Source organism: Parvularcula oceani (genome assembly GCF_000733125.1).
Taxonomy (GTDB): Bacteria; Pseudomonadota; Alphaproteobacteria; order Caulobacterales; family Parvularculaceae; genus Parvularcula; species Parvularcula oceani.
Genome location: NZ_JPHU01000005.1, coordinates 108,301 through 162,164 on the forward strand (window position 1 = coordinate 108,301; position 53,864 = coordinate 162,164).

58 protein-coding genes and 2 riboswitches (2 of these 60 only partly in view) are annotated in these 53,864 nt (G+C 69.5%); of the genes, 27 read left to right on the plus strand and 31 right to left on the minus strand.

From position 1 onward, the window contains the following. The 5 genes from gcvPA to IE88_RS0107475 form a co-directional block, all read right to left on the minus strand. Positions 1–334: the 5' portion of an aminomethyl-transferring glycine dehydrogenase subunit GcvPA gene (gcvPA, locus tag IE88_RS0107455; RefSeq protein ID WP_031552383.1), read on the minus strand. It extends 1,007 nt beyond the left edge of the window; only the first 334 of its 1,341 coding nucleotides appear in the window; its start codon is at positions 332–334; its stop codon lies beyond the left edge, outside the window. A gap of 167 nt (positions 335–501) precedes the next feature. Further along, the gene (locus IE88_RS0107460; protein ID WP_031552386.1) at positions 502–942 is read right to left on the minus strand and encodes a VOC family protein; all 441 of its coding nucleotides are present in this window, start codon (positions 940–942) and stop codon (positions 502–504) included. Next, positions 939–1,307, minus strand: coding sequence for a glycine cleavage system protein GcvH (gene gcvH, locus IE88_RS0107465; protein ID WP_031552389.1), 369 nt, complete (start codon positions 1,305–1,307; stop codon positions 939–941). The genes IE88_RS0107460 and gcvH overlap by 4 nt, the downstream gene beginning before the upstream one ends. A gap of 1 nt (position 1,308) precedes the next feature. Further along, on the minus strand, positions 1,309–2,442 hold the full coding sequence (gcvT, locus tag IE88_RS0107470) for a glycine cleavage system aminomethyltransferase GcvT (RefSeq protein ID WP_031552392.1): 1,134 nt from the start codon (positions 2,440–2,442) through the stop codon (positions 1,309–1,311). Positions 2,443–2,480: 38 nt separating this feature from the next. Continuing rightward, positions 2,481–2,575: riboswitch (glycine riboswitch) on the minus strand. Continuing rightward, a riboswitch (glycine riboswitch) is annotated at positions 2,576–2,666 on the minus strand. It abuts the riboswitch before it with no gap. Positions 2,667–2,718: 52 nt separating this feature from the next. Continuing rightward, the gene (locus IE88_RS0107475; RefSeq protein WP_031552395.1) at positions 2,719–3,351 is read right to left on the minus strand and encodes a trimeric intracellular cation channel family protein; all 633 of its coding nucleotides are present in this window, start codon (positions 3,349–3,351) and stop codon (positions 2,719–2,721) included. A 113-nt stretch (positions 3,352–3,464) separates the two neighbouring features. On the opposite strand from IE88_RS0107475, the gene IE88_RS0107480 reads away from it, so the two are divergent. Genes IE88_RS0107480 through IE88_RS0107490 form a run of 3 tightly spaced genes read left to right on the plus strand, consistent with a single transcriptional unit; the run spans position 3,465 to position 5,877 of the window. Then, entirely contained in the window at positions 3,465–4,805 is a 1,341-nt protein-coding gene (locus IE88_RS0107480; protein ID WP_031552398.1) for a TldD/PmbA family protein, read from the plus strand. A 2-nt stretch (positions 4,806–4,807) separates the two neighbouring features. After that, positions 4,808–5,623, plus strand: coding sequence for an inositol monophosphatase family protein (locus IE88_RS0107485; RefSeq protein ID WP_031552401.1), 816 nt, complete (start codon positions 4,808–4,810; stop codon positions 5,621–5,623). A gap of 11 nt (positions 5,624–5,634) precedes the next feature. Next, positions 5,635–5,877 carry a DUF4170 domain-containing protein gene (locus IE88_RS0107490; protein WP_031552404.1) on the plus strand — a complete coding sequence of 81 codons (243 nt, stop codon included), beginning with the start codon at positions 5,635–5,637 and terminating at the stop codon, positions 5,875–5,877. A gap of 18 nt (positions 5,878–5,895) precedes the next feature. Here IE88_RS0107490 and IE88_RS0107495 read toward each other — a convergent pair whose 3' ends face one another. Both IE88_RS0107495 and IE88_RS0107500 read right to left on the minus strand, forming a co-directional pair. Continuing rightward, the gene (locus tag IE88_RS0107495) at positions 5,896–6,150 is read right to left on the minus strand and encodes a hypothetical protein (protein WP_156032481.1); all 255 of its coding nucleotides are present in this window, start codon (positions 6,148–6,150) and stop codon (positions 5,896–5,898) included. A gap of 68 nt (positions 6,151–6,218) precedes the next feature. Further along, entirely contained in the window at positions 6,219–6,698 is a 480-nt protein-coding gene (locus IE88_RS0107500; RefSeq protein WP_031552410.1) for a peroxiredoxin, read from the minus strand. A 120-nt stretch (positions 6,699–6,818) separates the two neighbouring features. Between IE88_RS0107500 and IE88_RS0107505 the strand changes: the two genes are divergently transcribed. Next, positions 6,819–7,439 (plus strand): YqgE/AlgH family protein, encoded by a 621-nt coding sequence (locus tag IE88_RS0107505; protein ID WP_081871507.1) that lies wholly within the window; start codon positions 6,819–6,821, stop codon positions 7,437–7,439. A 10-nt stretch (positions 7,440–7,449) separates the two neighbouring features. Here IE88_RS0107505 and IE88_RS0107510 read toward each other — a convergent pair whose 3' ends face one another. The 5 genes from IE88_RS0107510 to IE88_RS0107530 all read right to left on the minus strand — a co-directional run bounded on the left by IE88_RS0107510 (position 7,450) and on the right by IE88_RS0107530 (position 12,629). Further along, positions 7,450–8,148 carry an EAL domain-containing protein gene (locus tag IE88_RS0107510; RefSeq protein WP_051881642.1) on the minus strand — a complete coding sequence of 233 codons (699 nt, stop codon included), beginning with the start codon at positions 8,146–8,148 and terminating at the stop codon, positions 7,450–7,452. 63 nt (positions 8,149–8,211) lie between these two features. Then, a complete protein-coding gene (locus IE88_RS0107515) occupies positions 8,212–8,808 on the minus strand; it encodes a GNAT family N-acetyltransferase (RefSeq protein ID WP_036766808.1) in 597 nt (198 codons plus the stop codon). Then, a complete protein-coding gene (gene thrC, locus IE88_RS0107520) occupies positions 8,805–10,202 on the minus strand; it encodes a threonine synthase (RefSeq protein WP_031552424.1) in 1,398 nt (465 codons plus the stop codon). The genes IE88_RS0107515 and thrC overlap by 4 nt, the downstream gene beginning before the upstream one ends. Before the next feature lie 101 nt (positions 10,203–10,303). After that, positions 10,304–11,311, minus strand: a complete 1,008-nt coding sequence (locus IE88_RS0107525; RefSeq protein ID WP_036766809.1) for a YihY/virulence factor BrkB family protein — start codon at positions 11,309–11,311, stop codon at positions 10,304–10,306. 16 nt (positions 11,312–11,327) lie between these two features. Further along, a complete protein-coding gene (locus IE88_RS0107530) occupies positions 11,328–12,629 on the minus strand; it encodes a cation:proton antiporter (protein ID WP_051881644.1) in 1,302 nt (433 codons plus the stop codon). A 152-nt stretch (positions 12,630–12,781) separates the two neighbouring features. Here IE88_RS0107530 and IE88_RS0107535 point away from each other — a divergent pair, with 152 nt between their 5' ends. Beyond that, the gene (locus IE88_RS0107535) at positions 12,782–14,332 is read left to right on the plus strand and encodes a DUF5597 domain-containing protein (RefSeq protein WP_031552433.1); all 1,551 of its coding nucleotides are present in this window, start codon (positions 12,782–12,784) and stop codon (positions 14,330–14,332) included. 91 nt (positions 14,333–14,423) lie between these two features. Then, positions 14,424–14,642, plus strand: a complete 219-nt coding sequence (rpmE, locus tag IE88_RS0107540) for a 50S ribosomal protein L31 (protein WP_031552436.1) — start codon at positions 14,424–14,426, stop codon at positions 14,640–14,642. Between the two features lie 82 nt (positions 14,643–14,724). Here the strand turns inward: rpmE and IE88_RS18130 are convergent, their stop codons facing one another. Beyond that, positions 14,725–15,042, minus strand: coding sequence for a hypothetical protein (locus IE88_RS18130; protein ID WP_036766811.1), 318 nt, complete (start codon positions 15,040–15,042; stop codon positions 14,725–14,727). A 92-nt stretch (positions 15,043–15,134) separates the two neighbouring features. On the opposite strand from IE88_RS18130, the gene IE88_RS0107550 reads away from it, so the two are divergent. The 5 genes from IE88_RS0107550 (at position 15,135) to IE88_RS0107575 (ending at position 19,714) form a co-directional block, all read left to right on the plus strand. Next, positions 15,135–16,496, plus strand: a complete 1,362-nt coding sequence (locus IE88_RS0107550) for an MATE family efflux transporter (protein WP_036766813.1) — start codon at positions 15,135–15,137, stop codon at positions 16,494–16,496. Positions 16,497–16,522: 26 nt separating this feature from the next. Then, positions 16,523–17,272 (plus strand): heme ABC transporter permease CcmC, encoded by a 750-nt coding sequence (gene ccmC / locus IE88_RS0107555; RefSeq protein ID WP_031552442.1) that lies wholly within the window; start codon positions 16,523–16,525, stop codon positions 17,270–17,272. Positions 17,273–17,375: 103 nt separating this feature from the next. Continuing rightward, positions 17,376–17,849, plus strand: a complete 474-nt coding sequence (locus tag IE88_RS0107565; RefSeq protein ID WP_031552444.1) for a cytochrome c maturation protein CcmE domain-containing protein — start codon at positions 17,376–17,378, stop codon at positions 17,847–17,849. A 33-nt stretch (positions 17,850–17,882) separates the two neighbouring features. Further along, entirely contained in the window at positions 17,883–18,320 is a 438-nt protein-coding gene (locus tag IE88_RS0107570; protein WP_031552446.1) for a hypothetical protein, read from the plus strand. Between the two features lie 26 nt (positions 18,321–18,346). Then, the gene (locus IE88_RS0107575) at positions 18,347–19,714 is read left to right on the plus strand and encodes an MFS transporter (protein WP_162178313.1); all 1,368 of its coding nucleotides are present in this window, start codon (positions 18,347–18,349) and stop codon (positions 19,712–19,714) included. A 7-nt stretch (positions 19,715–19,721) separates the two neighbouring features. Here the strand turns inward: IE88_RS0107575 and IE88_RS0107580 are convergent, their stop codons facing one another. Both IE88_RS0107580 and IE88_RS0107585 read right to left on the minus strand, forming a co-directional pair. Continuing rightward, on the minus strand, positions 19,722–20,906 hold the full coding sequence (locus tag IE88_RS0107580) for an NAD-dependent epimerase/dehydratase family protein (RefSeq protein WP_031552449.1): 1,185 nt from the start codon (positions 20,904–20,906) through the stop codon (positions 19,722–19,724). Between the two features lie 227 nt (positions 20,907–21,133). Then, positions 21,134–22,597 carry an undecaprenyl-phosphate glucose phosphotransferase gene (locus IE88_RS0107585; protein ID WP_051881645.1) on the minus strand — a complete coding sequence of 488 codons (1,464 nt, stop codon included), beginning with the start codon at positions 22,595–22,597 and terminating at the stop codon, positions 21,134–21,136. A gap of 223 nt (positions 22,598–22,820) precedes the next feature. Between IE88_RS0107585 and cysQ the strand changes: the two genes are divergently transcribed. Together cysQ and queG are read left to right on the plus strand one after the other, a co-directional pair. Continuing rightward, positions 22,821–23,618, plus strand: coding sequence for a 3'(2'),5'-bisphosphate nucleotidase CysQ (cysQ, locus tag IE88_RS0107590; RefSeq protein WP_031552452.1), 798 nt, complete (start codon positions 22,821–22,823; stop codon positions 23,616–23,618). Next, positions 23,563–24,723 carry a tRNA epoxyqueuosine(34) reductase QueG gene (gene queG, locus IE88_RS0107595; protein ID WP_031552455.1) on the plus strand — a complete coding sequence of 387 codons (1,161 nt, stop codon included), beginning with the start codon at positions 23,563–23,565 and terminating at the stop codon, positions 24,721–24,723. Before cysQ ends, queG begins: the two co-directional genes overlap by 56 nt. Before the next feature lie 58 nt (positions 24,724–24,781). On the opposite strand, the gene infC is transcribed toward queG, so the two are convergent. The 3 genes from infC to IE88_RS0107610 all read right to left on the minus strand — a co-directional run bounded on the left by infC (position 24,782) and on the right by IE88_RS0107610 (position 27,446). Beyond that, complete coding sequence (gene infC, locus IE88_RS0107600; protein WP_031552458.1) at positions 24,782–25,306, minus strand: translation initiation factor IF-3; 525 nt, start codon at positions 25,304–25,306, stop codon at positions 24,782–24,784. A gap of 113 nt (positions 25,307–25,419) precedes the next feature. Then, the gene (locus IE88_RS0107605; RefSeq protein WP_031552461.1) at positions 25,420–26,295 is read right to left on the minus strand and encodes a glycosyltransferase family 9 protein; all 876 of its coding nucleotides are present in this window, start codon (positions 26,293–26,295) and stop codon (positions 25,420–25,422) included. After that, positions 26,292–27,446 carry a glycosyltransferase family 4 protein gene (locus tag IE88_RS0107610; protein WP_202900456.1) on the minus strand — a complete coding sequence of 385 codons (1,155 nt, stop codon included), beginning with the start codon at positions 27,444–27,446 and terminating at the stop codon, positions 26,292–26,294. The genes IE88_RS0107605 and IE88_RS0107610 overlap by 4 nt, the downstream gene beginning before the upstream one ends. Positions 27,447–27,507: 61 nt before the next feature. On the opposite strand from IE88_RS0107610, the gene IE88_RS0107615 reads away from it, so the two are divergent. Next, positions 27,508–28,284 carry an alpha/beta fold hydrolase gene (locus tag IE88_RS0107615; RefSeq protein WP_036766820.1) on the plus strand — a complete coding sequence of 259 codons (777 nt, stop codon included), beginning with the start codon at positions 27,508–27,510 and terminating at the stop codon, positions 28,282–28,284. Positions 28,285–28,290: 6 nt separating this feature from the next. On the opposite strand, the gene IE88_RS0107620 is transcribed toward IE88_RS0107615, so the two are convergent. Next, complete coding sequence (locus IE88_RS0107620) at positions 28,291–28,662, minus strand: DUF5658 family protein (protein ID WP_156032483.1); 372 nt, start codon at positions 28,660–28,662, stop codon at positions 28,291–28,293. Positions 28,663–28,788: 126 nt separating this feature from the next. Here IE88_RS0107620 and IE88_RS0107625 point away from each other — a divergent pair, with 126 nt between their 5' ends. Next, a complete protein-coding gene (locus IE88_RS0107625; protein WP_081871510.1) occupies positions 28,789–31,281 on the plus strand; it encodes a DUF4175 domain-containing protein in 2,493 nt (830 codons plus the stop codon). Positions 31,282–31,285: 4 nt separating this feature from the next. On the opposite strand, the gene IE88_RS0107630 is transcribed toward IE88_RS0107625, so the two are convergent. Both IE88_RS0107630 and IE88_RS0107635 read right to left on the minus strand, forming a co-directional pair. Beyond that, positions 31,286–31,804 (minus strand): phosphoribosyltransferase, encoded by a 519-nt coding sequence (locus IE88_RS0107630; RefSeq protein ID WP_031552475.1) that lies wholly within the window; start codon positions 31,802–31,804, stop codon positions 31,286–31,288. A gap of 49 nt (positions 31,805–31,853) precedes the next feature. Further along, positions 31,854–32,906 carry a zinc-ribbon domain-containing protein gene (locus IE88_RS0107635; RefSeq protein ID WP_031552478.1) on the minus strand — a complete coding sequence of 351 codons (1,053 nt, stop codon included), beginning with the start codon at positions 32,904–32,906 and terminating at the stop codon, positions 31,854–31,856. A 38-nt stretch (positions 32,907–32,944) separates the two neighbouring features. Here IE88_RS0107635 and ftsE point away from each other — a divergent pair, with 38 nt between their 5' ends. The 5 genes from ftsE to IE88_RS0107660 are packed head-to-tail and all read left to right on the plus strand — an operon-like array spanning position 32,945 to position 36,996. Continuing rightward, the gene (gene ftsE, locus IE88_RS0107640) at positions 32,945–33,727 is read left to right on the plus strand and encodes a cell division ATP-binding protein FtsE (RefSeq protein ID WP_238319281.1); all 783 of its coding nucleotides are present in this window, start codon (positions 32,945–32,947) and stop codon (positions 33,725–33,727) included. Beyond that, positions 33,724–34,641 carry a cell division protein FtsX gene (locus IE88_RS0107645; protein ID WP_051881646.1) on the plus strand — a complete coding sequence of 306 codons (918 nt, stop codon included), beginning with the start codon at positions 33,724–33,726 and terminating at the stop codon, positions 34,639–34,641. Before ftsE ends, IE88_RS0107645 begins: the two co-directional genes overlap by 4 nt. A 50-nt stretch (positions 34,642–34,691) precedes the next feature. Further along, a complete protein-coding gene (locus tag IE88_RS0107650) occupies positions 34,692–35,309 on the plus strand; it encodes a YdcF family protein (protein ID WP_051881648.1) in 618 nt (205 codons plus the stop codon). Then, complete coding sequence (locus IE88_RS0107655) at positions 35,303–36,052, plus strand: lysophospholipid acyltransferase family protein (protein WP_036766821.1); 750 nt, start codon at positions 35,303–35,305, stop codon at positions 36,050–36,052. Before IE88_RS0107650 ends, IE88_RS0107655 begins: the two co-directional genes overlap by 7 nt. Continuing rightward, positions 36,049–36,996, plus strand: coding sequence for a DUF2125 domain-containing protein (locus IE88_RS0107660; RefSeq protein WP_031552488.1), 948 nt, complete (start codon positions 36,049–36,051; stop codon positions 36,994–36,996). Before IE88_RS0107655 ends, IE88_RS0107660 begins: the two co-directional genes overlap by 4 nt. Here the strand turns inward: IE88_RS0107660 and hisC are convergent. Beyond that, a complete protein-coding gene (gene hisC, locus IE88_RS0107665) occupies positions 36,990–38,117 on the minus strand; it encodes a histidinol-phosphate transaminase (RefSeq protein WP_031552490.1) in 1,128 nt (375 codons plus the stop codon). The two genes, IE88_RS0107660 and hisC, sit on opposite strands and share 7 nt — an antisense overlap. Continuing rightward, on the minus strand, positions 38,114–38,776 hold the full coding sequence (locus tag IE88_RS0107670) for a DUF4328 domain-containing protein (protein ID WP_031552492.1): 663 nt from the start codon (positions 38,774–38,776) through the stop codon (positions 38,114–38,116). Before IE88_RS0107670 ends, hisC begins: the two co-directional genes overlap by 4 nt. A gap of 97 nt (positions 38,777–38,873) precedes the next feature. Between IE88_RS0107670 and metX the strand changes: the two genes are divergently transcribed. Continuing rightward, positions 38,874–40,001, plus strand: a complete 1,128-nt coding sequence (metX, locus tag IE88_RS0107675; RefSeq protein ID WP_051881690.1) for a homoserine O-acetyltransferase MetX — start codon at positions 38,874–38,876, stop codon at positions 39,999–40,001. Continuing rightward, a complete protein-coding gene (gene metW / locus IE88_RS0107680) occupies positions 39,998–40,600 on the plus strand; it encodes a methionine biosynthesis protein MetW (RefSeq protein ID WP_031552499.1) in 603 nt (200 codons plus the stop codon). Before metX ends, metW begins: the two co-directional genes overlap by 4 nt. On the opposite strand, the gene IE88_RS0107685 is transcribed toward metW, so the two are convergent. Continuing rightward, positions 40,564–41,337, minus strand: a complete 774-nt coding sequence (locus IE88_RS0107685) for a class I SAM-dependent methyltransferase (RefSeq protein ID WP_051881649.1) — start codon at positions 41,335–41,337, stop codon at positions 40,564–40,566. The genes metW and IE88_RS0107685 overlap by 37 nt on opposite strands. Positions 41,338–41,401: 64 nt before the next feature. Here IE88_RS0107685 and gloB point away from each other — a divergent pair, with 64 nt between their 5' ends. Next, entirely contained in the window at positions 41,402–42,181 is a 780-nt protein-coding gene (gene gloB / locus IE88_RS0107690; protein WP_031552506.1) for a hydroxyacylglutathione hydrolase, read from the plus strand. Here the strand turns inward: gloB and IE88_RS0107695 are convergent. Together IE88_RS0107695 and IE88_RS0107700 are read right to left on the minus strand one after the other, a co-directional pair. Then, the gene (locus tag IE88_RS0107695; protein WP_031552509.1) at positions 42,178–43,137 is read right to left on the minus strand and encodes an NAD(P)/FAD-dependent oxidoreductase; all 960 of its coding nucleotides are present in this window, start codon (positions 43,135–43,137) and stop codon (positions 42,178–42,180) included. The genes gloB and IE88_RS0107695 overlap by 4 nt on opposite strands. A 41-nt stretch (positions 43,138–43,178) precedes the next feature. Continuing rightward, the gene (locus IE88_RS0107700) at positions 43,179–43,730 is read right to left on the minus strand and encodes a hypothetical protein (protein WP_051881651.1); all 552 of its coding nucleotides are present in this window, start codon (positions 43,728–43,730) and stop codon (positions 43,179–43,181) included. 122 nt (positions 43,731–43,852) lie between these two features. On the opposite strand from IE88_RS0107700, the gene IE88_RS16465 reads away from it, so the two are divergent. From IE88_RS16465 to IE88_RS0107715, 3 genes are all read left to right on the plus strand, one after another. Beyond that, the gene (locus IE88_RS16465; RefSeq protein WP_036766825.1) at positions 43,853–45,058 is read left to right on the plus strand and encodes a cation:proton antiporter; all 1,206 of its coding nucleotides are present in this window, start codon (positions 43,853–43,855) and stop codon (positions 45,056–45,058) included. 20 nt (positions 45,059–45,078) lie between these two features. Further along, positions 45,079–45,852 (plus strand): enoyl-CoA hydratase-related protein, encoded by a 774-nt coding sequence (locus IE88_RS0107710; protein ID WP_031552515.1) that lies wholly within the window; start codon positions 45,079–45,081, stop codon positions 45,850–45,852. Positions 45,853–45,964: 112 nt separating this feature from the next. Next, complete coding sequence (locus IE88_RS0107715; protein ID WP_156032487.1) at positions 45,965–47,449, plus strand: coiled-coil domain-containing protein; 1,485 nt, start codon at positions 45,965–45,967, stop codon at positions 47,447–47,449. Between the two features lie 7 nt (positions 47,450–47,456). Here the strand turns inward: IE88_RS0107715 and IE88_RS0107720 are convergent, their stop codons facing one another. The 4 genes from IE88_RS0107720 to IE88_RS0107735 are packed head-to-tail and all read right to left on the minus strand — an operon-like array spanning position 47,457 to position 51,108. Continuing rightward, the gene (locus tag IE88_RS0107720; protein WP_031552521.1) at positions 47,457–48,122 is read right to left on the minus strand and encodes an ABC-type transport auxiliary lipoprotein family protein; all 666 of its coding nucleotides are present in this window, start codon (positions 48,120–48,122) and stop codon (positions 47,457–47,459) included. Positions 48,123–48,175: 53 nt separating this feature from the next. Further along, complete coding sequence (locus IE88_RS0107725) at positions 48,176–49,111, minus strand: MlaD family protein (RefSeq protein ID WP_031552524.1); 936 nt, start codon at positions 49,109–49,111, stop codon at positions 48,176–48,178. A 21-nt stretch (positions 49,112–49,132) separates the two neighbouring features. Next, positions 49,133–49,963 (minus strand): ABC transporter ATP-binding protein, encoded by an 831-nt coding sequence (locus IE88_RS0107730; RefSeq protein WP_051881653.1) that lies wholly within the window; start codon positions 49,961–49,963, stop codon positions 49,133–49,135. Then, positions 49,960–51,108: an MlaE family ABC transporter permease gene (locus IE88_RS0107735; RefSeq protein ID WP_051881655.1), complete on the minus strand. Its 1,149-nt coding sequence runs from the start codon at positions 51,106–51,108 to the stop codon at positions 49,960–49,962. Before IE88_RS0107735 ends, IE88_RS0107730 begins: the two co-directional genes overlap by 4 nt. 175 nt (positions 51,109–51,283) lie before the next feature. Here IE88_RS0107735 and IE88_RS0107740 point away from each other — a divergent pair, with 175 nt between their 5' ends. Then, complete coding sequence (locus IE88_RS0107740) at positions 51,284–53,551, plus strand: adenylate/guanylate cyclase domain-containing protein (RefSeq protein WP_081871516.1); 2,268 nt, start codon at positions 51,284–51,286, stop codon at positions 53,549–53,551. On the opposite strand, the gene IE88_RS16470 is transcribed toward IE88_RS0107740, so the two are convergent. Then, a protein-coding gene (locus IE88_RS16470; RefSeq protein ID WP_036766828.1) for an MFS transporter crosses the window boundary here: on the minus strand, positions 53,541–53,864 show its end. 861 nt of this gene lie beyond the right edge of the window; the window shows 324 of its 1,185 coding nt (coding positions 862–1,185); its start codon lies off the right edge, out of view; its stop codon occupies positions 53,541–53,543. The genes IE88_RS0107740 and IE88_RS16470 overlap by 11 nt on opposite strands.

A 53,864-nucleotide genomic window follows, 5' to 3' on the forward strand; every position in this document is an offset into this window, starting at 1 on the left:
GATATTGCAGCGTGCCCTGCGCGATCTCGGGCTGATAGGGCGTATAGGCGGTCAGGAACTCAGACCGCTGAATGATGTGGTCCACTGTCGCCGGGACGTGATGCTTGTAGGCGCCGCAGCCCGCGAAGAACGGCCCGTCCGAGGCGGCGTGGTTCTTCGCCGACAGCCCGCGCATGATCCGCTCGACCTCCAGCTCGCCCTTGTGGTCTGGCAGGTCGAGCACCGGGTTCAGCGCGTCCTTGGGGACGTCGGAGAACAGCTCGTCGATGGTCTCGACACCGACCGTCCGCCGCATCTCGGCGCGATCCGCATCGCTCAGGGGAAGATAGCGCATAACTCAGTATCCGTGGGTCTCACCTCTCCCTCGGGAGAGGTCGAAGGCGCGAAGCGCGTTCGGGTGAGGGACATGGGCGGCGGGGCGAGGCGCGGCCGGTCGCCCCTCACCCGAAATCACAGATTTCGACCTCTCCCAAGGGAGAGGTTGGAAGGCGGGGCGGATCGTCATGCCGTTCCTCCCAGCGTCTTCCGGAACACGTCGGCATCGTCGCGAAAGGCCTTGAACTCCAGCGCGTTTCCCGCAGGGTCGCGCACGAACATCGTCGCCTGCTCGCCCGCCTGCCCTTGGAAACGGACATAGGGCTCGATGATGAACTCCACGCCGCCATCCTTTAGCCGGTCGCGCAGCGCCTCCCAGGGCTCCCATGCCATGACGAGGCCGAAATGGCGCACCGGCACGGCCTTGCCGTCCACCGCATTGGCCTGCGCCGCGCCGCATTCCTCGGGCGCGTAATGGGCGACGATCTGGTGCTCGTAGAAGTCGAAATCGATCCACTCCCCCGGCACCTCGCGCCCTTCGGCGCAGCCGAGCAGGCCGCCATAGAAGCCGCGCGCGGCTTCGAGGTCATCGACCGGGAAGGCGAGGTGGAAGCGGGGCCGGGTCACTCGTCCGTATGCGCCTTATACGCCGCTTCGTCCATCAGCCCGTCGAGTTCGGAGGCGTCGGACGGCTTGATCTTGACGAACCAGGCGTCCTGATCGGGGCTCTCATTCACCTTTTCGGGCGCATCCACGATGTCCTGGTTCACCGCGACGACTTCGCCCGAAATCGGGGCATAGACGTCGGACGCGGCCTTCACGCTTTCGACCACGGCCATGTCGTCGCCCTTGGAGAGGGCCCTGCCGGTGTCGGGCAGCTCGACGAAGACGACATCGCCGAGCTGTTCGGCGGCGTGCGGCGTGATCCCGCAGACGGCGACATCGCCGTCCATGCGGACCCATTCATGGCTCTCTGTGTATTTGGTCGCCATCTTACTTCTTCCCTCTGTAATAGCGCTGTTCGACGAAGGGCAGCTTCACGACCTCGGCTTCGAGCGGCTTGCCGCGCACGAGGATCCGCACCTTCGTTCCGGGCTCGGCATGCTTGGTGTCGATCCGGCCCATGGCCACGGGCGCCTCATAGGTCGGGCCGAAGCCGCCGCTCGTCACCTTGCCGATGGTCTCGCCGTCTTCGGACTGCACCTCGGCGCCCTCGCGCGCGGGCACGCGGCCGAGCGGCTTCAGGCCGACGCGAAGCGTGTCCGTGCCCTCGTGCAGTTCCCTGATGATCCGCTCGGCGCCCGGGAAGCCGCCCTCTTCCCGCCGCCTCTTGCCGATGGCGAAGTTCAGGCCCGCGGAAACCGGCGTGTCTTCGGGCGTCATGTCGTGGCCATAGAGGCAGAGCCCGGCTTCGAGGCGCAGGCTATCCCGCGCGCCGAGGCCGATCGGCGCCACGTCGTCATGGGCGAGGAGGCGCCGCGCGAGCCGTTCGGCATCGCTGTTGGCGACGGAGATCTCGTAGCCGTCCTCGCCGGTATAGCCGCAACGGCTGAGCATGACGGGGATGCCGTCGAGTTGCGTCTCGCGCATCGACATGAAGGGCATCTCCGCCGCCATCGGGTCGAGCGCGGAGAGGACGGTGTGCGCCAGCGGCCCCTGAAGCGCGAGGAGGCAGCGGTCCAGCACGTCGAGCTTGGCCCGTCCGCCGAGCGTCTCTCCGATCAACGCGAAATCCTGTTCCTTCACCGCAGCATTGACGACGAGGAACAGCTTGCCGTCCTGATCGGGCAGGCGCGTGACCATCAGGTCGTCGAGAATGCCGCCCTCTTCGTTCAGGAGCACGGTGTAGCGGATGCGGCCCTTGCCGAGCTTGACAATCTCGGCGGACACCAGCTCCTCGATCAGGCGCGCGACCTGTTCGTGTTCGCCTTGTTCGACCGACAGATAGGCCTGCCCCATATGGCTGACGTCGAAGAGCCCCGCCTTCTCGCGCACATGCAGGTGCTCGCCCTTCACGCCCATCGGGTACTGGACCGGCATGGAATAGCCGGCGAAGGACACCATCTTGCCGCCGAGCTCGCGGTGGAGCGCGTCGAGAGGGAGGGTCTGTAGGTCCTGATCGGTCAAGGCGCGTGTCTCCGGGCGGTGCCTCCGTCGCGAAGGCGTCGTCCCCGGCTGTCACGGTGCCTGAGAGATTCCGCGCGGCAGCCGCGCTTGCTCCTTCGGCAGGGCCTGCCGGCCCTTTTCCAGCCTGTCCTCGTCTCCTGCCGCGGTCCTTTTGCCTGAGCGTTTCCGGGGCGGTTGCGCCTTCGGCCCTGGCCTTTCGGGCCAGTGTCTCCCGCAGAAGAAGGGATGCCGGAATCGCTTCCGGCGCTCGCGAGACTAGGCGCCCCCCGCCCCCTGTCAATCCGGTGAAGTGTCATGCCGCGCATAGCGCGGAAAGGGCACGGACCAGCCGCGCTGGATCGCGAGGAGGCGAAGGGCCAGGGCCGCGATCACGCCAAGGGCCGCGCGGGGCTCGAAGGCGAGGCCGAACGGGGCGAAGGTGAAGACGGCGGCGCCCAGAAGGGCGGGCGTGATGTAGATTTCATGGCTGAAGATGACGGGCGTCTCGTCGCACATCACGTCGCGGATCACCCCGCCGAAGCTCGCGCTCATCGCGCCGAAGAGGACCGCAACGAAGGGATGCGCCTCCGCCGCCAGCGCGGTCGAGGCGCCGAGCACGGCGAAGAGCGAAAGCCCTGCCGCATCCGCATAGAGGAGCCACTGCATCCGCCGTCCGATCAGCCAGCGATTGAGGAGCGAGACGCCGAAGGCGCAGGCGATGCACAGAAGGATCACGGTCGGCTCGCGCACCCAGGCCACCGGCGTCGCGCCGAGCAGGAGGTCGCGGATCGTGCCGCCCCCGACGCCCGTCACGGTCGCGACGAAGGACACGCCGACGATATCCATCTCCTTGCGCAGGCCCAGAAGCGCGCCCGAAACAGCGAAGACGGCGGTGCCGAGGAGGGCGAAGAGCGCGAGGATCTCGTTCATGGCGGCAAGGGTCCGAAACGTGCGGGGCAGCCGCGCTCAAGAGGCGGGAGGCGGCCTCCTGTCAACCCGCTGCGCGCTTGCACCTCGCCCGGCCCCGTCCTAACCGCGAGCGCATGACCGACAGACCCGAAGACATTCTCGCCGCCGTCATGGACCGCGCCAAGCGCGCGGGCGCCGATGCGGCGGACGCCCTCATCTATCGCAGCATCAGCCAGTCCGTCGCCGTGCGCCTCGGCGAGGTGGAGGAGATCGAGCGGTCCGAGAACCGCGATCTCGGCCTGCGCGTTCTGGTGGGTAAGCGCCAGGCCACCGTCTCGACCAATGATTACAGCCCCGCCGCGCTCGACGAGCTGGCCGAGCGGGCGATCATGATGGCGAAGCTCGCGCCCGAGGATCCGCATGTCGGCCTCGCCGACCAGGCGCTTCTGGCGAAGGGCGACCTGCCCGATCTCGACATGACGGACGGCATTGAGCCCTCCGCCGACGACCTGCGCGAGCGGGCTCTCGCCTGCGACGATGCGGGCCGCGCGGTCGAGGGGGTGACGAATTCGGGCGGCGCGAACGCCTCATACGGCTATGGCCAGTCCTGGCTCGCCACCAGCCACGGCTTTGCCGGGAGCAGCACGGGAGGCAGCCACGGCACCTCCGTCTCGCTGCTCGCGGGCAGCGGCACGGGCATGGAGCGCGACTACGACTATCACGGCGCGACCTATCTGTCGGACCTGCGCAGCCCCGAGGATATCGGCCGCTCCGCGGGCGAGCGCACCGTCCGCCGCCTGAACCCCAAAAAGGTCGGCAGCCGCCGCGCCCCGGTCGTCTATGAGCAGCGCCTCGCCGCCTCCCTTCTCGGTCCGCTCGCGGGCGCGGTGAACGGCGCGGCCATCGCGCGGGGCACGAGCTTCCTCAAGGACAAGATGGGCGAGCAGCTCTTCGAGGAGAGCGTCAGCGTCATCGACGACCCTTTCATCCCCCGCGGCTTCGGCTCCCGCCCCTTCGACGGCGAGGGGGTGCGGCCGGCAAAGATCGCGCTGATCGATCAGGGGCGCCTCACCTCCTGGTTCCTCAACACGGCGCAGGCCAATCAGCTCGGCCTGGCCACCAATGGCCGCGCCCGGCGGGGCACGGGCGGAGCGCCGGGCTCCGGCGCCACCAATCTCGACCTTCAGCCCGGCGGAATGGACCTTCAGGCGCTCCTCGCCGACACCGGCGAAGGGCTCTACCTCACCGACATGTTCGGACCGCAGATCAACGGCAACACCGGCGACTATTCGGTCGGCTGCTCGGGCTATTGGATCGAGGACGGCGTGCCGGCCTATCCGGTCGCCGAGATCACCATCGCCGGAAACCTCTTGGAGATGTGGCGTCATCTCACCCCCGCTTCCGATTTCCGCCGCAGCGGGACGCGCAACGCGCCGACCGTGCGCGTGGCGGAGATGATGATCGCGGGCAGCTGAGCATGGCGCGTCCGCTCGCCGACGACCATGAGCGGATGCGCGGGGCCGTCAGGCGGGCGGGCCGGGCGGTTCTCGCGCGGTTCCGCGACGACGATGTCGAGAGCTGGCAGAAAGAGGACCGCTCTCCTGTCAGCGCCGCCGATCTCGAAGCGAATGACATCCTGCGCGAGGCGCTGATCGAGGACGGCGACGGCTATGGCTGGCTGTCCGAGGAAAGCCGCGACGACCGCTCGCGGCTCGAGGCGGAGCGGGTCTGGATCGTCGACCCGATCGACGGCACCCGCGCCTTCCTCGAAGGGAAGCCGCATTTCACCGTCTGCGTCGCCCTGGTGGAGCGGGGCGAGGCTCTGGCTTCGGCGATCTACAATCCGGCCCTAGACGAATTCTTCGAGGCTGTCCGCGGCGCCGGGGCGCGCCGCAATGGCGTGAGGATCTCGGCCAGTATCTGCTCGGAGCTGGACGACTGCCGCATGCTCGGCGCGCGGTCCATGTTCGACCATGACGGCTGGCCGGCCTCCTGGCCTCCCATGGCGGTCGGCTACCGCAATTCCACGAGCTACCGCCTGGCTCTGGTCGCGGCCGGAGCATTCGACGCCGCGATCGCGCTGGTGCCCAAAGCCGATTGGGACGTGGCGCCCGGCGCCCTCATCGCGCAGGAGGCGGGCGCCATCGCGACCGACCATCTCGGCGAAGACTTCGTCTATAACAGAGCCCAGCCGGTTCAGAGGGCTCTTGTCTGCGCGGCGCCGAGCCTTTATCCGCGCATCCTTCCCCGGCTCGCCCATCTGCCGGGCGACCTTCGCACCCTCGACCTCTAGGACGCATTCCGATGGCGCAAGACAAACCCCAGCTTCTTCACCTGGTCTTCGGCGGAGAGCTTACCAGCCCCGCCGAGGCGCGGTTCCGCGACACCGACAAGATCGACGTCGTCGGCATCTTTCCCGATTACGACAGCGCCGAGAAGGCGTGGCGATCGAAGGCGCAGCAGACGGTCGACAGCGCGCATACGCGCTATTTCATCGTGCACCTGCACCGCTTCCTCGACCCGGACGGCGACGGCCTGCTGGGCTGACCTGCTGGGCTGAGTGGATCAGGCCGGGGCGGGGCGCCAGCCGCGGCGCTCGCCCCGAGGCTTCCGGCCCGCGACGACCGCGACCAGCAGGGCCACCGGCATGACCACGGCGAAGGCCACGAGCAGGAGCCCCGTGACCGCCACGGCGGCCAGAAGCAGCGCGAGCGCTCCGACGGTGCGGAGCGCGGGCGGCAGGCTCGCGCCCGCAAGATGCGGAGCGGCCCGCAGCTGAAGCGGGCGCGGGGGCGAAGTCGGGATCGTCAGAGCCGTCATCTGCATATCCTGACAAACACGAAGCGACTTGGGAAGTCTCGCCCCCTGCGACCAATGCCGCGAAACGCTTACAACTGCGAGAGCATGTGTTCTGCGGAGGAGACCTCGAAGGCGCCGCCCTCCTCGACGTCCAGGCGCTTCACCGTGTTGTCCTCGACCACCATGGCGTAGCGCTGCGACCGCTTGCCCATTCCGAAGGAGGCTCCGTCCATGACGAGGCCGAGCGCTTCGGTGAATTCGCCATTGCCGTCGGCCAGCATGACGATGTCGTCCGTGGCGCCCGACTGCTCGCCCCAGGCCCTCATCACGAATGCGTCGTTGACCGAGACGCAAACGATCTGATCGATCCCCTTGGCGCGCAGGTCGTCGGCCTTCTCGATGAAGCCCGGCAGGTGGCGGGCCGAGCAGGTCGGGGTGAACGCCCCCGGCACGGCGAAGAGCGCCGTTTTCTTGCCGCCGAAAAGCTCGGCCGTTTCAACGGGTTCCGGCCCGTCCGCCGTCGCCTTCATCAGCGTCTTCTCGGGCAGCTTGTCGCCTTGCTTGATCATCGGCCGTCGCTCCATTGATGCTCGGAGCATCCCCTGCCCTGTCCTATTGTTGAGGTAAAGCGGCGCGTGCGGTGGAAAGGGAGCGCTTGTTTCCCCTGCTGCGCTGCCTAACTTTCTTCCATGGCAGTCACATCCTTCATCGACCCGCAAGGTCAACCGGGAAGCGGCCTCGCCGGGCGCTTTCTCGTTGCGATGCCGCAGCTGGACGGAGGGCCCTTCGCCCAATCGGTTGTCCTCATCTGCAGCCATGACGAAGAGCATGCCTTTGGCGTGATCGTGAACAAGCCGATCGGCGGGCTCTATATGGCGGATATCGTCTCCGAGATGTCGATCACCCCTTCGCCCGCCGCCCTGACCCGGCCGGTCCATTTCGGCGGCCCGGTGGACATGCAGCGCGGGGCCCTGCTGCACTCGCTCGACTATCAGAGCGACGAGACGCTGCTGGTCGCCCCCGGCATCGGCCTCACCGCGACGCGCCCTGCCCTTCTGGCCGTGAACGAGGATGAAGGGCCGCGCGATGCCGTCCTCTTCATGGGGCATGCCTCGTGGGATGCGGGCCAGCTCGATGACGAGATCAAGCAGAATTACTGGCTCGACGCCGATGGCGACCCGTCGCTCATCTTCGGCGACAATCCGGACAGCACCTGGAACGCGGCGCTCGATTCGATCGGCGTGAGCGAGGCGCTCCTCTCCGCCTTCGATGCGGGTCCGCGCGAAGGCGGCGCGCCGCTGCCGAACTAGGCCCCGCCGGTCACCCTGCCGCGGCGGGACGGCCGAAGAGGTAGCCCTGGCCGTAGGCGCAGCCGAGCGCGGCCAGGATTTCGGCTGTCTCCTCTCTTTCGATGCCCTCGGCGATGACCGGAATGCCCAGCGCATCGGCCGTCGACACGATGCCCGAAAACACGCTCCTGACGCGTTGATCCGCGTGCAGGCGTTCGACCAGCTCCGCATCGGTCTTGAGGAGGTCGAAGCGGAAGGCGCCGAGCCGCGCGAGATTGGAGTGGCCCGTGCCGAAATCGTCCAGCGCCAGGCGGCCGCCCGCTTCCCTGACCGCCTCTGCGGATGCGAGCGCCGCCTCGTAGGAGCCATGCAGCCGGTCCTCGGTCACCTCGATGACCAATGCGCCCGCCGACAGGCCGAAATCCTTCACCGTCGCAGCGACCGTCTCGGCCACGCGGCGATCCGGCAGGTCGGCGGCCGACAGATTGACCGTCACGAAGAGCGGCGCGTCCCGCCCCGCATTCAGCTTCGCCAGCAGCGCGCCGGCTTCGCCGATCATCCACATGGCCAGATCGAGGCTCCGCCCGTTCTCGACCATCTGCGGCACGAAAGCGCCCGGCGGCTCGACATGGCCGGCCGGGGAGCGCTGCCTTGCGAGAGCTTCATAGCCCGCGATCCGGCGGTCCTGCAGCCGAACGATCGGCTGGAACCACGCCATGAGACGCGTCATGCTTGCCGCCTTCCATCCTGCCGGGCGCGAGGGTGGATGCCTCGCAAGAGGCGTGCAACCCGCTCAGGCCGCGGAGACCGGATCGGATCGCAAGCGGGCATAGAGCGCATGGTCGCGCCGCCGCCCGTCGATCTCGAGATAGGCCCGCGCCAGCCCCTCGCGCCGGAAGCCCGCCTTTTCCAGCACGCGGATGGAGGCGTCGTTCTCCGGCAGGCAGGACGCCTCGATGCGTTCGAGGGCGAGGCGGCCGAAGGCATAGGCGCAGGCGGCCCGCACGGCGGCGGTCGCGAAACCCTGCCCCGCCTCCTCCTGCGCGATCCAATAGCCGAGCGTGCCCGAGCGGGCCGAGCCGTAATAGACCGGTGCCAGGCGGCAGGTGCCGACGAAGCGGTCATCCTGCACGGTCCGGACATGCCAGGCAAAGCCGCTCCCCCGCTCGCGCTGGGCTTCGTAGAGGATCAGCCGGCGCGTGAAGGCGGCTTCGGTGAGGTGATCTGAGGGCCAGCGCGGCTGCCAGGGCTGGAGGTATTCGCGCCCCTCGCACATGGCGGCGTGCCAGGCCCTGTAATCCGAATGGTCAGGGGCCCGAAGATAGACAGGCTCCCAGACGAGGTCGGGACGCGGTGCCGGGGAGAACCGCCGCAACAGGCCGCCGATCATGCTCCCGCCAGTCTCTGCACTGCCCGCTGGACGGCTTCGAGGCGGGGCGGGACGACCTCGAAGCGCTCCTCGGCGGCCATCAGCCCCTCCGCATGGGGCGGCAGTGCCGGGATGCGGCCGGTGGCGGCCTCGACCGCGCCCGGAAACTTCGCCGGATGCGCGGTGGCGAGCGTGACGAGCGGCCCTTCGAGCCCCTCCGCCCGCGCCTTGTCGGCGGCGACGAGACCGACGGCCGTATGCGGATCGATCAGCATGGCCGTCTCCTCGAAGGCGCGGCGCATGCGATCGGCGACCTCTTCGCTGCCGGCGCGGTAGGAGGAGAATTCTTCGGAAATGCGGGCGCGGACGGATTCGGGCAGGCCGAACGCCTCGCCCGCGCGCTGGGCGGTCATCAGCCGCGTGACGAGTTCCGCGTCCCGTCCGGAGGCCTCGAAGAGGAGCCGCTCGAAATTGCTGGAGACCTGGATGTCCATGGAGGGCGAATGCGTCGCCTGCACGGCGCGCGGCTCGTGCCGTCCGGTCCGCAAGGCGCGGTCCAGGATGTCGTTGTCATTGGTCGCCACGATGAGGCGGCCGATCGGAGCGCCCATGCGCTTGGCGACATAGCCCGCGAAGACGTCGCCGAAATTCCCGGTCGGCACGCAATAGGACATGGGCCGGCCCGCCTGGCCGAGGGCGAGAGAGGATGTCAGATAGTAGACCGACTGCGCGACGATCCGGGCCCAGTTGATGGAATTGACCGCCCCGAGCGATACCGCCGTCCGGAACGCCTCATCCGCGAACATGTCTTTGACGAGGCCCTGGCAGTCGTCGAACGTGCCTTGAACCGCGAGGTTCTCCACCCCGGGCGCGCCGGTGGTCGTCATGAAGCGCCGCTGCACCTCCGAGATGCGCTCGTGAGGGTGCAGCACGCAGATCCGCACGCGCTCCCGTCCCGAAAGCGCCGCGATGGCCGCACCGCCCGTATCGCCCGATGTCGCCGCGGCCACGGTCATCGTCCGGTCCCGCTCGGCGAGGAGGCGGTCGAAGAGCGGCCCGAGGAGCTGCATCGCCACGTCCTTGAAGGCGAGGGTCGGGCCGTGGAAGAGCTCCAGCAGGAAATCGTCAGGACCCGTCTGGACGAGCGGCGCGACGGCCGGATGGCCGAACCCCTCATAGGCCTCGGCGGTCACCGCCCGGATATCGCTGCCGTGAAGGTCGTCGGCGAAGAGGGACAGGACCTCCGCGGCCACGCGCGCATAGGGCTTCCCGCGGAGCCCTTCCACCTGCGCTTCGCCGAGCCGGGGCCACTGCACGGGCAGGTAGAGGCCGCCATCCGCCGCGAGGCCGCGAAGCACAACCTCGCCGAAGCGGGAGGTTCCGGGCTCGAGCGAGCGGGTCGACAGGTAGTTCATGCCCATGGGATCGTCCTGCGCCTTCGGGGAAGCGGTTCAGCCGCGGATATTGCCGGAGGTCACCCTCGCCGCTCCCGCCCGGCTGGGCAAGCATGCGCGGCTCAATCCTTCTTCTTCCCCCAGGTCCGGCCGAGCGTATCCGCGACGATGGCGCCGCGCCGCCCCATCGGTTCCGGCGGGCCCGTCGTCGTGTCCACGGCGGTCTGATGCTCGGCCTCGGCGTTGACCTTCGCGCCCGTGATGATGACCAGCGCCGTCACCCAGATCCAGATCTGCAGGACGACCACCGCACCCAGCGAGCCATAGGTCTTGTTGAAGTCCGCGAAACTCGCCGCGTACCAGGAGATGAGGGCCGAGGCGAGAAGCCAGAGGAGCCCCGCCAGCACGCTGCCCCACCCGACCCAGGCGAAGCGGGCTTGGGCCCTGTGGGGCCCGAATTTGTAGAGGAGCGAGGTGCCAAGCACCATGCCGCCGAACAGGATCGGCCAGCGCAGCAGAGACAGCGCGGTCCCCACCGCACCGGGCAGATAGAGCGCGTCGAGCAGCGGCGGGACGGCGACGACCAGCACCACGGTCAGAAAGCCGAAGAAGATGAAGGCGGCGGTGAAGGCGAAAGCCAGAAGGTTGATCCGCAGCAGGTTGCGCCGCTCCTTCTCCTGATAGGCGATGTTGAGCGCCTCGAAGAGCGCCTTGACCGACCGGTTCGAGCCCCAGAAGGCAATGGCGAGGCTGGCGAGCGAGGCGACGCCGAGATTGGAGATCGGCGCGTCCGCGAGGCGGATCATTTCCCGGTAGAGGAATTCGGACGCCTCCTCGGGCAGGATGGTCGCCAGCTTGATCGCCTGCTCCGCCGCCTGCGTCGGATCGGCGATGAGGCCGTAGAGGGAGACGAAGAGCACGATGGCTGGAAACAGCGCGAGCAGCGAGTAATAGGCCACGCCGGCCGCGACCAAGGCCGTGTGATCGTCGAGGAAACCGGCGCCGAAGCGGCGGAGGACATCGAACCATCCCTTGAGGGGAATATCCTGCGGCGCCTCGGCGTGGCGCCCGCGTCCCTGCGCGAGGTCCCCGTCGGTCGTGCCTGCGCGCGTCGTTCTGATGGGCTCCATGGTCAGGGAAACAGGATCATGCGGTGCCCGGTTCCAGCGCCGCCCGCTCTCTTGCCTCCCCGATCACCATGCTCGCCGTCGCGCCGTGAACCACGATCGAGATCAGCACCACCAGTGCCGCCACGCGCCACGCAACGCCGATGGCCGCGAATTCGGCATGGTTCTGGGCGTAGGAGAGATAGAAGATCGATCCCATGCCCCTTATTCCGAAAAAGGCGATCGCGCCGCGCTCGATCGGGCGCAGCGGCTTGCCGATCATGGAGACCAGCCCGCTCACCGGCCGGATCACGAAGATCACGAGGATCGCGAAGAGCCATTCGGTGACGCTGGCATCGGTCACGATGCCCGTGGCGAGGAGGCCGCCGAACCATAAAAGAAGGAGCGCCATGAGGAGCCCTTCCATCTGGTCCGCGAAGTGGTGCGGCTGCTTCTCGTACCCCTCCTTGCGGCGGCGGCGGGCATAGGAGCGGGAGGCGCGCGCCGAGACGAAGACGGCGAGGAAGCCATAGCCGCTCACCGCTTCGGTCAGGCCATAGGCGAGGAAGGTGCCGGCCATCACGGTCAGCCCCGCATTGCTCCCGTCCTGCTCCGCGTCCCCGAACGGGGAGTAGATGATGCGCGACAGCCCCCAGCCGACCAGAACGCCCGTCGCGACGCCCATTCCCACACGATAGACGAGATCGTAGCCGATCCAGTGCCACAGATCGCCCGACGCGACGAAGGTGCCCCAGCTCGCTTCCACGCCGAGCGCGGCGAGGCCGAGCGCCAGATAGACGAAGGGAAAAGCGAGCCCGTCATTGAGCCCGGCCTCGGCCGTCAGGGCGACCTGCACCTCGTGCTCCTCCTCTTCGCCCGGCGCGCCGACCTGCACGGAGCGGGCGAGCACCGGGTCGGTCGGCGCCAGGACGGCGGCGAGGAGTACGGCGGTGGCGAGCGGAAGCGCCAGAAGCCCGCTCGCCAGGCCGATGATCCCCACGATCGTCAGCGGCATGGCGATTCCGAGGAGGCGCCAGGTGGAGGCCCAGGATTTCACGCCCGTCGGCCTGTCGACCGCGAGGCCCGCGCCTGCGAGCGAGACGATGACGACCAGTTCGGACAGATGCTCGATCACGACCAGTTCGAGGCCGCCATGGCGCGGGTCGATGAAGGGAAGCGCGAAGGGCGACAGGGCCAGCAAGGCGCCCGCGATGACGTAGATCGTCGGCACGCTCACGAAGCGGCTCTGCTGAAGGAGCGGCAGGAAGGTCAGCCCGAAGAAGGCTGTCCCGCCGGCGATGTAGAAGATGTCCTTGATGTCGAGCGTCAGAAAGTCGGGCATCTTGCTCCAGGCAGGCGTTGTTGGCCGACCCCATTTAGAGCGCATCGGGCAGAGGACGATGCGTGCGGCGATCGGTCCGCCCGCTCTTGCCCGGTCCTTGCCTGCGTGGCGGTCGGTGGTGGGCCGCGGAGCCTTCGGCTAGGCATGTCCGCATGCCCCTCTCCGTCGCCATCCTCCTCGCTTCCCTCCTCCCGCTCTCCTCCGCCCTCGCGCAGGCGCCGTCGCTCGTCGCCAAGGGCGAGGCGGTCCAGCTTCACGTCGACGGCAAGCCCTTCCTGATCCGGGGCGGTGAACTGGGCAATTCGACCGCCTCCGACCTCGATGCGCTCGCCGCCCACTGGGAGACCTTCGAGGCGGTGGACATGAACACGGTCCTCGCACCGGTCTCCTGGGAGCTGATCGAACCCGAGGAGGGCGTGTTCGACTTCTCTTCCGTCGACGGCCTCCTCGAGCAGGCGCGCGCTGCGAAGATGAAGCTCGTCCTCCTGTGGTTCGGCTCGTACAAGAATTCGATGTCGAGCTATGCGCCCTCATGGGTGAAGCGGGATCCGGACCGCTTCCCCCGCGCCGAGGCGGCGGACGGCACGCCGCAGGAGATCCTCTCGCCATACGCGCCGGCGAATTGGCAGGCCGACGCGGAAGCGTTCCGCGCGCTGATGGCGCATCTGCGGAACACCGACAATCGCGAGCGGACGGTCATCATGGTGCAGGTCGAGAACGAGCTCGGCATGCTGCCGGACGCGCGGGACCATTCGCCGGAGGCCGAAGCCGCCTTCGCAGCGCCGCCGCCCGCGGGCCTGCCTGGCGTCGAAGGTGGCAGCTGGCGCGCCGCAGTGGGCGAGACGCCCGAGGGCGAAGAGCTCTTCAGCGCCTGGGGCCTCGCCCGCTATGCCAACGCCGTCGCCGAGGCCGGCCTCGAAGCCTATGACCTTCCCCTCTTCGTCAATGCCGCCCTGAACCGGCCGGGCGCCGAACCGGGCGCCTATCCCTCCGGCGGCCCGCTCGAACATCTCTTCGGCATCTGGGAGGCGACGGCCCCGGCGATCGATTTCCTCGCGCCGGACATCTATTTCGAAAGCTTAGTCGAGCGCGTGGCGCCCTATGACTATGAGGGCAACGCCGTCTTCATACCGGAGGCCAACCGCGCGGGCCGCGAGGAGGCCGGGGCAGACATGCTTTGGGCTGTCGGCGCTCTTGACGCCATCGGCTTCTCGCCCTTCTCGATCGAGGATATCGCGGAGGACCACTCGTTGGGAGAGGCCTATCGCCTCGTCGCCTCGCTCGAGGACCTAATCCTCGGGACGCAGGGCACCGACGCGCTGCATGGCCTCAAGCCGTCCGTCTCCTTCGGCGGCGACATCGACCTTACGCCGCAGACGGTGACGATAGGCGACTACGAGGTGACAGCGACCTTCAAGGACCCCTGGACGCCGCTCGAAGCGCAGACCCCCGCAGCGCACGGAGTGATGCTCATCGCCACGGGCCCCTCGGAATTCCTCGCCGCGGGGCGGGGGGCGACGCTGACCTTCGCGCGCGAAGAGGGACAAGCCGGGATCGAAGCGGCCGATTCCGGCCGGATGGAGGATGGCCGGTTCGTCGCCCTGCGCCGCATGAATGGTGACCAGACCCATCAGGGCCGCCATGTCCGGCTGCCGCCGGACGGGTTCACGCTGCAGCGCGTGCGCCTCTATTCGTATGATTGAGCAGGGCGCCGGAAGGCCTTTCCGCGCTCTTGCCGAACGGCCGGACCTCCGCTAGAGGCCCGCGTTCGAGATTCTCCCGCGAGGCCTTCCCGTGAAGAAAGACATTCACCCCGACTATCACATGATCACCGTCACCATGACGGATGGCAGCACGTTCCAGACGCGTTCGACCTACGGGTCCGAAGGCGCGACGCTCAACCTCGACATCGACCCGGCCAGCCACCCGGCCTGGACCGGCGGTCCGCAGAAGCTGTCGGATCGCGGCCGCGTGTCGAAGTTCAAGAACAAGTTCGGCAATTTCGGCCTCTGAAGGCCGGACGCACTGCCGGAACGAGAAAAGGCGCGGGGGGCAGCCCCCGCGCCTTTCTTCTATGGCAGCCTGGCAGGCCGCATCAGTAATTCGCGGGCGGATCGCTTGCCGGGAACGTCTCGTCGAGTTCCTCGTCGACCGAGTCCCAGTCGCTCCGGTCCCGGTCCCGCATGCTCGACTGGCCGGCGGGGCGGAACTCGCCATAGGTGCCGCGCCCGCCCGATCCGGCCGCGACGCCTCTCGCATAGGCCGGCGCTGCGCCGCGGCTGCGCGGCAGATAGCCATGGGCCTGCTCTTCCTGCCGCTGGCGCTCCCGATAGATGAGGGCCGCCGCGATACCGGCGCCGACGGCCAGGACGCCCAGCGTCAGAACCGGCCATTCATTCCTGCTGTCGAACATCAAGGTCGCTCCTCTCGTTATCCGAGGCACCAACACGTCCGCGGCATGATCGGTCCGAGACGTCTGCGCCCCCGCCTGCTAGCTGCCCTGTCGTGAGCTCTCTTCCCACACTCCGCTCCGCGTTCCGCATCGCCTGGCCAGCTAGCCTGGCGGCGATCGTCACGCCCCTGCTCGGCCTGATCGACACGGCCGTGCTGACGCGCGGCGGCTCGACGGCGGATCTCGCGGGCGTGGCGCTGGCGGGCGCGGTCTTCTCGCTTCTCTACTGGTCCTTCGGCTTCCTCCGCATGGGGCTGGCAGGCCTGACGGCGCAGGCCGAGGGCCGCGGCGACGAGGCGGGCAGCCGCGCGCATCTGGTCCAGGGCGTCGTCCTCGGCGGCATGATCGGCCTCGTCCTCTGCGTGTTGCGCACGCCGATCGCGGATCTCTCCGCCTATGCCATGACGGCGGGGAATGCCGCCTCGGCAGAGGCTGTCGAGGCCATGCGGTCCTATATCGAGATCCGGCTGTTCGCCGCGCCGCTCGCGCTGATGACCACCGCCGGTTTCGGCTGGCTGACAGGCCAGGGCCGGACGGCGGCGATGATGGCGGTCAGCCTGTCCATCACCGCGCTCAATGCGGGCCTCGACATCCTCTTCGTTCTCGAATTCAGCATGGGCGTCGAAGGGATCGCCCTCGGCACGGCGCTCGCGGAGGGGACGGGTGCCCTTCTGCTCGCCCTGGGCATTCTTCGGGTGCTGCACCTACGCGGCGGCATCCGGCGGGACTGGATCTTGCGGCGGATGAACGAGAATCTGCGCGGGGTCGCCTCGCTCAACGCGGACATCTTCCTGCGCACGCTGATCCTGTCGGTCGTCTTCGCCTATTTCGTGCGCGCCGGTGGCCGCTTCGGCGATACCGTGCTCGCGGCCAACCAGGCTCTCATGCACATCGTGCTGGTCACCGGCCTGTTCCTCGACGGTGCCGCCATCGCCGCGGAAACGCTGGTCGGGCAGGCCCTCGGCGCGCGGTCGGGCGCCAAAGACCGCTTCGCTGCGGCCGTGCGCGCGACGAGCATGCTGTCCGCGCTCGGCGCCTTCGCCATGTTCGCGCTCCTCCTCCTTTTCGGCGGTTTCGTGGTCGAAACGATCATCCCGGCGGCGGAGAACGAGGCCGTGCACGAGGCGGCGATGCGCTATCTGCCCTGGGCCGTGGTCAGCCCGCTGGTGCTCGCCGCGTCCTTCCAGCTCGACGGAATCTATATCGGCGCCACGCGCGGCAGCGCCCTGCGCAACGGCATGATCCTGTCCGGGCTCGTCTTCGTTCTCGGCATGGTCGCCCTGCCCGGCCCCTTGGGCAATGACGGCCTGTGGATGGCCTTCGGGCTCTTCATGCTGGCGCGGGCCGTCACCCTCCTCGCCTTCTGGCCCGGTTTCGCGCCGCTCACGGCGCGGCGAGCGGACGCCTTAACCTGAGGGCGGATTGCGCCTAGATGCCTTTCATGCCGAACCCGCTCACACAGCTCGCGAACCCTGCGCGCTTCCTCGCCGTCAGCCGGCCGCTCGTGCCGGTCTTCGGCATCGCCATGCTGCTGCTCCTGGGGGTCGGCAGCTATCTCGCCTTCTTCGGCTCGCCGCCCGATCATCGCCAGGGCGAATCCGTGCGCATCATGTATGTCCACGTGCCCGCCGCCTGGCTCGCCATGCAGACCTATGCGCTGCTCGCGATCGCCTCTCTCGTCGGTTTCGTCTGGCGGCACAGGCTGGCCGATCTCGCCGCGCGCGAGGCGGCGCCGCTCGGGCTCGCCTTCACCTTCCTGGCGCTCGCCACAGGCAGTCTCTGGGGCCGCGTGACCTGGGGGGTGTGGTGGGACTGGGACCCGCGCCTGACATCGATGCTGGTCCTCCTCTTCCTCTATATCGGCTATCTGGCCATCTGGCGGGTGATGGACGAAGCGGCCGCCGCGCGCTCGGCCGCGCTTCTGGCAATGCTCGGCGCGGTCAACCTGCCGATCATCAAGTTCTCGGTCGAGTGGTGGGACACGCTGCACCAGAAGGCGACGGTGATCCGGCCCGACGGCCCCTCCATGCCCGCCTCCATGCTGTGGCCGCTGGCGCTGATGGCGCTCGGCTATACCGCCCTGTTCGCCTTTGTCCTTCTTCTGAGGATGCGCACCGCCCTCTCCCGCCGCAAGGCGCAGGGCCGCCCTGCGCGCGCGCCCTCCACAGCCGTTCTGGAGCCTGCCGCGTGACGGTCGATCCCGCCCCCTATATCGCGGCCGCCTGGCTCCTCTCCACAGGGCTCCTGGGCGGCATGACGCTCCATGCCCTCTTCCAGAGCCGCCGGAGCGGGCGATGAGCAAGAAGCGCACGCCCTATCGCCGCCGTCAGAGGCGGGCTCTGATTCTGGGCCTGGTCCTGCCGGCCTTCGCCGGCGCGACCGCGCTCGCTCTCGCCGCGATCACCCGCACCCAAGTCTACAGCTATGCGCCTTCGCAGCTGCCGGACGCGTCGGAGATCGGCGGGCGCACGGTCAAGCTCGGCGGTCTCGTGGCGGAAGGATCCCTGCTCCAGGAGGAGGGAACGGCCGTGCGCTTCGCTCTCACGGATGGCGAGGCGACCGTGCCGGTGCGCTTCGATGGCCTGCTGCCGAGCCTCGTTCTCGAAGGCGACGGGGCGGTCGTCACGGGAACGCTCGACCGGGAGGGTGTTTTCGTGGCCGAACTCGTCGCCGCCCGCCATGACGAGGTCTACATGGCCCCCGAAGTCGCCGATGCCCTCAAGGCCACCGGCCGCTACGAAGACTACGTGGCGGACAAGCGGCGTTGACGCTAGCCTGTCTCAAGACCGAAGGGACAGGACATGATCCGGATCACCGCCGCATTGGGGCTGCTTCTGCTTTCCGCCTGCGCCACCGCGCCGCGAGACGCCTGCACGCGCGACTGGTTCGAATACCGCTCGGAGCAGCTTCAGCGTGATTTCGCCCGGCGCAATCGCGGGCCCGTCCGGCGGCTCAACACGCTGCGGAACGATCTCGACGAGAGGCCGGACGTCTACACCGCGCTGGCCCTCGCCTCCGCCAGAAGCGATCTGCGGCATGTGGCGAGCGACTTCCGCGAACGCGTGCTGCCCGAAGCGCGCGCCGTCGCGGCGCGGTGCGAGCTCGATCAGGGCTTCGACATCCTGGTCGATGCCTTCCTCCTCGAACAGGGTATCGACGCCGATCTGGTCCGGGCGCTCGGCCTGATCGAGCTCTTCGAGGACGATGCCCTCGCAAGCACGCTCGCTTCGGGACGTTGAGACCGGGCGGCCCGCGCATGATGTCCATGTCCGCCCCCGCCCTGGACCTGTCGCGTCCGATGCTGCGGGCGCGCCGCTTCTGGTCTCTTCTGGGCGCGCAGTCGCTCGGCAGCTTCGCCGACAATGCGCTGCGCGCCGCCGCCATCGTCGCCATTGCGAGCGCCTGGCGGGCGGGCGCCGCGGCAGGCGACGATTTCCACGTGCCCGTCTTCCTCGCCAGCGAGGCCGGCACCTGGGTCGGCTTGTGCTTCACCGCCCCGATCTTCCTGTTCTCGATGATCTCCGGGCAGCTCGCGGACCGCATCGACCGGCACGTCCTCATCCGCTGGGTCAAGACGGCCGAGGTCCTGCTGATGCTCGCCGCCGCCGTCTTCTTCGCCGCCGGCAATGCCTACGGCCTCCTGCTCTTCCTGTTCCTGATGGGCGTGCAGTCGGCGTTCCTCGCGCCCACGCGCGCCGCCATGATGCCGCAATACTTCCCGGGGCGGGAGCTGATGCGGGCCAATGGGTATTTCCAGGGCGTCACGCTCATCGCGATCGTTCTCGGGCTCGCGGCGGGCGCGGTCCTGGTCGCGCTGGAAGGCGGGCGGACGCTGATCTCCCTGACCCTGATCGGCGCTGCGGCGGGAGGATTGCTCTGCGCCTTCCGCACGCCCGCCGCGCCCTCCCCCGGCCTCACGCGGATGAACTGGAACATCGCGAGCCAGGCTCTCCGCATGTATCGCGACGTCGCGCGCATGCCCGGCGTGTTGTGGCCCATGCTGGGGGTCGGGTGGTTCTGGGGCGTCGGCGCGATCGTTCTGGCCAATCTCGAGAACTTCGTCGCAGCCATTGGCGGCGTCTCGAGCGATTTCGCGGCCTTCCAGGCGCTCTTCGCCATCGGCACGGGCCTCGGATCGGTCGCGGCGGGCGCCATCGCGTCCCGCATGCGGGACCCCATGCTGCTATCGGGCCTCGGCCTCGCCGCGACGGTGGCCTGCTCTGCCGCCATCACGGCGGTCAGCCTCGACCTCGCCGCGAGCGCGGGCCCTGAACCTGCGAGCCTCGTCGCGAATGTCACGACGGGCGTCGCGACGCTGGCGGTCCTGATCGTGCTGACGGCGGCGAGCAATGGCTTCTTCGTCGTCCCGCTCCTGACCGCCGTTCAGGCCCGCGCGCCCGAAACCGAGCGCGCGCGGGTCCTGGGCACCCAGAACATGACCAATGGCGGCATGGCGACGGCGATGGGCCTGATGGTGCCGCCATCGCGCGTGATCGGCCTGACGCCGATCACGCTGTTCCTCGGCCTCGGCGTCCTTCAGGGAGTGGTGCTGGTCTTCATGTGGCGCCGGAGAGCCGCCCATCGGCAGGGCGGCGCATCCGGCCCGGCATCGAGCCCCGTTCCCGCCAAATAGGCCGGGTTCAGGACGTTCCGGCTTCGCGCCCGCTATTCCAATAGGAACGGCAGGGCACGCGGCGGGTGTCGCAACGATCCGCATAGCGGCGGGCGATCTCGGTCACCTCTTCCATCAGCCCCTCGTCGAGCGTGACCGGGTCGAGGCCAAGTTCCAGGAACTGCGCGTTCTCGACATTGAGGTCGTTCTCGTCCGCCTCGTTGCGCGGATTGGGGATGCGGTCGATCTCGGCACCGGTCTTGTCGGCGATCATCTGCGCCAGGTCGCGGACCCGCCGGGTCTCGGTCATCTGGTTCAGGATCTTCACGCGCTCGCCCCGCTCGGGCGGATTGGCGATGGCCAGCTCGACGCAGCGCACCGTGTCCTGAATGTGGATGAAGGCGCGGGTCTGGCCGCCGGTCCCGTGCACGGTCAGGGGATAGCCGATCGCCGCCTGCATCAGGAAGCGGTTCAGCACGGTGCCGTAATCGCCGTCGTAATCGAACCGGTTGATCAGGCGCTCGTCGCGGCGCGTCTCCTTGGTCTGCGTGCCCCAGACGATGCCCTGGTGAAGATCGGTGATCCTGAGCCGGTCGTTCTTGGCGTAATAGAAGAAGAACAGGGCGTCCTGCGTCTTCGTCATGTGGTAGATCGAGCCCGGATTGGCCGGGTAGAGGATCTCCTGCTCGACCATGCCGGCTTCGCCCGCATCGACCTGCACGCGGAGATAGCCCTCGGGGATCTTCATGCCCGCCGTGCCATAGCCGTAGACACCCATCGTGCCGAGATGGACGACATGGATGTCGCGCCCCGACTCGACGATCGCGGCCAGGAGGTTGTGGGTCGCGTTGAGATTGTTGTCGACCGTGTAGCGCTTGTGCCAGCTCGACTTCATCGAATAGGGCGCGGCGCGCTGCTCGGCGAAATGCACGACCGTATCGGGCGCCCACCCCTGCAGAAGGTCCAGGAGGCCAGCATAGTCCTCGGCGACGTCGATCGTGGAGGTCTCGATCGTCCGCCCCGACACCTCTTTCCACGCCAGGACGCGGTCCGACAGCGACGCGATCGGCGTCAGCGACTGGACCTCGAGTTCCACGTCGGCCTTCCGGCGAGCCAGATTGTCGACGATCAGCACCTCATGCCCCAATTCGGACAGGTGCAGTGCCGTCGGCCAGCCACAGAAGCCGTCGCCGCCGAGGACCATGATACGCATGCTTTACGCCCTTCTTGTTCCGCCGGACCTCTAGTGCAGGCGCGCGACGTTAGGCAACACCCGACAAAGTCTTGCCGACCTCACGCCGTTGTGATAACGAGGGAGTGCGGTTGGGCCCAGGGGGCCGGAGTTCGATCCGCGGCGAAGGGGCTTCCGGGCAGGGAGGCCCCTTCTTCGCATCTGCCGCGTTCTCTCCGCGCATCGCCGCCGGAGCGTCCGCGAACCGTTCAATAGGCATTGGTGGGTCGGGCCACGGCGAAAACGGTCATGATCAGGATGCGGATGTCGAACCACAAAGACCAGTTCTCGATATAGGCGAGGTCGTAGCGCACGCGCTCTTCCATGGCCCCTTCGGCGGCGGTCTCGCCGCGGAAGCCGTTGACCTGGGCCCATCCCGTGATGCCGGGCTTGACCTTGTGGCGGCCTGCATAGTCCGAGATCACGTCGACATAGTATTTGTCATGGGCGAGGGCATGCGGGCGCGGGCCGACCAGCGACATGTCGCCCCGCAGCACGTTCCAGAGCTGCGGCAGCTCGTCGAGGCTGTAGCGGCGCAGGATCCGCCCCACCCGCGTGACGCGGGCATCGTCCTTCTTGGCCTGCGTGACGACATGGCCGTTCTCCATGACGCGCATGGTCCGGAACTTGACGATCGGGAAGATCTCGCCGGCGAAGCCCTGGCGGTTCTGGATGAAGAAGATGGGCCCCTTGCTGTCGAGCCGCACGGCGAGCGCGCAGAGCGCCATCAGCGGCAGCGTGAACAGGAAGAGGAGGCCGGCGATCAGCTTGTCCTCGACGATCTTCGCGAAGCCGCCCCACCCTTCGAGCGGGCGGCGGTGCAAGGTGAGCAGCGGCATGGCGCCGATGGTCGTCACCTGCCCCATTCCGCGCTCGAGCCAGAGATGGTCGGGGCACATGGCGACATGGATCGGCAGGACGGAGAGGCGGTGGAGGATGCGGTCCATCCGGTCCTCGTCCTGCGCCGGCACGCAGAGGATCAGGTCGTCGAGCTGCCCGGCCTCGACCAGCGCGGCGGCACGGGCGAGCGCGCCTTCGCCGGGGCGCTCGATCTCCTCGGCCGAAAAGCGGCCGACCACCGTCACGCCGCTCTCGCGCTGACGCACCCGCTCGATGAACAGCTCGGTCACCGGGCCGTCGCCCACCACGGCGATCTTGCGGCAGAGGCTGCCCCCGTCGGTGGCGAGGCGGCGCAGGACCGCGGCCGTCGCGAAGCGGCCCGCGATGAGGCCCACCGTGGCCGTGGCCGCCCAGGCCGCGAGCCATTCGCGCGACAACAAGGTGATGATGCCGAAGGCATAGCAAAGCGCGATCAGGCTGAGCAGCGTCAGCGCCCAGCGCCAGACGATGCCGCGAAGGACCGCCCAGGTCTCGAGCAGCTGGTCGAAGCGGAAATAGCCGCCCTGGCGCAGCGCCTCGACCAGGGCGAGCCCGCCCAGAAAGCCGGTGCAGACCAGAATGATCGGGTCGCTCTGCACCGTCATGCCGTCGATCGGCTTGTTGATGTCGGCCAGGGGCGCGGTCGCGAAGGCCGCGCCCGTCACGATCAGCAGCGTCAGCGCCGCGGCGAGATCGCCGCACATCTCGCGCGACATGATCGCCCGCCGCCTTGGCGGCGTCATCATGCCCTGCCGTCCCTGGATCGCCCCGTTCTTCATCGTTTCCTTGGCCATAATCCCCTGGCCGGCCAGACTGCCGGACCGATCTGTGCGATCCACCGGGGCTCTCCCCGTTCAAGCACCATGCCGCGTTCCGGTTAAAACGGGGCGAAGCCCGAACCTTTCCGCTAGGCCGGTCGTGAAAATCCCTCAGCGCCGCCCGCCACGCAGTTTATACGCCGGGCGGCTTCCCTTCGCTCAAAAAACCCTTACCACCTGCGCACACTTCCGGAGAGGCATGATGGATCACGATCTCAACAACTTGATTGCGCTAGCGCATGCTGCGGGCCGTGTGATCATGAAAATCTACGAAGGCGATTTCGAGGCGCGCGAGAAAGAAGACGGCTCCGCCCTCACCGATGCGGACGAAGCGGCCGAGGCCCTGATCCTGAACGGCCTCGCCGACGCCTATCCGGATGTCGCGGTTCTGGCCGAGGAAGCGGCGTCCCGCGGAGAGATTCCCGATCTCGGCACGCGCTTCTTCCTGGTGGATCCGCTCGACGGGACGAGGGAATTCGTGAACCGGACCGGAGAGTTCACGGTCAATATCGCCCTGGTCGAGGACGGCATTCCCGTGGCGGGCGTCGTCTATGCGCCGGCGATGAGCCGTCTTTTCGCCGGAGCGCGAGGACGCGGCGCATGGGTTCGGGACGTGGCGCCCGATGCCTCGCTCGACGGCGCGCCGGCCCCGCGGCCGATCGAAACGCGGGCGCGGCCCGATGGCGCCCTCACCGCAGTCGCCAGCCGCTCTCACCGCTCCGCGGAGACGGAGACGCTTCTGTCCGATCTCGGCGCCACCGATTTCCGCCCCGCCGGCAGCTCGCTGAAATTCTGCCTGGTCGCGACGGGCGAGGCCGATGTCTATCCGCGCCTCGGCCGGACCATGGAATGGGATACGGCGGCAGGCCAGGCCGTCCTGGAAGCCGCGGGCGGCCGGGTCCACGAGTTCGGCGCGGACGGCGAAGGCGTGCCCCTGCGCTATGGGAAGGAGGAGCGTGGCTACGACAACCCGCACTTCATCGCCTGGGGCGCGTGATCGCGAAGCCCGGCGCGAGGACATCCGCGCCGAGGCCAAGGCTCTCGGCTTCGATGCCTGCGGCTTCGCGGCCGCGGCGCTGCCCGAAGCTGCGCGGGACGGGCTGAACGCCTTCCTCGCCCAGGGCTTCCACGGCGAGATGTCGTGGATGGAGACCCGGACAGAGCAGCGCGCCTCCCCGACAGGGCTCTGGGGGGATGCCCGATCCGTGATCGCGCTCGGCATGTCCTATGGGCCCGATGAGGATCCGATGGCCATGCTGGCGCGCCGCACCGTCGGCAATATCTCTGTCTATGCGCGCAACAGGGACTATCACGACGTCGTCAAGAAGCGCCTGAAGCAGCTCGGCCGCTGGATGGCGGAGCGCTTCGGCTGCGAGCTCAAGGTCTTCGTCGACACGGCGCCCGTGATGGAGAAGCCGCTCGGCCAGCAGGCCGGAATCGGCTGGCAGGGCAAGCACACCAATCTCGTCAGCCGCGAGCATGGCTCATGGCTGTTCCTCGGCTGCATCTACACGACGCTCGACCTGCCGCCCGATCCTGCGCATGACGACCGCTGCGGCTCCTGCCGGGCCTGCCAGGACGTGTGCCCGACAGATGCCTTCCCCGCGCCCTACAAGCTCGATGCGACGCGCTGCATCAGCTATCTGACGATCGAGCATGCGGGGCCGGTCCCGCGCGAATTCCGAGAGGCGCTCGGCAACCGCATCTATGGCTGCGATGACTGCCTTGCCGTCTGCCCCTGGAACAAGTTCGCGGGCGAGGCCTCCGAAGCGAAGCTTCGGGCGCGCGAGGACCTGAAGGCCCCCTCGCTCGCACACCTTTCCGGGCTGGACGATCCGGCCTTCCGGAGCCTCTTCTCCGGCTCGCCGATCAAGCGGATCGGCCGTGACCGCTTCGTGCGCAATGTCTGCTATGCGATCGGCAATTCGGGCGAGCCCGCCTTGCGCGACGCCCTCCGCCCGCGGCTCGAGGACGAAAGCGCCCTCGTGCGGGGCGCCGCCGTCTGGGCCTGGCGGAGGCTCGAGGGCCCGGCAGGGCCGCTCGAACGGATGCAGCGCGAGGAGCCAGAGCCCGAGGTGCGCCGGGAGCTCTTCGCTTCCTGAAAAGAAAAGCCCCCGCCGAATGGCAGGGGCCTTGGCATCGTCCTGCTGACGATCGGCCTCAGCGCGGAGCGAGCACCATCATCATCTGGCGGCCTTCCATCTTGGGCAGGGCCTCGACCTTGGTCGATTCCTCGAACTCGTCCTGCACCTTCTTGAGAAGCTGCATGCCGCGTTCCTGGTGGGCCATTTCGCGCCCGCGGAACCGCAGCGTGACCTTCACCTTGTCGCCTTCGTCGAAGAAGCGGCGCATCGCCTTGGTTTTGACTTCGTAGTCGTGCTGGTCGATGTTCGGACGCATCTTGATCTCCTTGATCTCGACGGTCTTCTGCTTCTTCTTCTGTTCGTTCTTCTTTTTCTGCTGCTGATACTTGTGCTTGCCCCAATCCATCAGCTTGCAGACGGTGACGTCGCCGTTCTGGGACATCTCGACGAGGTCGAGACTGGCGTCAGACGCGATGTCGAGCGCGTCGTCCAGCGACATCGGGCCCCGCTTCTCCCCCTCCGCGTCGATCACCAGGATGCGCGACGCCCGGATCTGGTCGTTCATGCGCGGGCCCGTTTGCTTGGGCGGGGTCATGTTCATCGGTCTGCGGGCTATGGGGTCTCTCCTCGTGGTAACTGCAGAAATGACTCTATCCGCTCGAGGCGGATGAGGGATTATATAGGCTTTGGGGGGTCTTGTTCAATCAAGACCTTTCATCCCGCAGCAGTGCGCAGCCGTTCGGAGGGAACGATCCGCATGCTTTCGAGCAGGGACAGGACGGTTCCGACGGGAACCGTGCCCGGATCGGCCGCGGTCAGCCTCACGACATTGCGCCCGAACAGCGCGTCGGCGTCACCGCAATCGTCGCGCGGCAGGAGGGCGATGCCCCCCGTCCCCATCGCAGCGGCGAGGTGCATTCCGTCACACGGGCCGCTGAGAAAGCCTTCGGCCCGATAGGCGAGGGCTGCGAGGCGGGCGCTGTCGGTCCAGCCCGTCAGATCGGCGAGAACCGCTCTGGGATCGCGGAGCTTCCGGCTCGCCGACCAGACGCATCGCTCCGCGAAGCCGCCGAGCTTCGCCGGACCGGTGATGATGACGGCCATGCCGCGCCCCGCCAGGCGGACGGCCAGCTCGCCATAGGAGGCGGCCGGCCAGCGCTCCTCTTCGGCCTCGGGAAGGATCATCAGGAGAAACGGACGCTGCGCCGCGCGGCATGCGGGCGCCGTCCCGCAGGCGCGGTGGAGGGCCTCCGCCGCGAAGGACAGATCGGGAAGCCGCTGCGGCACGGCGATGCCCGCATCGTGCAGGAGCTTGCGCATGGCCGGACCTGCGAGCCCCGGAGAGCCCGCATCGAGGTCGTAGACGGCCGCGTAGCCGCCTCCCCCCGCGGGCAGGCCGGACATGCCGGCCCCTGTCGTGACGCGGCCGAACAATCCGCTTGCCCGGGCCAGAGGCGCTATGGCCTCGCTCGTCAGAAGATCGATGCGCGCGCCCGGATGGGCCTGCCGAATCGCGACGAAGGCCGGCTCCGCCTCGACGAAGTGGCGCAGGCGGTCCCGCTTGAGGATCAGGACCGGGGCGCGGGTCACGCAGGCGCCTCCTGCCGCTTGGCCAGGACCTTCTCGTAGACGGCCAAGGTCGCAGCGACCATCGCGTCGGTCGAGAACAGCTTGCGCGCCCGCACCGCGCCTGCGGCGCCCATGCGGGTCCGCATCGCCGCGTCCCCGGCCAGATCGCCCAGGGCATCGGCCAGCGCGCCCGGATCGTCGGGCGGCACCAGGCGCCCGGTCTCCCGATCGACCACGGATTCGAGGCTGCCGCCATGCGCGCTCGCGACGACCGGCCGTGCCGATGCCATCGCTTCCACCGCTACGCGGCCGAAGGCCTCGGGGCGGGTGGAGGCGGAAACGGCGATGTCCGACCAGTCATAGGCGGCGGGCATGTCGTTCCAGTGGCCGTGCAGGCGCACGGTGCGGCCGATGTCTTCTGCTGCGATCATCTGCTTGAGCTCCTCCACATAGCTCCCGCGCCCCTGCGCGTCGCCGATGAGGGCGAAATGCAGCGGGGGCAGGCCATCGCGCATCTGCAACCGCCGTGCCGCCTCGATCAGGACGCGCTGTCCTTTCCAGGGCGTCATGCGGCCCGGCAGGAGGATCCGGACGGCATCGCGGCCGCCGAACGCGCCGAAGGCCGCCTCCCGCCGCTCTCCGCAAAGAGCGGCGGGACCGAAATCCGACAGATCCGCGCCGCGCGGAATGGTGGCGATCTCCCTGCCGCGCAGGAACCGCCAGCGCCCGAAGGCCTCCTCGATCGCCATGCGGGTGAAGCGGGAATTGGCGATCACCACGTCCCCGCGCGCCATCACGGAGTTATAGAGCTTCTTCGGCGCGGAGCGCCCCGAATAGGCGCCGTGATAGGTGGTGACGAAGGCCGCGCCGGTCGCTCTGGCCGCCCACAGCGCCGGCCAGGCCGGCGCGCGCGATCGGGCATGGACGATGTCGACGCCCCGCTCCGCGATCAGCGCCTCGAGCGCTGCCCGGTTCCGCCTCATGCCGAGCGGGCTCTTGGCGGCCATGGGCAGGTGGATGTGCTCCGATCCCTCGGCGACGAGGCTCGCGACCATCCGCCCCCCTTGCGAGGCGACGATCGACCGCCCGCCCGCCGCGACGATGCCCCGCGCCACTTCGAGCGTGGTCCGTTCCGCGCCGCCGCTGTCGAGCGCGGGGATGACCTGCAGCACGCAGATCTCGCTGAGCTTGTGTGTTGGGTGCACCATCGCCCTCGCGGTAGAGAGGAAAATCATGACGGACAAGAACTCCGGCACCAACGCCGCCCGCCCCGCCGCTCTCAGCACCGACGGTCCGAACGGCCGCATCGCCTATCTGCGGTCGCAGGGCAGCGGGCCGGGCATCGTGTGGCTCGGCGGCTATGCCTCGGATATGCGCGGCACCAAGGCGGAGGCCGTCTCGGAATGGGCGGAACACGCCGGCAGGGCCTGCGTCCGCTTCGACTATACCGGCCACGGCGAAAGCGAGGGCCAGTTCGAGGACGGCACGATCGGGCGCTGGCTGGACGATGCGCTGCATGTCCTCGACAATCTGACGAGCGGGCCGCAGGTCCTGGTCGGTTCCTCCATGGGAGCCTGGATCGCTGGGCTGATCGCCAAGAGGCGGCCCGAGCGGCTCGCGGGCCTCCTCCTCCTCGCGCCCGCGCCCGATTTCACGCAGGACCTGACGCGCAAGGACTGGAGCGCCGAGGACAAGGCGAAGCTCGAACGCGACGGCCGCGTCGCCTTCCCCTCCGCCTATGACGACAGCGAGATGGTCTATACCAAAGCGCTGTTCGAGGACGGGGCGAAGCACCTGATCCTGCACGAGCCGCTGCCCATCCCCTGCCCCGTCCGCATTATCCAGGGCACGAAGGACGAATCGGTGCCCTGGACCCATGGCGTCCGCACGGCCGAGCACATGGAGGGGGACGATATCACGGTCACCCTGGTGAAGGACGCCGATCATCGCCTCTCGACGCCGAACGACATCGCCAGGCTTCTGAGGGTGCTGGCGCCGCTCGGCTGCTGATCCGGCTCAGAGCATCCCGATGATGCGCAGATTGTTGAGCACGACCAGCAATGTCGTCAGCACGGCGACCGAGAAGATCGACAGCACGAAGCGGTGCGGGAACCACAGGATCATCGCGCTGACGAGGAGCTGGCTGCCGAGCTTCGGGATCACCCAGTAATGGGAAAGCGCGTCCATGAAGGAGCGGATGACCGGGTTCATCTCGGCCGCGCCCGCCTGAAGGCCCATCGTGGTCGAGGCGACGTCGGCGAAACCGGCGGCATTGTAGATCGCGACGATCAGCAATGCGGCGATCCTGTTCGAGGGAATGGCGCGGGCCCGCGCCGCCGCCTCGCCCACTCTTGCCCAACGCGCCGCATAAGCCGTGCCTGCCGTCATGATCGCTTCCAAAGTCATTGCTGCTCGATGTCTTCGGGGCTGCAAGAGCCGGGCCTTAGAGGTTTCTTTACCCTGACCGATCGCACAGGTGACCGGCAAGCGTCCTGCCGCTAGAGTTTCCCACAGATGACAGCCCGCCGCCCGACCGTGCCGCGCCCGCGCCCGCGCCGACACGCCCTGCCGACAGGGGCCGCGAAAGCCGTGCTCGCCTTCGAGCGGGTGCTGCCGCTGCTGCTGCCGGGGCTTCTGGCATTGGGCGCGCTGGCGGCCGCAGGGCTCTTCGGGCTTCTGGGCCGTCTTCCCTGGTGGGGGCATGCGCTTCTCTTCCTGGCTGCGCTGCTGGTCGCGGCCTGGTCCGCCATGCGCGTCTTCACGCGGGCGCGCTGGCCGCGGCGCGACGATGCGCTCCGCCGCATCGAAGAGGATAGCGGCCTTGGGCCCGCGGCATTGCGCGCGCTCGAGGACCGCCCCTTCGGCACGGGCACGGACGATCCTTACTGGCAGACCCATCAGGCGCGGCTGCGGCAGGCAGCGGCCCGGCTGCGCATCGGCCGCCCGCGCGCGAGCGCCGACAAGGCCGACCCGTTCGGCCTGCGCTATGCGGTGGCCCTGCTTCTGGTCCTCGGCCTCATCGTCTCGGGCGGTGAGGCGCCCGAGCGCCTGCGCATGGCGTTCACGCCGGCCATCGCCCCGGGCGGGCCGGTCACGGCGGATATCTGGCTCGACCCGCCGCGCTATACCGGCCGTCCGCCGGTCCTGCTCGCGCAATCCGTTCCCCTGCCCGACGGCCAGCAGCCCGCGGTCACCGTGCCCGAGGGAACGCTTCTGCAGCTGCGCCTGACCCGCGCGGGCGACCGCGCGCCGCGCACCCGGGCCCGGCTCGTCACCCGCTCGGGCCGGGAACGCCTCGACGGCGAACGCGGCGACGGCGCCTTCGTCGCGGAGGGCGAGCTGTCGGAGAACGCGGCTCTTTCGGTGCGGGCGGGCGGCGCGCGCGCCGTGTGGCCGGTGCAGGTCGTGCCCGATGAGGCGCCGGCGATCCGGCTTCTGGAGGATCTTGGCGAGGAAGGCGGCACCCGCGTCGCGCTCACCCTCCTGACCGAGGACGATTACGGCATCGCCGAGGCCGAGGCCGTGCTGCGGCTCGCCTCCGAACAGGACATCGCTCCCGACGCACCTCAGCCCGACGAGGCGATGCTGGACCGCACCGAGATCGTCGAGATGCCGGCCCTGACCGGCGTGCCCGGAGAGCGCACCGTCGCGCTCGACCTGACCGAACACCCTTGGGCGGGGCTTGCGGTCACCCTGTCCGTGCGCATCCGCGACGGAGCGGGACAGGCCGCCGCGACGCCTCCCGTTGCCGTCACCCTGCCGGAGCGTAGCTTCTACAACCCGCTTGCGCGGACGGTGATCGAGGAGCGGCGCAAGCTCGCAATGGCGCCCTCGTCCTGGCCGCGCACGGCGCGCCTTCTCGATGCCCTGACCCTAGCGCCGGAGCGGACGGCGGAGAGCACGCGCGAATATCTCCTGCTGCGCACGGCCTATCACGATGTGTTCGGCGACAGGGGCGAGAACACCGAGGACATCGTGCGCGCCTTCTGGCCGCTCGCGATAGAGCTCGAGGACGAGGGGCTCGCCCTCGCCCGCCAGCGGCTCGACGAGGCACAGGCGGCGCTGCGCCAGGCGCTGGAGGACGGGGCGCCCGATGAGGAGATCGAACGCCTGATCGAGGAGCTGCGCCAGGCGATGAACGACTATGTCGCCGCCCTCGCCCAGTCGGGCGACGCGATGGCGCCGCCCGACCAGAACGCGCAGCAGCTCGGCGCGCGGGATCTCGACGAGCTTCTCGACGCGATGCGGGACGCCTCCGCCCGCGGCGCGGAAGACGAGGCGCGCGAACTTCTCAGCCAGCTCGAGCAGATGCTGGAGAACCTTCAGATCACGCAAGGCGGCCAGGGCGAGCAGGACGGACAGGGGCAAGGCCAGGCGCAGGGACAGAGCCAGGGAAGCGGATCCGGCGCGGGGCAGAGCGGCCAGGGACAGAGCCGGCCGCTCGATCAGGCCGGCGATCTCATCGACCGGCAGCGCCGCCTGTCCGACGAGACTTTCTCGGCCCGACGCGGCGAGCGCGGATCAGGCGGATTGGCGCAGGATCAGCGGGCCCTGTCCGACGCGCTCGAAGAGCTGCGCGAAACGCCTTCCGCGCAGGGCGGAGCGGATCAGGCCCTCGGCCGTGCAGGCGAAGCGATGGAGGATGCGGCGCGCGCGCTCGAACGCGGCGATCTCGGCGCGGCGCAGGATCTCCAGGAGCAGGCGCTGGGCGCGCTGCGCGAAGGCGCCTCGCAGATCGCCGAGGCGGAGAGCGAGGACAGCGAAGGCCGGGCGTCCCGGCAGAGCGGCGACGGAGAAAACCGCGCCGGCGACGCGCAGATCGGAGGCGGGCGCGACCCCCTCGGGCGGCCCTATGGCCGGCAGGGAGAGACGGGGGTGGAGATTCCCTCCCTGTCGGATCCCGAGCGGGTGCGGGAGGTCATCGAGGCGCTCCGCCGCCGCGTGGCCGATCCAGACCTGCCCGAAGAGGAGCGCGAATATCTCGAACGGCTCCTCGAGCGGTTCTGATCCCTCAGTCGTTCAGGACGCCGATCCAGGGCACGGATCGCTTCAGCCCCGCATCGTCCATGCCGTAGCCGACGAGGAAGGCATCGGCGGGCGCCTCGAACAGCGCGTAATCCGCCGCCACCTCGACCGCCCGTTCCTTTTTCTTGTCGACGGCGACCGCGATCGCCACCCGCGCCGCCTTGCGCTCGCGCAGCATCTGCGTGGCATGGGCGAGGCTCCGGCCCGAATCGAGCACGTCGTCGACCAGCAGGACGGTCTGTCCTGCCATGGGCGAGGTGAAGTCCTTCACGACGCGCACGAGCCCCGAGCTTTCGCGCCCGTGCCCGTAGGAGGCGAGCTGGACGAAGTCGATCTCCGGGTCGGCGCCGTGGCGGTTCAGCGCCCGCGCGAGGTCGGCGCCGAAGACGAAGCCGCCGGTGAGGACCGGCGCGAGGACGAAGTCGCTTCCAAGATCGGCGACGATGCGTCTGGCGAGGCGGTCGCAGCCGTCAGAGATCGCGGCTTCGTCGAAGAGTGCTTTCATGACGACGCTCCTAGACGCGTTCTTCCGGCAGAGAAAAGAAGGCGGCTGCTCAGCGCATGTCGAGGCGCGGCGGCCCGGCATGCCCGGCCGGCGTGGCGGCGACCGGCACGGGCATCCGCTCCACGCCGCCTTGCGCAGGCGAGACCTGCAGCCGAAGTCCCTGCGCGCCCTCGGGAACGAGCGCGCGAACGGTGAACGGCCTTTCGCCGGCGGGCGGCAGGCTCACTCTGGGCAGCGGCAGGGTCTGGACTTCCTCGCCTTCGGCCGTGGTGACCGCGAGCGCGAGGCTCGGCACGGCTGCGCTCGCCCCCGCATTGCGGACGAGGCCGCGCAGCTCGGCGACCGGCCCTTCGCTCGACAATCCGAAGCGTTCCAGCCGCGCCTCGACGCGCAGCCCCGGGGGCGGCGCGCTGGGCGCGATCCGTTCATAGATGCTGGCCGCGGGCGGAAAGACGCTGCGCACGAGGTCCTGCCGCGCGACCAGCAGGAAGACGAGGCCGGCAAGGCTCGCAATCCAAGCCGTCCAGCCCAGGAGCCGCAGCGGCGTCATCCGATTCGCCGCATGCACCTGAAGGCGCCGCCGGGTATCGCGGGCCGCCGCATCGCCCGGGCTCGCCGGGGCTTCTTCGGCGCGCCACGTCCCGAGCGCCGCCATCAGGCCGTCGCGCAGGCGGGCAGCCGCCGAACCGATCCTGGAGGGCGCAGGCATCCGGGAGGGCACGGCTTCCGCCACCGCGCGGCCCGCCTCTTCCGTGAACCGCGCCTCTTCCGTGAAGACCGTGACGAGCGCCTGCTGCTGCACGCGCGCAGGCGAAAGCGCCGGCGGAAGAATCTCGCCCGGCGCGACGGAGCGGGTCGAAGACCGTTTCGCCGGAAGGGCCTCCGGCGCCCGCCTTGCGCGCTGGGAGGTCCCGCCCCCGCCCGGCCGGCGCGGCGGCGTCACATCGGCGCCGCTGGCAGCGGCGGCGACGACCTGTGCCATTTCGCCGCGCTCGAACCAGGTCGCCTCGCAGGCGGAGCAGCGGACCTCGCGCCCGCCCGGCGGGATGGCCGAGGCGGGGACCCGGTAGTCGGTCTCGCATTCGGGACACGAGATCAGCATTGCGTGCGCCGTGTCCATCGGTACAAGTCGGACTGCTCATGTCGATGTCCGAGACCCCCTCCCCTGGCGCCCCGGCGGGCCATGGCGCACCGTCCGGCCCCAGCGTTCCGCGCGGCGACGTGATCGTCCGCCTGGACGATGTCGGCCTGACCTATGATGGTACGAGAGAGGTGCTGCACGGCGCCCGAATGGTGCTGCGCGAGGGCGATTTCCGCTTCCTCACGGGGCCGTCCGGCGCGGGCAAGACGTCGCTCCTGAAGCTCATCTACATGGCGCACCGCCCAACGGAGGGGCATGTCGAGGTCTTCGGGCAGGATGTCAGCCACATGCCCGCGCGCGAGCTCCCGGCGCTCAGGCGGCGCATCGGCGTCGTCTTCCAGGAGTTCCGTCTGCTCGACCATCTGACCGCTTTCGAGAACGTCGCGCTGCCCATGCGCGTCGCAGGCGTTCCGCATCAGACTTACGCAACCGACGTTACCGAGCTGTTAAGCTGGGTCGGCCTGTCCCACCGGATGGATGCCCGCCCGCCCATGCTGTCGGGCGGCGAGAAACAGCGCGTGGCGCTGGCGAGGGCGCTCGTCGCCAAGCCCGACCTGATCCTCGCCGACGAGCCGACGGGCAATGTCGATCCGGTCATGGGCGAGAAGATCATGCGCCTGCTGATCGAGCTCAACCGCCTGGGCACGGCGGTGATCGTCGCGACGCATGATCTCGGCCTGGTCCGGCGCCTCGGCAAGAACATCCTGCGCCTCAAGGACGGGCGGGTCACCCTGCACGGGCCGCTGCCCGAGAAGGCCCGCGAGCCGGAGACGATGCCATGAGCGCGCCGCAGGCCCTGTCCGGACGCGAAGCGGGGCGCCGGGCGGCGCCGCTCCTGCCCGAGGCGGGCGCCGCCGGAACGCCGCTGATGATCGTCATCGCGATCCTCGCCTTCATGGCGGGCATCGCCCTGATCGCGAATTTCGTCGTCTCGCGCGCCGTGGCGGAATGGACCGGCGACCTGACCGGCACCGTCACGATCCAGGTCAAGGGCGCGAACCCGGCGGATATCGCCCAGCAGGCCGCCGCCGTCGAGGAGCTCTTGCGGGACCGGGCCGGCGTGAACCGGATCGCGCGGCTCAGCCGCGCCGAGACCGAGCGCCTTCTCGAACCCTGGCTCGGGCGGGACAATCTGACCGAGGACATTCCCGTCCCGGCGCTCCTGACGGCCGACGTGACGCCGCAGCTGCGCCGCGATCTGGGCGCCCTGCGATCCGCGGTCGCCGAGGTCGCGCCCGATGCGAGCCTCGACGACCACGGCGCCTTCAACGACCGGCTGGTGGCGGCGGCCGACCGGATGGAGGCGCTCGCCTTCCTGGTCTTCGCCATGGTGATGACGGCGGCGGCTGCGGTCATCATCTTCGCCACGCGCGCGGGTCTCGCCGCGAACAGCCGCATCGTCGAGGTGCTGCACCTGGTCGGCGCGACGGACGATTTCGTCGCGGGCCAGGTCCAGCGCCGCTATTTCTCTCTCGCCCTGCGCGGCGGGGCCGCGGGCGCCGCCGCGGCGGCCTTTATCCTCTTCGCGGCGGCGAGCTTCGGCGGCGAGGGCGACGGCTTCTTCCTGCCCTCCATCGGCGCCGACCCGGCCATGCTGGCCTGGCTCGCCATCGTGCCGCTGCTCCTCTGCGTGGTGGCGACGCTGACCGCGCGGGTGACCGTGATGCGCACCCTCCGCGGGAGTTTCTCGTCCTGACGAGCGCGGCCGCCATCCCGCAGGGGCCGCCAGGCCGGAACCGCGACCGGATGCGCCGCCTCTTCGTCGCGGCGGCCTCGCTCGCGGCGATCATCGGCATGTCGCTGTTGTCGGGGTTTCTCGCCTTCGCCTTCTCGATGCCGCGCGCGACCGAGGCGACGCCCGCCGCGCTGAAGGCCGCGGCGGGCTCCATCCCGCCCGAGGCCCGCGGCATCGTCGCCCTGACGGGCGGGGCGGGCCTGAGGATCGAGGAGGCGCTGCGCCTTCACGAAGCGGGCATCGGCGACCGCGTCCTGATCTCCGGCGTGAACCCGCAGATCACCAAGGCCGATCTCGCGGGCACCGGCAGCGCGGCCGTCCTCGAATGCTGCGTCGATCTCGGCCCCTATGCCCGCACCACCAAGGGCAATGCGCTCGAAGCGCGCAGCTGGCTGCGCAGCCATCGCTACGAGCTCGTCTATCTCGTCACCTCGAACTTCCATCTCCAGCGCGCCCGCGCCGAGATGGAGGAACTGGCGCCGGAACTGGTCGTGATCGGCGTGCCGGTGGACAGCCGCACCGTGCCCGAGCGGGGATGGATCGCCTCTCCCGCCGCCTGGCACGTTCTCGCCTCCGAATACGCCAAGCTCCTCTTCATGCGCCTGCGCTCGGTGGTGGAGCCATGGTGAAGCTGCGCTCCTGGCTGTTCGCGGTATGGATGTGGGGCTCCGTCCTGGTGCTCGGCATCTTCTTCCTGCCCGCCCTCGTCCGGCGCGACTGGTCGCTCGCCGCCTCCAAGATGTGGGCGCACACGGTCCTCTGGGGCCTCAGAGCGATATGCGGCCTCGGCTATGAGGTGCGCGGCCGGGAGAACCTGCCGCGGGGCGCGGGCCTGCTCGCGGTCAAGCATCAGGCCATGTGGGAGACGCTCGCCATGACGGCCCTGCTCCGCGAGCCCTGCTTCGTCCTCAAGAAGGAACTCGGCCGCCTGCCGCTTTTCGGCTGGTATTGCCGCGCGAACGGCTTCGTCTTCGTCGACCGCGCCGCCGGCGCCAAGGCGCTGAGAGGCATGGTGGACCAGGCCAGGGCCGCCGCGGCGCGCGGCGCGCAGATCCTGATCTTCCCCGAAGGCACCCGCACCGCCGTCGGCCAGCAGGTGCCCTACCAGCCCGGCGTCGCGGCCCTCGCCAAGGCGCTGGACCTGCCCTGTACGCCCGTCGCCCACAATGCCGGCGTCTTCTGGTGCCATCCGGGCAGCCTGCGCAGGCCCGGCACCATCACCGTCGAAGTCCTGGCGCCCATTCCGGCCGACACGCCGAGGCCGGCCCTGATCAAGGGGTTGCAGCTCGCCATAGAGCCCGCCACCCGCACACTCGAAGCTCAGGCCGTGGCCCGAAGAGGCCCCGCCTGCGAAGGAGACTCCGCCGCGTGACCACGACAGAACAGGTGCGGCGTCCGCGCCGACGCTTCCTCGCCGTCTTCGCCGTCGCCCTCACCCTCCTCGGCGCCTATACCGCGCTGTGGGTCTGGGGCGCAGGCGTCATGCGCGACGAGATCGATGCGTGGATCGCGGCCGAACGGCGCGCCGGGCGCACGGTGTCCCATGGCGATATCCGGGTCCGGGGCTTCCCCGGCACGCTGCGCGCCGTGATCGACGCGCCCTCCTGGGCCGAACCCGGCGCCTGGTCCTGGCAGGCCGAGAGGCTGCTCGTCATCACCCTGCCCTATGACCCGCGGCGCCTGATCCTCGCGCCGCGCGGAGAGCAGTCGGTGACCTATCTCGAAGAACGCTTCGCGCTGCGCGCCGACGATCTGCGCGTCGGCCTCGAAGAGGATCTTCTCGCGATCGAGACCAGCGGCCTGAGCGCGGAGGGGCGGACCGGCACGCTCGCCCTCGCCAGCGGCCGGGCCAACTGGGTCCGGAACGAGGACGGCTCGGCCGTGCTGGGGCTTGCGACCGAGAAGATGGAATTGCGCAGCGAGACGGGCACCGTCTACCTGCCTTACGTCAATGCGGCGCTGTCGGAAGCGGCGGGCCGCCGCGATCTCCTGACGGTCGATGCCTTCTCGCTCGCCGCCGCGCCCGGGCGCGAGGTGAAGCCGGCGCTGGTCGCGGGGGACGGCTCGCTCATCCTGCAGACGAACGGCTATCCCGAAGGACGCGTCAATCTGCGCCTGCGCAATCCGGTGCCGCTGATGATGGTCCTTGGAAATCTGGGTGTCGTGCCCGCCGGGCAGGCGCAGGATACGGGGCGCCTGCTCGCAGGTCTCGCAGGCGGCGAGAACGACGAGCTGGCCCTGCCCCTGATCGCAAAGGACGGGGCGCTGCGCATCGGCCCCGTCCCTGTCGGCAGGCTGCCGCGCCTGGCCTACTGAACGCGGCCTTCGACAAAGGCTTCGGCGGCTCTGAGGAAGGCGTCATTCGCCTCCTCCGATCCGATCGAGACCCGCACATGCTCGGGGAGCCAGGCGCCGCCGACGGCGCGGACCATGACGCCTTCCTTCTCGAGGAAGGCGAGGAACTCCGCCGCCTCCTCGGCCCGCGCCTCGGGGCTGTCGCCGCGCATGTGCAGGAGAAGGAAGTTGGCGTGGCTCGGCACGATGCCGAAGCCCCAGCCCGCGACCCGCTGGCGGACCCGGTCGCGCTCCCGCCGATTGTGCTCCCGGTTGCGCTTCACGAAGTCCTGATCGCCCACCGCCGCCTCGGCCGCCGCGAGGGCCGGCGCGTTGACGTTGAAGGGGCTGCGGATGCGGTCGAGCACCTCGATCATGGCGCGCGGCGCATAGCACCAGCCCACGCGCAGGCCGCCGAGGCCGTAGATCTTGGAGAAGGTGCGCATCATGACGACGTTCTCGGTGCCATCCGCGATGCTCTCGGCGACGAGGTCGGCGCCGTCGGTATAGCTCTCATCCTCCATGTATTCGGCATAAGCGCCGTCGAGGACGAGGATGACGTGCTCTGGCAGTTCCTCGCGCAGGCGGCGGATCTCGCTCGCAGGGATGACGGTGCCGGTCGGATTGTTCGGGTTGGCGAGGAAGACGAGCTTCGTGTTCTCCGCGACCGTGGCGAGGATCTTGTCGACATCGGCGTGAAGGTCGGTTTCCTCGGCGAAGAGCGGCTCGGACCCCGCCGCCTTGGCCGCCAGCCAGTAATAGGAGAAGCCGTGGCGCGTCTGGACGATCGATGCCCCCTCGCCCGCATAGGCGCGGATCAGGAGCGCGATGATCTCGTCCGACCCTGCGCCGATGAAGAGGTTCTCCGCCGGCAGGCCGTGGAGGCCGGCCAGCGCCGCCTTGAGGGGCGCGGCCGAGCCGTCGGGATAGTATTCGAGGATGGGCGTCGTCTCGGCGAAGGCGTTCATCGCCGCCGGGGCGGGCCCGAGGCCGCTTTCGTTCGAGGACAGCTTGTAGATCTTGCGTCCTTCCTTCGGCTCGCCGGCTTTGCCGGGCTTGTAGGGGACGATGTCCATCAGGCCGGGGCGGGGTTCCGGTCTCATGCGCGGGGCTCCGATGCTGCTTCGCCCGCCCTATAGGCAGGATCGCGTCCGGTTTCGATGCCGGAATGGGGCTGACGGGCCGCGAAAATGCGCAGGACCGTCAGCGCTAGCATCTGGGACAGAACGCCGAGCGCCGAAGAGAGCGCCGTGATCCGGTCGATTCCGCCATCGAGATCGAACAGCATGGTGGCGAGGTGGAAGAGCGTCACGATCCACCACAGCTCGAGGATGACCCCCCGCCGCGGCGGGTCCGGCCGCGCCGCGGCGAGCAGGGCGCGAAGGTCCTGAAGCGGCCGGACGAGGTTCATGCCGGGAAGAAAATAGGCCCAGACGACCTGCGCCGGCGTCCGGCCGAAACCGCGCCCCTCGACAAGAGCATTCTTCACCGACCAGTCGAGCCACCGCATCCAGGTCACGCAGCCGATCGGTATGGCGAGCGCGAAGATCCAGAACGAGCCGAGATAGAGGTGGCGGAGCAGGCCGCGCTCTCCACCCGCATCCGCCGCCACGCGGCCGGGTGCCAAGACTTCGAGCGCGAAGGTGAAGCCGTGCAGGACGAGCTGGACCAGGAGCGCGCCGGTCATCACGGCGAACAGCGTCTTCAGGCCGCGCGGATAGCCCTGCGCCCTCAGCTTCGCGATCCGCTCCTCCTCCGCCATACCTCTCCTCCGCATTGCCAGCCGCGCCCTGGGGCCCTAACCCCGTGCGGGGCGAGGAAAGGACTCCGGCACCGTGACCAACACCGGCGCGGGCGGCCTGTTGCCGCCGGGCGAAGGCGAAACTGCGCGGCTGGGCGCGCTCTCCCTCGATAGCGGCGTGACGCTGCCCGAGGTCACCGTCGCCTACGAGACCTATGGCGCGCTCAATGCCGACCGCACGAATGCAGTGCTCGTCTGCCATCCGCTGACAGCGGATCAGTTCGCCGGAAGAGAGCATCCCGTCACCGGCAAGCCCGGCTGGTGGGAACGGCTGATCGGACCCGGCAGGCTTCTCGACACGGACAGGCTGTTCGTGATCTGCCCGAACGTCCTCGGCGGCTGCATGGGCTCGACGGGGCCCGCGAGCATCGATCCCGGGACGGGACGCCCCTATGGGCTGAACTTTCCCGTCGTCACCATCGGCGACATGGTCAGGGCGCAGGCGGCGCTGCTCGATGCGCTCGGGATCGACCGCCTGCTCGCGGTGGTCGGCGGCTCGATGGGCGGCATGCAGGCGCTGACCTGGGCGGCGCGCCATCCCGAGCGGGTGGCCAATGCCGCCATCATCGCCTCGGCCGCCCGGCACACGCCGCAGAACATCGCCTTTCACGAGGTCGGGCGCCAGGCCGTCATGGCCGATCCCGACTGGAGGGACGGGACCTATGCGCCCGACGAGCCGCCCCGCCGGGGCCTTGCCGTCGCGCGGATGACGGCGCATGTGACCTATCTGTCCGAACCGGCCCTCGAAGCGAAGTTCGGGCGGCGCTTCCAGAACGGCAGCGCGCCGGGCTTCGGCTTCGACGCGGATTTCCAGGTCGAGAGCTATCTGCGCCATCAGGGCAAGAGCTTCACCGACCGCTTCGATGCGAACAGCTATCTCTACATCACGCGGGCGATGGATTATTTCGATCTCGGCCGCGACTGCGGCGAGGATGAAGGCGCCCTCGCCCGCTGCTTTTCGGGAACGAAGACACGCTTCCTCCTCGTCTCCTTCACGTCCGACTGGCTCTATCCGACCGCCGAGAGCCGCCGCGTCGTCCGGGCGCTTCACGGCGCGGGCGCGGAAGTGTCCTTCGTCGAGGTCGAGAGCGACAGGGGCCATGACGCCTTCCTGCTCGAGGAACCCGAGCTCGACCGGGTGCTCGGCGGCTTCCTCGCCGCGGCGATGCGGGGAGCGGGGCTGTGACGACGCGCTACGACCTCATCGCCGCTCTCGTGGAGAACGAGGCCCGCGTGCTCGATGTCGGCTGCGGGGACGGCTCGCTTCTGCGGCGGCTCGGAGAAGAACGGCGCGCGCGCGGATACGGGCTCGAACTCGACGCCGCGCTGGTGGCGCAGGCCGTCTCCTCGGGCCTGTCCGTCGTCCAGGGCGATGCCGACACCGATCTCGGCGACTATCCCGCGGGCGCGTTCGACACCGTGGTCCTGTCGAACTCCCTCCAGGCGCTGCAATCGCCCGTGGCGGCTCTTCGCGAGGCCCTGCGGGTCGGCCGCGGGGCAGTCGTGTCTTTTCCGAATTTCGGCCATTGGCGCGTCCGCACCGATCTTCTGACCTCGGGCCGCATGCCCGTCTCCAAGGCCCTTCCGGCGAAATGGCACGAGACGCAGAACATCCATCTCTGCACGGTGCGCGATTTCGTCGAGTTGGCCCGCGCCGAAGGCTTCGTCATCGAAAAGGCCTTCGGCATCTCCTCTGGCCGGGCCCGCAGCTTCTCACCCGGGCGGCCGGGCCGGGCGAACCTCACGGCTCAGGAAGCGGTGTTCCTGCTGCGCTCGAAGCGCTGACGCCGGGCGGGCCGCAGCGCGCCCGGCGCGAAGACGGGGCGGAAGACCTCGGCCTTGCTGCCGCCGATGGGCACCGCCATCGACTTGCGGACCTCGATCAGGTTGACGCCCGCCAGATTGGGAAAGAGCCAGGGCAGGTTCCAGCTCTCGATCATATTGCCCAGACGCTCCCAGGCGCCGGCCACCTTGAGCAGCGCCTCGTTCTGGATGGGCGGGAAATGCAGCGCGCTGGCATAGGCGGTCGGCGCGAACATCGCGCCCTGCAAGAGGTTGTCGAGCTGCCTGCGGCTATAGGGCCGGCCGGCGCCGAAGGGCGTCGTCTCCGCGAGCGCCCAGGGGCCGCGCCGGTTGGCGCAGACGACGATCATGAGGCCGTCATCGGCCAGAACCCGCCAGGCCTCGCGCAGGACCCGCCGCGGGCCCGCGACCTCTTCGAGGCCGTGCACGATCAGAAGCCGGTCGATGGACGCATTGGGAAGCGGCCAGAGATGGTCGGCGACGAGGCAGCTCGGCACGCCCTCGTCGAGCGCCACGCCCGTTCCTTCGGGCACGAGAGCGGCCAGGCGCTCGGCCTCGCGGAAGACGGGCAGGAAGGGCGTCGTATAGCCGAACCCCGCCACGCGCAGGTTCTTCGCAGGCCCCCAGGCCTCGAACAGCTTGGCGGAGATATGATCGGCGGCGAGGCGCCCCAGCGCCCCGTCATAGAAGCCGATCATGTCCGAGACAGCCGTGCGCATGCTCGCTCGCTCCGCAACCGGCCCTGGGTTAAGACGCCCTCACTCGCGAAACAAGGAGGCCTCCATGCGGCACGGCTCTCTCATCGTATACCAGTTTCCCTGCCTGCGGGACAATTACGGCTTCCTTCTGCGGGACGAGGAGACCGGCATGGTCGCCGCCGTCGACACGCCGGACGGCGAGGAGGTCGCACGCCAGCTCGACGCGAAGGGCTGGGGGCTCAACCTGATCCTCAACACCCACTGGCACGCCGATCACACGGGCGGCAACGAGATGCTCAAGGCCCGCTACAAAGCGCGCATTCTCGGCCCCGATGCCGAAGGGCAGCGGATTCCGGGGCGCGATCAGGCCCTGCACGGGGGCGACGAGGTCATGATCGGCAAGCAGCGCGCCCGGGTGATCGAGACGCCGGGACACACGGCGGGGCATATCGCATTCGTCTTCGACGAGGCGGGCGCGGCTTTCGTGGGGGACACGCTCTTCTCCCTTGGCTGCGGGCGCCTGTTCGAGGGCGAGCCTGCGCAGATGTGGCAGTCTCTGAAGGCGCTGAGGGACCTGCCGCCGGACACCACGATCTATTGCGCCCATGAATATACGGCGGCCAATGCGCGCTTCGCGGTCAGCATCGACCCGGACAATGCGGCGCTGCAGGCCCGCAAGGCCGAGGTCGACCGCCTGCGCGCGGAGGACAGGCCGACCGTTCCGGTCAGGCTTGCCGACGAGTTGCGCACCAATCCCTTCCTTCGGGCGGACGATCCGGCCCTCGCCGCGAGACTGGGGCTCGAAGATGCGGCCCCGTGGGAAGTGTTCGGCGAGATCCGGCGCCGCAAGGACAATTTCGGCTAGGCTTCCTCGGAGACCAGCCGCGCCACCTCGCGCGCCGTCAGCGGGGCCAGGAGGACGCCGTTGCGGTGATGGCCGAGGGCGAGGATCAGCCCCTCGGCCCATTCGCTGCGGCGTATGATCGGAAGGCCATCCTCGGTGCCGGGGCGGACGCCGTCGAAGGTGGCGGTGACCTCCGCCTGCCTGAGAGCGGGCATGAGCCAGCAGGCCTCGTGCCACAGCCCCGCGGGCGCGACATCCGAGGGCCGCTCCTCTTCGGTCGCGCCGACATAGAGCCGGCCGCCCGCCTTGGGACAGAGATAGACGCCCGGAGAGCGGACGACGCGCGGAAGCGAGACCGGCGGCGCGTCGATCAGGAACGCCCTCCCCCGCACCGGCACGAGGGACACCGTGGGATCGAGGCTGGCCGCGCCGGTGGCGAGCACCGTTCGCCGCGCTAAGTGGCGGTCCCCCGCCACCGAGCGCGCGCCGGCGACCCTGCCATTCTCGCATATCAGGCTTCCGGCCTGCCCGGTCACGCAGGAAACGCCCGCCTCCAAGCAGGCAGCGGCAAGGCGGCGCAGGAGGCGGCGCGGGTCGACCTGTCCTTCGTCGGGCAGGAGCACCGCCCCCGGGGCCTCGATGCCTTCCGGAACCGGCGCGGGGTCTCCCGGCAAGGCGCGCGGCGGGAAACCGACGGCCAGAACGCCGCTCCTGTCATAGTCCAGCTCGTCCGCCGGATCGGCACTCAAGCCTGCGGCGAACCCGTCCCAGAGTTCCAGGCTCTCGCGCCCGAGGCTGCGCAGGGCCCGCACGCCCGCATGGATGCCTTCGCAGGACGGGCTCAGCATGCCGGCGGCCGCATGGCTCGCACCGGGCCGCTCATCGGCCAGCAGCGTCACCGCCGCCCCCTGCCGCGCGAGCACCAGGGCTGCGCTGAGGCCGATCACACCGCCGCCGATCATCAGGACATCGCTCATGCGGGCTCGTGTCGACCGCTCGCGCGGCGCTGGCAAGGGCGTCAGCGCACGCCCTTGAGGAGCGCGGTCTTCTCCCGGCTGCCGGCCGAGGAGCCGAAATAATAGTTCACCACCGCCGCGGTCATCGTGGCCAGCGCGCCGAGCATGATGGAAAAGGCGGGCTCGGCCTGCGCGGGAAGCTCCTGCGCCAGCATGATGCCGAGAACGCCGAAAAACCCCGTAATGACGCCGAATCCCAGAATTGCGGGCGTGCGGTCCTTCAGCGCGACCTGCCGCTCGCGGGCGCTGGCGCGGTCCTCGGCGGCGATCCGCTCCGCCTCCCGCTGCGCTTCGAGCACGGCCTTGCGGAATTCCGTCTCCGCCGCCCGGGCCGCCAGGAGCGCCGCCGGATCGCGTGCGAGGAGGCGCTCCTCGAGCGCGCGGGGCGGGCTTTCCGCAGCATCGCCGAGGACGGCGCGGCTGAGCGTCTCGGCGGCGGCGCCGGCGAGCGGGCCGCCCAGCGCCCCGGCCAGCGTCGGCGCGACATCCGCTATCGCCGCGCCGATCCGGGCGAGCCGCCCCGGCTTTTCGTCCTTCTTTTCGTCATTTTCCATTCGCACGGCGCATTCCTCCTCGCTTTCGCCCGCCGAGCGTAGTGCGCGGGGAACACGCGGGGATAAGCACATGGAGGAAGCGCTACTCGTCGCGCGCGAACGGCTGTAGGGCCGACCGGACCATGGCAACCATCATCGACCTTCACGGCCTGAGCGTCCTGCTCGCGCTTCTCGTCCTCGCTGCGGGCCGCCTCGGCCTTCTGGGCCAGCTGGCCAACCGGCCCGTGACCCTGCTCGGCGCGGGCATTGCGGGCGGCTTCCTCTATCGCCGGTTCGGCCTGCCGACGCCGGACCCCGAAGCCGTGCGCCAGGCGGCGCGGCTCGGCCTGGCCGTCCTCGTCTTCATGGCAGCCCAGCAGTGCCGCCTGAGCCGCTTGCCGCGCCTCTCTCCAGCCGCCCTGCGCCTCGTCGTGCTGGCCGCGCCCTCCCTGATCGTCGCGGGGGCGGGCGTGGTGTTCGCTCTCCTTCCCGGGCTCGGCCTGTGGTCCGCCATACTCGTGGGGACGGTCCTGCCGCTCGGGGTCGGCGGCGGCGACGAGCGGGAAGTGCTGCGCGCGCCGATCGCCAATGCGACCAAGCGCACCGTGCGCCTCGACAGCGCCCTGAGCCTCGTCCTGATGCTCCCCCTCGCCCTCCTCGTCGAAGCGGCAGGCATCGCGCCGGCGCCCTATGCGCCGTTTTCCGAGAACGTCCTCTACGAGGCCTTCGCCGGCGCGGCCGTGGGCGGCACGCTCGGCCTTCTGGCGGGGCGGCTCCTGCCGGTGCGGGGCGCCCGCCTGCCCGCCGCGCCGCTCTTCACCCTCGGCGCAAGCTATGCCGGGGCGTTGCTCCTCGGCTTCGACGGCGTCCTGGCAGCCGCATCCGCCGGGCTCCTCTATGCGCAGGAAGCCCCGCTGCGGGGCACGGCGCGGAGCCGCCTCTTCGAAGCGGGCCGCCAGTGGTGCACGCCGCTCGCGGTCTTCGGCCTGGGCGCGATCCTGGGGCCGAGCCTCTTCCAGGCCGATCTCCTGGTCTGGCTCGCGGCCCTGCTGCCGGTCCTGCTCCTGCGGGGCATCGTCCGGTCGGCGGCGCTCGGCGCGGTGGATGCGCGGCAGGAGGACCGCACCTTCCTCAGCTGGTTCGGCGGCGCCCCGGCCGCGGGGGCGGCTCTTCTCGTGCTGAGCCTCTTGGGCAGCCCCTCCGTGGCGGCGCAGGAAGGCGCGCTGGGCGTGGCGGCCGTCTCGGTCTTCGCCGGGATCGTCGTGACCCGGCTGTCGTCGAGGCCGCTGGTCACGCGCCTCGTCCACCAGACCGCCAGGGCCCGCAAGAGGCGCTATATAGCGGCGTGAGACTTGCAGCGGAGGGCGCCATGCCGGAAACCGTCAAGCTGCGTATCGAGAACGGCATCGGCCGGCTGACCCTGGCGCGGCCCGATGTCCGCAATGCGATCGACGACGCGGTCATGGCCGAGATGTCGGCCGGGCTCGCCCAGCTCGCGCGGGCCGATGCGGTCCGGGTCGTCGTGCTGGATGCCGAAGGCGACGCTTTCTGCGCAGGCACGGATGTCAGCTGGATGGAGCATCTGGCAGCGGACCGCCAGGCCGACGATGCGCGCCGCCTGGCGAGCCTCCTCTACCAGCTTCGCATGCTTCCCAAGCCGCTCGTCGCGCGGGTGCATGGCGCGGCGATCGGCGCAGGCGTCGCGCTCGCCGCCTGCGCCGATATCGTGGTGGCCTCCGAAGACGCCTTTTTCGCTCTTCCCGCAGTGCGCCTGGGCGCGGTGCCGGCGGTGATCGGGCCCTTCGTCATCGAAGCCATCGGGTTGAACCAGGCGCGCCGCTATCTCCTGACGGGCGAGCGCTTCGACGCGATGACCGCGCGGCGCTTGGGCCTTGTTCATCTCGTCTGCCTTCCCGCTCATCTCGAGGAGACGCTGGAAGGCGTGCTCGCCGACCTTCTGGAGGCGGGTCCCCACGCCCTGCGCGAAAGCAAGCACCTTCTGACGACCTATGGGCAGCACCCGCTCGACCAGCAGCTCCTGCAGGAGGCCGCGAAGATCAGCGCCCGCGTGCGCAAGGACAGCGAAGCGCGGGAAGGCTTGGCGGCCTTTCTGGAGAAGCGTCCGCCGAGCTGGCTGCGCTGAAGCGGCGAATCTATTAAGAACGCCTTAACCATGCGGGCGGAGATAGAGAATCGGGGAATCACGATCCGCCTGAACCGGCCTCGCCTGTCGCCGGAGGGAGTGCCGAGTGATCATGTCAGCGCAAGATACAGAGCAGGATCCGGTCGTGGTCAAGCTTCCGACAGAGCCGGGTGAGGGGAACGAAGCTTCGCCGCAGCCCGCTTCCGCCGCTCCCGAAGCCGAAAGCGCGGCCCTGCCTGCCGCTCAGGCCTGGCGGGCGACGAAGCTGCTGGCGGGCGGCCTCCTGCTCGTCTGGCTCGTCGCCTGGCCCGTCGGCACGATGTGGGCCGAGGCGGCAGCCACGGGCACGTTCTCCTTCCGGCTCGGCTATTCGTTCGACGTGCTTCTTCTGGCGCTGACGACGGCGTCCCTCATCCTGGGCGCGGGCTTCGCCCTGTCCATGGGCCTGCGGCTGGAGGACAGCGCCGAGCGCCTGCGCCTCGCCGCCACGGAATTCGCGGGCGGCTTCGGCCCGCGCGGCACCACCGTCCGCCGCGAGGTCTCGCAGCTGAACGACGACATCGACACGGCGCTCGAACGCCTCGCCCGGGCGGAAAGCCTGATCAGGGCGCAGGTCAAGGCGATCGATAGCGCCGGCGTCGCGATCGAGACGGGCGCGGTGAAGAGCACCGAGCGGCTCGAGGCGGAGCGCCGCGCGCTGATGAACCTGACCGAAGAGATGAACCGCGAGGCCGAAGCCTTCGCCGCCAAGATCGCCGAACGCACGCAGGCGAGCCGGACGCAGCAAGAGGACGTCCATGGCCGCATCATGGCGGCCGAAGAAGGGCTCGACGGGCAGATCGGGCGGCTGGAGGAAGTCTCCTCGCGCTCCGCCGAGCGCTTCGAGACGCTCGCTTCCGCCATGGCCGAGCGCAGCGACGCCCTCAAGAGCACCGCCGACCAGCAGAACGACGCCGCCTCCAAGATCGAGGACAATGCCGCCATCCTGGCCCGCGCCCAGTCGGAGCTTCAGGATCAGTCCGCGCGCCTCGAGGCCCTGATCCGCGATCAGCGGCGCCGCGCCGACCGCCTGGCCAAGGCGATCACCGACCAGACGTCCCGCCTGACCCGCATCGCACCCAAGAAGGCGCCCGAACCGAAAGGCCGGGCCTGGCGCGAGATCCTGTCGAACGTCGAGAAGAGCCTGCACACCGATCCCGCGCCTGCGCGGATTACGGATGGCGGCAGGAAGGCCGGGGCGGACGACCTCATCGACGCCATGCAGCGCTTCTCGCTGACGATCAGGACGCAGCTCTATGGCGGCCCCGCCAGCGACGAGCTCGCGCGCTTCGAGAAGGGCGAGCGCATGCTCTTCGTTCGGCAGCTCGTCGCGGAGGAGCCCGAAGACCTGCGTCAGCGCGTTGCCACCGAAGCCGGGCGCAATGCCGTCTTCGATGCGGCGGTCCGCGACTTCCTCTCCGACTTCGACACCCTCCTGGAGCCGCTATCGGCCGGTCCGGACGGCGACGAAGCCATGGCGGAATATCTCAAGGCGCCCCTCGGACGCCTCTACGTGATGGTCGGCACGGCGCTGGGCCATTTCGACCGCAAGGACTGAGGCCCGCTCAGTCCGAGAGGGAGTCCGCCCGCCCGCGCGAGCGCGGGTTCGCCTCGCGGTTCCGCAGATCCTGGCGGACCAGCGGCTCGCTCCAGGCGATGGTCTCGTCGGCTGCCCGCTGCGCTGCCGTGTTGAGCGCGAGGACCGCTGCCGCATTGCCGGCGCCGTCGACGGGCTGTTCGGCCTGGAAGACCCGGCTGCCGAGCGTATTGCCGCGCCGGTCGAGCAGGCGGGCGCCATAGGCGACGACCGCACGCCTCTGCCCGCCGGTGCGGTCGAGATTGAGCGCGCGGATATCGGTCTGGAGCGTGTAGTCGGAAACGGGGATCGCCACGCGGTCCCCCACCCCGCCGAACAGGCCGGTATTCTCGAAGCGGCGCTCGAGAAAGCGGCCGAGCAGGAGCGGCGCCCGGTCGGTCCACTCCGCCTCGGCGAGATATTCATATTGCAGCGGGCTCGTCAGGACCGCCACGTTCGAGGTGTTGAAGATCGCCTCGGACCGCGGATCCGCCACGGCGAGGGTGACGGGCAGCATGTCGCTCGCCGCAGGCCGCGGCGCCCCGGCATCGAGCGTGAGGCGCGGCGACAGGTCGCCTCCCTCCGGCAGCAGGGAGACGCAGGCCGACAGGCCCAGCGCCGCGAAGCTCGCGCTCAATATCCCGATTGTCTTCATGTCCGTCCTCCCGGCCTTCCGCCGTCCGTGTCCGTTGATCCGTCCGCTGCGCCTCAGTCGGCCGTGGTCGGCCGTCCCTCGCCGAGAAGGAAGCGCGCCGGGTCGCGGTCGATCTCGAGCAGCACGCTCTCGGCGGTGCTCACCAGCCGGCCCGCCCGCGCGATGACGCCGACGGCCGAGCCGAGGCCCTGCTGCGCGAAGGCGTCGATGGCCGGGCGGTTCTCGTCGACGATGTCCTGGATGTCCGCGACGAGCACGTTCGCGCTCTGCGCGGCGCTTTCGATCTCGCGCAGCGTGCCGGCGATGTCTTCCTCGACCAGTGTTCCGGTGCTGGCGACGATGGAATTGATGCCGTCCACCGTCTGGTCGAGCTTCTCCGCATTGCGGCGCACGACGGCGGTGGTGACGGCGACATTCTCGACGATCTGCTGGATCTCGCCCTCATTGTCGGCGAGCACGTCGGTCAGCGCCTCGATGTCGTCGAGGATGCGTCCGATGGTGGCGGCGTTGTCCTGGTTCAGGATGGAGCTGACATTCTGGAAGATGTCGCCGGCCGAAGCGATGGCCGCGGCGATGCCCGCCGCCTCTCCCTCGATGATCGGCACGCGGCGGCGGCTGACATCTTTGATCAGCGGCGCATCCGCCGTCCCGCCGACGAGCTGGATCAGGGCGAGGCCGGTCACGCCGACGAGATCGAGCTGCGCGCGCGTGTTCACCTTGACCGGCGTGCCGTCATCGAGGCGGATGCGTGCGATTACGCGGCTGGGGTCGTTGGGCGCCAGGCGCAGATCGCTCACCTCGCCCACGACGATGCCGTTGAACTGCACCGCGGCACCGACCTGCAGGCCCGACACGCTCTCGTCGAAGACGACGTCGTACTCGTCGAACTCCCGCTCGACGCTGCCGAGCCAGAGCGTGAACAGAAGGGCGAGGATGATCCCGCCCAGCATGAAGCTGCCGATCAGGACGTAATGGGCACGTGTTTCCACGGTCGGGTCTCCTTTCTCGTGTCAGGCATGCTGCCGGGCGGTGCCGGCAGCGCCCTCCGTCGAGGCCAGGGCGGCGCGGCCGCGCGGGCCGCCGAAATATTCCTGAATCCACGGATGGTCCGTCCGGCGCACCTCGTCCGGCGTACCCACCGTGATGACTTTCTTCTCCGCGAGAACCGCGATGCGGTCGCAATCGTGATGCAGGCTGTCGAGGTCGTGCGTCACCATGAACACGGTCAGGCCGAGACTGTCCCGGAGGCTGACCACCAGCTCGTCGAACTGATGCGCGCCGACGGGGTCGAGACCGGCCGTCGGCTCGTCGAGGAAGACGATCTGCGGATCGAGCGCCAGCGCCCGTGCGAGCGCGGCCCGCTTGCGCATGCCGCCGGACAGCTCGGATGGATATTTCGCGCCGGCCGAGGGCGGCAGGCCGGCGAGCGAGATCTTCATCGCCGCGACCTCCTCGGCCAGACGGTCCGAGATCTTCAGGTGCTCGCGGAGCGGCGCCATCACGTTCTGGGCGACCGTCATGGAGGAGAAGAGTGCCCCGTCCTGGAACAGAAGGCCGATATCCTGGTTCAGTTCGGCACGCTCTTCCTCGCTGAGGTCGGTCATGTCGTGATGCAGCATCTCGATGCGCCCCGCCTGCGGCTTCCGCAGGCCGACGATCGTGCGCAGGAGAACGGACTTGCCCGTGCCCGACCCGCCGACAATGCCGAGGATCTCGCCCCGGAACACGTCAAGATCGAGATTCTCGTGCACCGTGAAGTCGCCGAAGCGATTGACGAGGCCGCGCACCCGGATGACCGGATCGCGGTTCGGCGTCGGGGGCGCGATGGGGACGCTGCTCATATGTCGAGCTCCAGGAAGAACATGGCGAACAGCGCATCGATCAGGATGACGAGGAAGAGCGACTGGACGACCGCCGTGGTCGTGCGGCGGCCGAGCTCCTCCGCGGAGCTTTCAACCATCATGCCGTGATAGGAGCCGACCACCGCGATGACGAAGGCGAAGAACGGCGCCTTGACCAGGCCGACGAAGAGATTGCTGACGGTGACGATCTCCTGGGTCCGGTTGACCCAGAGGACCGGCGGGATGTCGAGCACGGCCCAGCCGGCCAGCCCGCCGCCGAGCATGCCCAGAAAGGCCGCGAGGAAGGCCAGCACGGGCATGACGAGAACCAGCGCCAGCGTGCGCGGGATGACGAGGGCGTCGAGCGGATTGATGCCCATCACCTGCATCGCGTCGATCTCCTCGCGCAGCTTCATCGACCCGATGGCCGCGGTGAAGGCGCTGCCCGAACGGCCGGCGATGAGGATGGCGGTGAGGAGCACGCCGAATTCCCGCAGGACCGAGATGCCCACCAGTTCGACGGCGAAGACCTCCGCGCCGAAGGCGGCGAGCACCGTCGCGCCCATGAAGGCGACGACCGCCCCGATCAGGAAGGACATGAGGCCGACGATCAGCGTCGCGTCGAGACCGGCCTCCTCCATGTGGTGGACCATGGGCGTCGGCCGGAAGCGCGAGGGCCGGGCGATGGTGCCCCCGAGCCGCGCCACCACGGCGCCGACGAAGCTGAGGATGTTGAGCGCCTCCGCCCCCGCCGACACGGTGGTCCTGCCGAGACGCTCGAGGACGAGCATGAAGGAAACCCGCCCGTCCCCGCCGAGATCGCAGGGCTTGAGGTGGCTGCCCGCCTGCTTCAGCAGCGCCTGCGCCTGCGCGTCGGCGCCATCGAACCCCTCCAGGAGGTCGTCCCTCTCGGCCTGCTTGCCGCAGTCGCGCATCGTGCGCTGCAGCACCATGGCCCCGGAGGTGTCGAGTTTTTCCACACCGGAGAGATCAATGCGCAGGCCGCCGGCGCCGCCGCGCTTTTGCACGAAGCGCCGCAGGTCGCCGTCAATGCTCACCAGGCCGCCTTCCAGCGTCCAGGCGCCGCGCGCGATGAGGCGCTGCACGGGGCCGTCCTGCAAGGCTTCGAAGCTGGCTTTGGCCATACGGGTTGGAGACACTCTTCTTTGCGGCGCTAACTCAGCATTCACCGTGCCATAGGAAGCTGAACGGGCCATGAACACTTGAAACGGGGCCCCGATCCGGCATGGTCGAACGACGCTTCGCCGTCCGTCGCGACCACCGTCCGTCGCCGCTCCCAGAGTCACTTAGGGGTTCGCCTTGATCGAACAACGGTTGCAGCAGCGTTTGCGCCTTCTGCTGATCGCGCCAGCTGTCCTCATCGTCCTGATCGCCGCCCTGGCGGTCACGACGGCCCGCGCGCCCGGCCAGCAGCCGCGCGAGGCGCTCTTCGACCTCTTCGCGCGGCTCGAACCGCGCCCCGCCATGGACCGCCGGGACGTCGCCATCATCGAGATCGACGAGGAGAGCGTGGCGCGGCTCGGCCCCTGGCCCTGGCCGCGGACCGCCCTGGCCGAGCTCGTCACGGCCGCCGAGGAAGCCGGCGCGCGGGCCGCCGTGGTCGCCGTGCCGACCGAAGGCCCCGACCCCCTCTCGCCCGAGGTCATCGGACGGTACTGGCTCGACGAGGCCCGAGGCGAGGACGAGGCAGCCCGCGTCCTGGCGGAGCTTCCGGGCAATGACCTCGCCCTCGCCGCCTCTGCGACCGGCCTGCCGACGGCGCTCGGCGTCTCGGCCTCGGTGCCAGGCACGGATGCGGCGCCATCCTGGACCCGAACCGATGCGGCGGCTGCGGAATGGCTCGAAATCGCCGGAGAGGACGCCTCCGGCTATCTCGCTCTGCCCGCGGCGCGGCCGGTCGGCGCCTTCACGCCCGCTCTCGAAGGCGCGGGCATCCCCGCCGTCATCGGCCTTCCTGCCGACCCGGACGGCGTCGTCCGCAGAACGCCGCTCCTCTGGGCGGTCAACGGCGCTCCGGCGGCCTCGGCGGGGCTGGCGCCGCTCGCCGCCGAGACGCCGCTTCGCGCCGCGCCCGCCCGCAATCGGCTGCGCGTCGGGGGCAGCCCGGTCAGGGCGCTGGCCGCCGAAGATGCCGTCCTGCCGCTCGGGCCGCGCGGCGATCTGCGCCTGTGGCTTCCCGCGGACACCGACGTGCCCACCGTTCCGGCCTGGCGGGTCGTGACCGGCGGCGACCGCTGGACCCAGCCCCTCGAGGACCGCATCGTCTTCATCGGCCAGTCGGTCACGCCGGATGCGACCGTGCAGACCGCGCGCGGCCCGATGGGGCTTGCGCGCGTGCACGCCCTCCTGGCCGAGCAGGCCTCGCTCGGCGCGGCGCCCGTCCGGCCGGTCTGGGCGGGCGCGGCCGAAGCGCTTCTCGCGCTTCTCCTGGGCGCGCTCGCCGTCGCGGCCGCCCTGTTCCTGCGTCCGGCGCTGGCGGTGGTCTTCAGCGCGTTCTTCTCGGTCCTGTGCCTCGCCGGAGCCTATTTCGCCTTTACGTCGAACAGCCTGCTGCTCGATCCCCTGCCGGCTGTCTTCGCGATGGCGGGAGGCCAGCTCGGCATTCTTGCAATGGTCCTCGGCAACATGCTCGTGCGCGACGATGCGGTGCGCGGCGCGTTCCACGGCGCGCTTCCGGCGGCCACGATGGAGAAGCTGCAATCGCGGAAGGGCGCCCGCCTCCTGCGCGGCGCCCGGCGGGAAGTCACGGTCCTGTCCGCCGCGCTGAGGCTTCCCAAGGAGGTCGTGCGCCGCTTCGAGGGGCGTCCCGATGACTATATCCGCTTCACCGCCTCGGCGAACGATGCGCTGCGCCGAACCATCCTCGCCCATTCCGGCACCGTCGATTTCGGTGAGAACGGGCAGCTCCTCGCTTATTGGAACGTGCCCGAAGCCTCGGATGCCCATGTCGAGCACGCCTGCGCCTGCGCGCTCAGGATGATCGACGACGTCAACCAGCTCGCCGACAACATCCAGGCTTCGGCCCTGGCCGGCGGGGCGGGAACCGATGAAGGCTTCGCCGAGAGCACGATCGAGATCGGCCTCGCCTCGGGCCCCTGCTTCGCCGGGCCCGTCGGGATGGGCGCGCGGAACCGCTATTCGGTGATCGGGGACACGGTCGCGCTGGCGACGCGGCTGCGGGCGCGCTCCTCCCTCTACGGGCCCTCGATCGTGACGGACGACGTGGTGCATGACGCGCTCCGGCACCATTACGCCTTCCTGGACCTCGATCTCGTCCGCCTCGGCGAAGACGGCGAGCCGAGAGGCGTCTACGGCCTCGTCGGCAATCCCTTCCTCAAGGCCTCGAAGGCCTTCCGCACGCTCGCGGACACGCAGCGAGAGCTTCTGCTGACCTGGAAGGCGGGCGACCTGAAGGGGGCGACCCTGCAGCTCCAGCGCCTGCGCGCGACGCCGGGCGTGCCCGATGCCTATGTCGACCTCTTCGAGGAGCGGATCGCGCGGGCGAGGGCCGAAGAGGCGAGCCCCGATCACGGCCGCTGGGACGCGGCCGAGACGATCATCCTTTAGCGGCCTGCGCGGCGAGGCGCGGCGCGGTGGTGCCATCCCACCGCGCCCGCAGCGCCAGCGCCAGGCCGAGCCCCACCGCGCCCATGCCGCCCATGCCGAGATAGGCGAGGAAGGGCGCTTCGGGCTCGAAGATCTGTCCGGCCAGCATGGCCGCGCCCCCTGTCATCGCGCCTATGCCCAGGGTCGAGATGACGGTCATGGCGGTGGACTGATAGGTCTCGGGCACGGCGCGGCCGACGAACTCGATCGTGCCGAGATAGGTCGCGGTGAAGGTCAGGGCGTGCCCGACCTGGAGAAGGAAGAGGACCGGCAG

What these genes read in the sequence shown, in the direction of transcription:
- gcvH (WP_031552389.1), bottom strand. Translation starts at nt 1,307, where the DNA reads ATGGCGACCAAATACACAGAGAGCCATGAATGGGTCCGCATGGACGGC.
- IE88_RS0107475 (WP_031552395.1), bottom strand. Translation starts at nt 3,351, where the DNA reads ATGAACGAGATCCTCGCGCTCTTCGCCCTCCTCGGCACCGCCGTCTTC.
- IE88_RS0107480 (WP_031552398.1), top strand. Translation starts at nt 3,465, where the DNA reads ATGACCGACAGACCCGAAGACATTCTCGCCGCCGTCATGGACCGCGCC.
- IE88_RS0107485 (WP_031552401.1), top strand. Translation starts at nt 4,808, where the DNA reads ATGGCGCGTCCGCTCGCCGACGACCATGAGCGGATGCGCGGGGCCGTC.
- IE88_RS0107490 (WP_031552404.1), top strand. Translation starts at nt 5,635, where the DNA reads ATGGCGCAAGACAAACCCCAGCTTCTTCACCTGGTCTTCGGCGGAGAG.
- IE88_RS0107495 (WP_156032481.1), bottom strand. Translation starts at nt 6,150, where the DNA reads ATGACGGCTCTGACGATCCCGACTTCGCCCCCGCGCCCGCTTCAGCTG.
- IE88_RS0107500 (WP_031552410.1), bottom strand. Translation starts at nt 6,698, where the DNA reads ATGATCAAGCAAGGCGACAAGCTGCCCGAGAAGACGCTGATGAAGGCG.
- IE88_RS0107505 (WP_081871507.1), top strand. Translation starts at nt 6,819, where the DNA reads ATGGCAGTCACATCCTTCATCGACCCGCAAGGTCAACCGGGAAGCGGC.
- IE88_RS0107510 (WP_051881642.1), bottom strand. Translation starts at nt 8,148, where the DNA reads ATGACGCGTCTCATGGCGTGGTTCCAGCCGATCGTTCGGCTGCAGGAC.
- IE88_RS0107515 (WP_036766808.1), bottom strand. Translation starts at nt 8,808, where the DNA reads ATGATCGGCGGCCTGTTGCGGCGGTTCTCCCCGGCACCGCGTCCCGAC.
- thrC (WP_031552424.1), bottom strand. Translation starts at nt 10,202, where the DNA reads ATGAACTACCTGTCGACCCGCTCGCTCGAGCCCGGAACCTCCCGCTTC.
- IE88_RS0107525 (WP_036766809.1), bottom strand. Translation starts at nt 11,311, where the DNA reads ATGGAGCCCATCAGAACGACGCGCGCAGGCACGACCGACGGGGACCTC.
- IE88_RS0107530 (WP_051881644.1), bottom strand. Translation starts at nt 12,629, where the DNA reads ATGCCCGACTTTCTGACGCTCGACATCAAGGACATCTTCTACATCGCC.
- IE88_RS0107535 (WP_031552433.1), top strand. Translation starts at nt 12,782, where the DNA reads ATGCCCCTCTCCGTCGCCATCCTCCTCGCTTCCCTCCTCCCGCTCTCC.
- IE88_RS18130 (WP_036766811.1), bottom strand. Translation starts at nt 15,042, where the DNA reads ATGTTCGACAGCAGGAATGAATGGCCGGTTCTGACGCTGGGCGTCCTG.
- ccmC (WP_031552442.1), top strand. Translation starts at nt 16,523, where the DNA reads ATGCCGAACCCGCTCACACAGCTCGCGAACCCTGCGCGCTTCCTCGCC.
- IE88_RS0107565 (WP_031552444.1), top strand. Translation starts at nt 17,376, where the DNA reads ATGAGCAAGAAGCGCACGCCCTATCGCCGCCGTCAGAGGCGGGCTCTG.
- IE88_RS0107570 (WP_031552446.1), top strand. Translation starts at nt 17,883, where the DNA reads ATGATCCGGATCACCGCCGCATTGGGGCTGCTTCTGCTTTCCGCCTGC.
- IE88_RS0107575 (WP_162178313.1), top strand. Translation starts at nt 18,347, where the DNA reads ATGTCCGCCCCCGCCCTGGACCTGTCGCGTCCGATGCTGCGGGCGCGC.
- IE88_RS0107580 (WP_031552449.1), bottom strand. Translation starts at nt 20,906, where the DNA reads ATGCGTATCATGGTCCTCGGCGGCGACGGCTTCTGTGGCTGGCCGACG.
- IE88_RS0107585 (WP_051881645.1), bottom strand. Translation starts at nt 22,597, where the DNA reads ATGGCCAAGGAAACGATGAAGAACGGGGCGATCCAGGGACGGCAGGGC.
- cysQ (WP_031552452.1), top strand. Translation starts at nt 22,821, where the DNA reads ATGATGGATCACGATCTCAACAACTTGATTGCGCTAGCGCATGCTGCG.
- queG (WP_031552455.1), top strand. Translation starts at nt 23,563, where the DNA reads ATGGGAAGGAGGAGCGTGGCTACGACAACCCGCACTTCATCGCCTGGG.
- infC (WP_031552458.1), bottom strand. Translation starts at nt 25,306, where the DNA reads ATGAACATGACCCCGCCCAAGCAAACGGGCCCGCGCATGAACGACCAG.
- IE88_RS0107615 (WP_036766820.1), top strand. Translation starts at nt 27,508, where the DNA reads ATGACGGACAAGAACTCCGGCACCAACGCCGCCCGCCCCGCCGCTCTC.
- IE88_RS0107620 (WP_156032483.1), bottom strand. Translation starts at nt 28,662, where the DNA reads ATGACGGCAGGCACGGCTTATGCGGCGCGTTGGGCAAGAGTGGGCGAG.
- IE88_RS0107625 (WP_081871510.1), top strand. Translation starts at nt 28,789, where the DNA reads ATGACAGCCCGCCGCCCGACCGTGCCGCGCCCGCGCCCGCGCCGACAC.
- IE88_RS0107630 (WP_031552475.1), bottom strand. Translation starts at nt 31,804, where the DNA reads ATGAAAGCACTCTTCGACGAAGCCGCGATCTCTGACGGCTGCGACCGC.
- IE88_RS0107635 (WP_031552478.1), bottom strand. Translation starts at nt 32,906, where the DNA reads ATGCTGATCTCGTGTCCCGAATGCGAGACCGACTACCGGGTCCCCGCC.
- ftsE (WP_238319281.1), top strand. Translation starts at nt 32,945, where the DNA reads ATGTCGATGTCCGAGACCCCCTCCCCTGGCGCCCCGGCGGGCCATGGC.
- IE88_RS0107645 (WP_051881646.1), top strand. Translation starts at nt 33,724, where the DNA reads ATGAGCGCGCCGCAGGCCCTGTCCGGACGCGAAGCGGGGCGCCGGGCG.
- IE88_RS0107650 (WP_051881648.1), top strand. Translation starts at nt 34,692, where the DNA reads ATGCGCCGCCTCTTCGTCGCGGCGGCCTCGCTCGCGGCGATCATCGGC.
- IE88_RS0107655 (WP_036766821.1), top strand. Translation starts at nt 35,303, where the DNA reads ATGGTGAAGCTGCGCTCCTGGCTGTTCGCGGTATGGATGTGGGGCTCC.
- hisC (WP_031552490.1), bottom strand. Translation starts at nt 38,117, where the DNA reads ATGAGACCGGAACCCCGCCCCGGCCTGATGGACATCGTCCCCTACAAG.
- IE88_RS0107670 (WP_031552492.1), bottom strand. Translation starts at nt 38,776, where the DNA reads ATGGCGGAGGAGGAGCGGATCGCGAAGCTGAGGGCGCAGGGCTATCCG.
- IE88_RS0107685 (WP_051881649.1), bottom strand. Translation starts at nt 41,337, where the DNA reads ATGCGCACGGCTGTCTCGGACATGATCGGCTTCTATGACGGGGCGCTG.
- gloB (WP_031552506.1), top strand. Translation starts at nt 41,402, where the DNA reads ATGCGGCACGGCTCTCTCATCGTATACCAGTTTCCCTGCCTGCGGGAC.
- IE88_RS0107695 (WP_031552509.1), bottom strand. Translation starts at nt 43,137, where the DNA reads ATGAGCGATGTCCTGATGATCGGCGGCGGTGTGATCGGCCTCAGCGCA.
- IE88_RS0107700 (WP_051881651.1), bottom strand. Translation starts at nt 43,730, where the DNA reads ATGGAAAATGACGAAAAGAAGGACGAAAAGCCGGGGCGGCTCGCCCGG.
- IE88_RS16465 (WP_036766825.1), top strand. Translation starts at nt 43,853, where the DNA reads ATGGCAACCATCATCGACCTTCACGGCCTGAGCGTCCTGCTCGCGCTT.
- IE88_RS0107710 (WP_031552515.1), top strand. Translation starts at nt 45,079, where the DNA reads ATGCCGGAAACCGTCAAGCTGCGTATCGAGAACGGCATCGGCCGGCTG.
- IE88_RS0107715 (WP_156032487.1), top strand. Translation starts at nt 45,965, where the DNA reads ATGTCAGCGCAAGATACAGAGCAGGATCCGGTCGTGGTCAAGCTTCCG.
- IE88_RS0107720 (WP_031552521.1), bottom strand. Translation starts at nt 48,122, where the DNA reads ATGAAGACAATCGGGATATTGAGCGCGAGCTTCGCGGCGCTGGGCCTG.
- IE88_RS0107730 (WP_051881653.1), bottom strand. Translation starts at nt 49,963, where the DNA reads ATGAGCAGCGTCCCCATCGCGCCCCCGACGCCGAACCGCGATCCGGTC.
- IE88_RS0107735 (WP_051881655.1), bottom strand. Translation starts at nt 51,108, where the DNA reads ATGGCCAAAGCCAGCTTCGAAGCCTTGCAGGACGGCCCCGTGCAGCGC.